Genomic DNA, 55,881 nt, shown 5'->3' with positions numbered 1-55,881 from the left:
GCCCCGGGTGACCCCACAGCCGCTCGTTGCGCGACCGGGAAGGGGTCGACCGGTCCGACACGCCGTTCTCGCCGAACTCGAAGAAACCGGCGTCGAGCCGGTGCACGAGCGGGATGTCGAGGCCGTCCAGCCACACCATCGGCTCGTCGCCGACGTGGTGGTGGCCGTGCCAGTGCATCGACGGAGTGAGCAGCAGGTCGCCGGGACACATCTCGACCGCGTCGCCGTTGACGACCGTCCACACTCCCTCACCCTCCAGGATGAACCGGAAGGCGCCCTGTGAGTGGCGGTGCGCCGGCGCCACCTCACGCGGACCCAGGTACTGAACCGCCGCCCAGAGATTGGGAGTTGCGTACGGGCGCCCCGGCAGGCCGGGGTTGGCGAGCGCGATGGCACGCCGCTCTCCGCCGCGCCCGACCGGCACGAGGTCACCGGCCCGGCGGGCGAGCGGCAGGAGGGTGTCCCACTGCCAGACGTGCGGCACGGCCTCGGGCTGCGGGCTGAGCGGCATGAGGTCGCCGATCTCGGTCCACAGGGGGATGAGCCCGGCCGCCGTGAAGCCGTCGTACAGCTTCCGGAGTTCGGGGTCCGTCTCCTCCGGGGCTATGACTGTGTCACTGGTCATCGGGGGTTCCTTCGGCGTCGAGGCGTCGCGTGATGTCGGCGCGCAGGGCCTTCTTGTCGATCTTTCCGACCTTGGTGGCGGCGAGTTCGGGGACGGTCACGAGCCGGTCCGGGAACTTGAAGCGCGCGACGCCCGCGCGCTCCATGAGGTGGTGGACGTCGTCGAGGGTCACCGTGTGTCCCGGTTCCGGTACGACGTAGAGGCAGATGCGCTCGCCGAGTTCGGCGTCGGGCATCGCCACGGCGGCGGCACGGGCGACGCCCGGGGCCTGGTAGGCGAAGTTCTCGATCTCCTCGGCGGAGATGTTCTCCCCGCCCCGGATGATCATGTCCTTGTCGCGGCCCTCGACGACGAGGTTGCCGTCGGGCAGCAGCCGCACGATGTCGCCGGTGCGGTACCAGCCGTCCTCGGTGAACGCGCGGGCGTTCTGCTCCTCGGCGCGGTAGTAGCCGCGCGGGGTGTACGGGCCGCGGGTGAGCAGCACACCGGGCGTCCCGTCGGGGACCGGGTTGCCCAGTTCGTCGACGACGAGGAGCTCGTCGTCCTCGCACATGGGGCGCCCCTGCGTCGTACAGATGACGTCCTCGGGGTCGTCCAGGCGCGTGTAGTTGAGCAGCCCCTCGGCCATGCCGAACACCTGCTGGAGCGTGCAGCCCAGTTCCGGGCGGACCCGGCGGGCGACGTGGTCGGCCAGCCGGGAGCCGCCGACCTGGAGGACGCGCAGGGAGCCGAGGTCGGTGCCCGGGTGTTCCCGGTGGTGGTCCAGCCAGCGCTGGGCGATGGCCGGGACCAGGGCGCTCACGGTGACACCCTCGCGCTCGACGATCGGGAACGCCTTCTCCGGGTTGGGGGAGCCGAGGACCACCCGACCGCCGTTCAGCAGCGTGCCCAGCATGCCCGGGCAGGCGAGCGGGAAATTGTGCCCGAGGGGAAGGGCGGCGAAGTACACGGTGTCCGCGCCGAATTCGCAGACCTCGGCGCTGCGGCGGGCGTTGTAGACGTAGTCGTCGTGCGTGCGGGCGATCAGCTTCGGCAGTCCGGTGGTGCCGCCGGAGAGCAGGAAGACGGCGATCGAGCGACTCTCGGGCCGGTACGCGTCCACGGCCGCCCGGTCCTCCCCCGTACCCGTACCTGTGCCCGTACCCGGAGCGGAGCACAACTCCCGCAGATCCACGGCGTCGTCGCCCACCTTGTCGCCAAGGACCAGAACATGCCGGAGAGTTGGCGAGTCCTCGGCGATGTCGAACGCCATCGCCTGGTGGTCGTGGCCCTTGAGGAAGTCGGGGACGGCCACGGCGACCGCCTCGCTGTGCTCGACCAGGTAACCGACCTCGTGTCTGCGGTGCCCGGGCAGCGCCATCACCGGGATGACCCCGAGGCGCAGACAGGCGTACGTGAGGATCACGAACTCGGCGGTGTTGGGCAGCTGCACCACGAGCCGGTCGTCCGGGCGGAGCCCGAGCGCGGCGAGGCGCAGTGCGGTGGCGTCGGCGCGTTCGGCGAGTTGACGGTAGGTCAGCCGCCGGTCGCCGTCGACGAGTGCGACCGCGTCGGGAGCGGCGTCGGCGGCGGCGTGCAGCCGGTCGCCGATCGTGTGGCCCTCCCAGTAGCCCTTGTCGGCGTAGCGCCTGGCGTACTCCTCGGGCCAGGGCACAGCGCCTTTGCTGCTCGGCCTGGGCATGGTCGTTCTCCTTAGCGGTCCTGTGCGGGTGGAGCGGTGGGGACGATCACGGCGTCCAGTGCGATCAGCCCGTCGGCGGTGAGGCGCAGCGGGTTGATCTCGATCTCGGCGGTGTCCGGGCTCGCCGCCAGGGCGGCGGCCAGCGCGGCGGCGACCTGCCCGAACTGGGCGCGGTCCAGTACCGGTCCGCCGCGCCAGCCGTCGAGCAGGGCGCGGGCGGCCAGGTCGTCGGGCATCGAGGCGGCCTCCGTCGCGGAGAGCGGGGCGAGCCGTATCGCCACGTCGGCGAGCGCCTCGGCGGCGGTGCCGCCCAGTCCCGCGAGGACGACAGGCCCGAACACGGGGTCCCGCCGCACGCCGAGCACGAGGTCGACGCCTGGCGGAGCCATCGTCTCCACCAGGTAGCGGCGGTCGGGGCCGATGGCGTCCAGCGCCGCGTCGAGTTCGTCGGGGGTGCGCACGCCGAGGTGGACTCCGCCGATCTCCGTCTTGTGCAGGATCGCGGCGTCGAGCACCTTGACCGCGACAGGCCCGCCCAGCAGGTGCAGGGCGTAGTGGGCGTCGGCTCGGGAGTCGCAGGCGACACGGTCCGGGGTGCGGATGCCCAGCCCTGCCAGGAACGTCTTGGCGGCGTCCTCGTCCAGCGGCCCGGCCGGCACGGACGCGGCCGTCTCCGGCAAAGGCGCGTCGGCCGGCACGGCCCGCTGTCGCGCGTGCGTCACCAGGGCCCGTACGGCACCCGCGGCGGAAGCCGGTCCGGTCAGCGCCGGAATCCCCGCCTTGTGCAGCCTCGCCCGCTGCTCGGCGACGTCCTCGGGCAGGCCGCCGACGACCACTACGGCCGGGAAGTCCGCCCCGAGTCCGGCGTCCTGGGCGGCCGAGGCGAGGTCGACGCTGTCGGGCTCCGTCAGGGCGTAGACGGCGAGCAGGTCCACCGCCTCGTCCGCGGCGGTGGCGGTGAGTACGCGGGCGAAGGTCTCGGCGGGCCGGCCGGTGTCGACCGGATTGCGCTGGTAGGTGAGCGGGGGCAGTAGCTCACTCAGCTTGGCCTGGGTGGTCTCGGTCAGCTCCGGCATCCGGATGCCGTCGGCCCCCGCGCGGTCCGCGAGCAGCAGTCCCGGCCCGGCCTGGGCGGTCACGAGGCCGAGGCCCGGGTCCGGGTGGGGGCGCAGCTGGATGCGGGAGAGCGCGGTGAGCGCGTCCACCGTCTCCCGCTCGTCGTCCACGACCACCGCTCCGGCCTGCCGCAGCGCGGCCCGCGTCGTGCGCCAGGAAGTGGCGAGCGCCCCGGTGTGCGAGCGGGCGAAGTCACCGACGTCACTGCGCCCGACGACCAGCGCGACGACCGGCTTGACAGCGGCCAGCAGGCGTACGGCATCCACCAGCCGCGGCCCGTCCGGAACCGTCTCCAGATGCAGCGCCACGGCCGTCGTACGACCGTCCCCCGCGAGGTGTTCCAGGACGTCCGCGGCGGTGACGTCGAGGCCTGCCCCGATCCCGACGCCGAGGCTGATCCCGTTTCCGGCGGCGACCAGGTCGAAGGAGAGCGCGTGGTTGACGCCGCCACTGGCCGCGACCACCGCGATGTCCCCGGCCGGCAGCTGCCCGGCCGCGGGCACGAAACTGGCCGTGAGTGCGAGGTGGGGAGCGAAGAAGCCGGAGGTGTTGGGGCCGAGAATGCGGATCCCCGTCTCCTGGGCGACGCGGCGGAGTGCGTCCGCGTGCGCCTCGCCCTCCGGGCCCGCCTCGCCGAAACCGCCGGCGCAGACCAGCGCGGCACGGCAGCCCGCGGCGGCCGCTTCGGCGAGTGCGTCCGCACTGCCGGCCGCAGGCACGCACAGCACGGCCAGATCGAGCCGTCCGCCGGTGTGCGCGACCGCTTCGGCGACCGAGGCGTACACGCCGTCGTCGGGGTCGGGGCGGCGCGCGTTGACCAGGGCGCGGGCGCCGGGGAAGGCGGCCAGGGACCGGGCCATGGCGGCTCCCAGCTTCCCGCTCTGCCGCGAGGCGCCGATCACGACCACGCCCTCGGGCGCGAACATCGGCGTCAGGTTCAGGGTCATGACTGCTCCCGCCCCACCAGATCGGCGCGCCCGGACAGGAGCAGCGTCTCGGCCCGGTCGTCGTCCATCCCGTCCTCCACGATCAGCACGGGTACGCCGTGCACCAGCCGGGACTGTTCCGCGAGCAGCGACCGGGTGAACGGGGTTCCGCCCTGTACGGCGACCAGATCCGGCGGTGTGTCACCGCTCAAGGATTCGGCCAACTGGTCGTAGGCGTCGGGCAGTTGAGCCTCAGCCTCCGGTGCGGTGAGCCACAGGCACCCCTCGGCGCGCAGCGCCGCGAGGTCGGCCGCGGTCAGCCGTCGGCCGGCGAATTCCCGCTCCCCCAGCCGGAACGGCGTGTCCAAGGGGGCGCTCCCCTCGTGCGCTGCCCGCCAGTCCCTCACGACCTGCTCGACGAACTCCGGGTCGCGGCGCGCGATCCGTTCCTTGCCGATGCTGCGGGAGATGAAGTGGAAGGCGAACTGCGTCGGCTCGAACGCGTCGTGATAGCGCCCGAAGTGCTCCCACCAGGACAGGCTCGGCCGGGCCGACCCCTGGATCTTCTCCACCGAGGGCCGCCGCGCCGCCTCGTAGGCCTCCAGGGCGCTCGGCAGGTCGTCGCGGCGGGCAAGGAGGCTGTCGGCGAGGGCGACGGCGTCCTCCATGGCCATCTTGGTTCCGGAGCCGACGGAGAAGTGCGCGGTGTGCGCCGCGTCGCCGAGGAGGACGACGTTGCCGCTGTGCCAGCGGTGGGTGCGCCGGGTGCGGAAGTTGCCCCAGCGGGAGTTGTTGACCAGCAGTTCGTGTCCGTCGATCTGATCGGCGAAGAGCTTCTCCAGGTACTGCTTGCTCTTCTCGTCGCTCGGGCCGGGCGGCTGCGCGGCGTCGAACTCGTCGAGTCCGGCCCGCCGCCAGGACTCCTCGTCCGTCTCCACGATGAAGGTGCTGACGCCGTCGCTGATCGGGTAGCCGTGCACGGCGAAGGTGCCGTGCGGGCCGTGCTCGTGGACGAAGGTCAGGCCGTCGAAGAGATAGTCGGTGCCGAACCAGATGAACTTCGCGGTCGCGACCTCCACCTCCGGCGCGAGCACGTCGGCGAGGCGGTCACGGAAGCGGGAGTTCGCGCCGTCGGCGGCCACGATCAGGTCGTATTCGGCCAGCTGCGCCGGATCCGCGGGGACCTCGTGGCTGAAGCGGAGCTGGACGCCGACCTCCTCGGCCCGTCGGCGCAGCAGCTGGAGCAGGGTCTTGCGGGTGATGGCGGCCATGCCGTTGCCGCCGCACCGGATCCGCTGTCCCTTCAGCCGCACCTCGATGTCGTCCCAGTGCCGGCCGTCCTTGGCGAGAGCCGTGCGCAGCACCGGATCCGCCTCGTGGATGGCGGCCAGGGTCGCGTCCGAGAACACCACGCCGAAGCCGAAGGTGTCCTCCGCGCGGTTCCTCTCGAAGACCGTCACTTCGACCGACGGATCGGCCTGCTTGATGAGCGCCGCGAAGAACAGCCCGCCGGGGCCGCCTCCTACGCAAGCGATCCGAGAAACCATGGTTCCTGCCTCCACGTCGAGTACACGCCCAGACTCAGCCCACGAGTGTCGTGTGTCAATAGATACACGGGCGTCAATAATTTGTTGCGCATTGGTTAGGCCGTTTCCACGGTGGAAGCACGGGTTTTCCCGGCTGGATGACCCATCTTCACGACGGCCGTCCGTGTGACATAGTCGGTTCCGTGAAGCCTCGATCGATCGTCTTCGACCTCTTCGGCGACTACGTCCGCTACCGCGGCGGCGCCGCCCGGCTGCGCACCCTCAGCACCCTGATGGACTGCTTCGGTGTCGGCGAGAGCACGGTGCGGGTGGTCCTCGCACGCCTGCGCAAGGAGGGCTGGTTCGACGTGCGGCGCGAGGGCAGGGAGACGCTCTACGCGCTCAACAAGCGCAGCCTCCAGCTCCTCGACGAGGGCCGCTCACGCATCTTCGACCGGACCCCGTCCGCCTGGGACCGGCACTGGTACATGGTCATCTACTCGGTCCCCGAGACCGAGCGCGGCATCCGCGACCGCATCCGCAAGGACCTGGCCTGGCTGGGCTTCGGCCCCCTGGCCCCGTCCACCTACGTCTCCCCGCACGACCGGCTCCAGCAGGTCCGCGAGAAGTTCGCGGACGAGCCCGCCGTACGCCTGGACACCCTGCGCTGCCAGTCCGGCGGGCTGCCCGTCGACCGCGAGATGGCGGCGCGCAGCTGGGACCTGGCCGCTCTCAACGATGACTACCGGGAGCTGCTGCGCACCTACCGCAGCCGCATGCCGTCCTACCGGGCCGGAGCGCTGAGCCCCGAGGAGTCGCTGGTCGAACGCATGCGGCTGACGTACGACTACCGCAAGTTCCCCTTCCGTGACCCGGACCTGCCGACCGAACTCCTCCCGGCGGGCTGGGTGGGCCACGAGGCGCACGAGATGTTCCTGGAGGCCCACGAGATCCTCGGCCCTTCGGCCGAGTCCTACTACGACGAGGTGGCCGGCTCCCGCGCCACCCCGCAGTCATAGCGGCGGGGCACTACGGCAGGTGCCCCAGTTCGTGCGACGCCGCGCTCACCGTGTTGTGCAGCTCGCGGGTCACCTCGGCGAGGTGCTCCGGGGTGGCGAGGCTCTCGGGCAGTACGACGGAGACGGCGAGCGGCAGCGGATCATTCGCCGCGAAGACGGGCGCGGCGACCGAGATGATGCCCGGGATGACGCCGCTGTGCGTCACGACATGCCCCTGCTCCCGGACCTGCGCCCGGGTCGCCGCCAGGCGCTCGGCCGGCCAGTCGGCCTCCTTGCCGCGCAGCTCCCCGCCCAGCACCTCGTCGGTGAGGCTCTCGGGCAGGTGGGCCAGGAAGACCTGGCCCACGGATGACGTGAGCAGGGGAAGCGTGGCACCGACGCGCACCGTCAGGGGCAGCGGGCGGGTGCCGTACGCCCAGCTCACCACGATCGGGCCGCGGTCCCCCCAGACCGCGAGGTTCACGGAGTGGCCCGTGCGGTCCCGCAGCTGCATCGCGTGGCCGCTCGCCACCGCCACCTCGTTGGTGCGGCGCAGCGACTCGGCGCCCAGGCGGCGCATCGCGGCCCCGAAGTCGTAGAGGCCCGAGGCGGGATCCTGCGATGTCAGGCCGATGCGGCCGAGGCTGACGAGGTAGCGGTGCACCTTGCTGGGCTGCATCCCGCTCGCCTGCGCGATCGCCGACAGGCTCAGCGCTCCGCCGCCGGTCTCCAGCGCCAGCAGGACCCGCATCGCCATCTCGACGGACTGGATGCCCTGACGCTCCCCGTTCTCCCTGGGGTCAGTCGTGGTCACAGCGCAGCCTTCTCCCCTGCCGGTACATGAACGCGTTCAGCCTATCGAGGGGGCCGACCCGGCCTCCGTCGCAAACAGATCTTACATTCACTATTGCGGAACGCGTTACGTTCTGGTGAACTGCGACAGCGGTGGCGCTCCCCGACTGCCCCCGCCGCACCGCCGGCCCGCTTCGCAGCCGCCGGGAGCCGCCTGTCCGACGGCGCACACACCCGCGCATCTCACCCGCACCGGCCACTCACACCGAGCCGGGCACCGCACCCCGACTGCATCCGAGACCTCGATCGCATACGAGATCCCGAGGTCCACCGAGGAGAACTCCGCAATGAAGCTGATCGCCCTCGAAGAACACTTCGTCACCCCCGACCTGGTGGGCCACGGCGCGTCGACCGCGTCCATCGCCCAGCCGAGCGCCTGGGCCGAGGCCTCCCGGCGGCTCCTCGACCTCACCGAGGAACGCCTCGACGGCATGGACGCCGCCGGCCTGGACATGCAGGTGCTCTCGCTGAACTCCCCCGGCATCCAGGCGGAGAAGGACCCGGAGGCCGCCGTACGCCAGGCGGCCACGGTCAACGATTTCCTCGCCGGCGTCATCGCCGAGCACCCCGACCGCTTCTCCGGCTTCGGCGCACTGCCCCTGCAGGACCCCAAGGCCGCCGCCGACGAGCTGGAGCGCGCGGTCACCCAGCTCGGCCTGCGCGGCGCCCTGGTCAACGCGCACACCCACGGGATGTACCTGGACGACCCGGCCCTGCGCGTCGTCTGGGAGCGCGCCGAACACCTCGACGTACCGCTCTATCTGCACCCGGCCAACGGCGTCGACACCTCGCACGTCCTCTCGGGCCACCCCGAACTCGTCGGACCGATGTGGAGCTGGGGAGTCGACACCGCCACCCACGTGCTGCGTCTGATCTTCGGCGGCGTCTTCGACGACTTCCCGAACGCCAAGCTGCTCCTCGGCCACATGGGAGAGGGCCTGCCGTACGTGATGTGGCGCATGGACTCCCGCTGGGACTTCCACGCACACCACGGCATCGAGCTCAAGCGCGGGCGCCCCTCGGAGTACATCCGCAACAACCTCTACATCACGACCAGCGGCGTCTGCTCCCCCGCCCCGCTGCTCACCGCCCTGCTGTCGATGGGCGCCGACCACATCCTCTTCGGCACCGACTACCCCTTCGAGGACATCGAGACGGCCACGACGTTCCTGCGGAACGCGCCGATCAGCGACGCCGACCGGCTCAAGATCGGCCACCGGAACGCCGAGAAGCTCCTCGGCCTCACCACTGCGACCGCGTACGCCGGTGTCTGAGCAGAAGGGAACGCACATGTACGACGTCGCCGTCATCGGGTACGGGCCCGTGGGCATGGTCACCGCGGCGCTGCTCGGCCGGGCAGGCCACGACGTGGTCGTGCTGGAGCGCTACCCCACCCTCTACAACCTGCCGCGCGCCGCCATCTTCGACGACGAGACGATGCGGACGTTCGACCGCCTCGGCATCTCCGGCGGCCTGCTGCCCACCCTGCACGTCCAGCGGAACTACGAGTGGCGCAACGGCGCGGGCGAGCTGCTCATCGAGCACGACTTCGCCGCCGTCGGCGGCCAGGGCTGGGCGGAGTGGTACATGATGTACCAGCCGTACCTGGAGGATGCCCTCGACGGTGTGGTCCGCGGTCTCGAGAACGTCGAGATCCGGATGGACGCCCAGGTCACCGGAGTGCGGAGCACTTCCCACGGCGTGGACGTCCAGGTCGAAGGAGACGACGCGGCCGTCTCGGCCCGGTACGTCGTGGCCTGCGACGGCGGCAACAGCTTCACCCGCGGCGCGCTCGGCATCGGACAGGACGACTACGGGTTCTCCGAGCCGTGGATGGTCTGCGACTTCCACCTGACCGGTGCCGCGGACATCCCCAAGGCGCGTCAGGTCTGTGACCCCGGCCAGCCCATCTCGATCATCTCGCTGGGCCCCCGGCACCACCGGTTCAGCTTCATGCTCGACTCGGCGGACTCCTTCCCCGTCGAGCGGGAGCCCGACCGGGTGTGGGCGCGGGTCGCCGCCTACGTCGACCGGGAGCAGGCCGAGCTCATCCGTGTCGCCACGTACACGTTCCGCTCGCTCGTCGCGGACCGCTGGCGCAGCGGCCGCATCCTGCTCGCCGGGGACGCGGCCCACCAGATGCCGCCCTTCCTCGGGCAGGGCATGTGCTCCGGCATCCGCGACGCCCAGAACCTCGCGTTCAAGCTCGACGCCGTGCTGCGAGATGCCGACGACGCGCTCCTCGACACGTACCAGAGCGAACGCGAGCCGCATGTGCGGGCCATCATCGCCAAGGGCATCGAGCTCGGCCGCGTACAGACCATGCGCGACCCGGTGGCCGCCGCCGAGCGCGACGCCCGCCTGATCGCCCAGCGCGAGGCGAACGGGCACCCGGACAAGATGCGTTTCCCGGGCCTCGGCCCCGGGCTGCGCGACGAGTCCCCGCAGGCAGGGCACCTGATGCCGCAGGGCCGGGTCGAGTCGCACGGCTCCGAGGGACTCTTCGACGAGGTGCTCGGCCGTGGATTCGTCCTCCTCGTCGACGGCCGCGACGGCGCCGCGCTCGACGCCTCGGCCACCGAAATGGCCGCCGGGCTCGGTGTGGCCGTTCACCACCTCACGAACCGCCGCCTCACCACGGAGGGGATCACCGATGTCGGCGGCGTCTACGGACGCTGGTTCGACGAAACCGGCCGCGCCGCCGTTCTGTGGCGGCCCGACTTCTACATCCTCGGCACCTCGGGCGTCCTGTCCGACGTCCCGTCACTTCTGGACACACTTGCCATCGCAGTCGAGCCGGTACAGGCTCCTGCCATCGTCGGAGAAAGGATCCGGCCATGACCGCACCTTCCGCGATACGCCTGCACGTCCGCAGAGCACCCGCGACCACGTTCATGCTGATCGCCGCCTGGGTCGTCGCGTCCCTGGAGGGCTACGACCTCGCCGTGTACGGCGTCACCGTCCCCGCCATGCTCGGCGACCCCTCGCTCGGGATCGACAAGGCCGAGGCCGGCACCATCGGCTCGCTCGTCGGCATCGGGATGCTGATCGGCGCGGCCTTCGCGGGCGCCTTCGTCCACCGCACCGGTCCGCGCCGGCTTCTGCTCGCCGGCACCGTGGTGTTCTCGCTGGGCATGGCGGTCTGCACGGTCGCCGGCGGTGTCGCGTCCTTCGGCGCCGGACGCCTGGTGGTCGGCCTCGGTCTGGGCGTCGTGCTGCCGACGATCAACGCCTTCGTCGCAGACCTCAGCGAGCCGGCCCGCCGCAGCCGCAACGTCACCCTGATCATGAGCGGCTACGCGGCCGGCGCCCTGCTCTCCCCGTTGCTCGGCACCGCGCTGCTCCCCGACGTCTCGTACCGCTGGCTGTACGTCATCGGCGTGCTCCCGGTGTTCCTGGCCATACCGCTGGTGCTCAGGCTCCCGGAGAGCCCGTTCCACCTCAGCCGCACGGGCCGGACGGCCGAGGCAAGGGCGGTGGAGGAGCGGCTCGGCCTCGCTCCGTCGGACGCCTCCCCGACGGCGGACCCGGGTCGCTGGCTCGGCCTCAATTCGCTGCTGACCGGCGGGCTCGCGGTGTCGACCGTCCTGTTCTGGGCGATGTCCTTCTGCGGTCTCCTGCTCGTCTTCGGCATCAGCGCCTGGCTGCCCAGCATCATGCAGGCCGCGGGCTTCTCCCTGGGCTCGGCGCTGCTGCAGACGGCGGCGATGTGGCTGGGCGTCGGATTCGGCGCCATCGTCGGCGGCCGTGTCGCTGACGCGCTGGGCCCCAAGCGCGTGGTGGTCGTCGCGTTCCTGGTCGGCACCCTGAGCCTGGTCGCGATGAGCACCCGCCCGCCCACTCCCGTCATGTTCGTGCTCATGTTCATCAGCGGGTTCGGGTTCATCGGCTCGCAGATCCTGGGCAACGCGTTCATCGTGACGCGCTACCCGGACGCCCTGCGGGGCAACGGCCTCGCCTGGGCCCTGTCGGTGGGACGGTTCGGCGCGATCGCGGGTCCGTCGCTGGGCGCGTTCGTCCTCGGCTCGGGCGCCGGCGTCGAGTGGGCCTTCTACGCCTTCGCCGTACCGGCGCTCATCGGGGCGTTCGCGGCGGGCGCCGTACCCCGGGTGCGAGCGGTGACGGCATGACGCGTGTCGTCTACGAGTCCTGGGGCCAGCGGGTCGTCTTCGGCTCCGGTACCGCCCGGCAGGACGTGGCGGCCGAGGTCACCGGACTCTGCGCGAGCCGGGTCCTGGTGATCGCGGCCGAGGGGGAACGGGCCCTGGCCGAGGACATCTGCAAGGACGTCCCGGTCGTGGCGACCTTCGCCGGTGTCAAGCCGCATGTTCCGGCGGACGTGGCACAGGCCGTGCGGGCGGCCGCCCGCGAACACGCGGCCGACCTGCTGCTGAGCGTCGGCGGGGGATCGACGACGGGCACCGCCAAGGCGGCCGCGCTCACCACCGGGCTGCCGGTCCTCGCCGTCCCCACGACGTACGCCGGCTCCGAGGCGACCCCCGTCTGGGGCCTCACCGAGGAAGGCCACAAGCGCACCGGCGTCGACCCGAAGGTGCTCCCCCGCGTCGTCGTCTACGACGCCACGCTGATGCTGTCGCTGCCGACGAGACTGTCGGTGACGTCGGGTCTCAACGCTCTGGCCCACTGCGTCGACGCGTGGTGGGCACCGCGGCACAACCCGATCAGCTCCGCGCTGGCCGTCGAGGGCGTCCGGTCGCTGGCGTCCTCGCTGCCGCGCATCGTCGCCGACGGCCAGGACGTGGCGGCCCGCCGTGAGATCCTCTTCGGCACGTACCTCGGGGCCGTCGCCTTCGCCGGGGCCGGTTCCGGACTGCACCACAAGGTGTGCCACGTCCTCGGGGGCGCGTACGACCTCGAACACGCCGCCCTGCACTCGGTGGTCCTGCCGCACGTGGTCGGCCTCAACCTGCCCTCCGCACCCGACGCGGCCCGCCACCTCGCAGCAGCACTCGACGAACGCACCGACCCCTTCGGCGCGCTGCTCGCCCTCTACGCGAGGCTCGAACCCCCTTGCTCGCTGCGCGAGTTGGGACTCGCCGAGGAGGAACTCGACCGGGCCACCGACCTGGTCATGGCTCAGGTGCCGGACTCCAACCCGCGCCGGGTGACCCACGACGAGATGCGCGAGCTGCTGGGGCGCGCATGGCGCGGCGACACCCCGCTGCCGGTCCCTGAGACCGTCCTTCGCACGGAGGAGCGTCCCCGATGACTGAACCGACCGAACAGGAACAGGAACTGACCGACGAGGTCGTCGCGAGCTTCGACACCGCGAAGGACGAACGGTTCCGAGAGGTCATGCAGGCCCTCGTACGGCACGCCCACGCGTTCGTGCGCGAGACCCGGCTCACCGAGGAGGAATGGGGCACGGCCATCGAGTTCCTCACCGCGGCCGGTCACATCACGACCGACACCCGCCAGGAGTTCGTCCTGCTCTCGGACGTCCTCGGCATCTCCATGCTGACCGTCGCGGTCAACGAACCGGACCCCGGCGAGTCGACGGAGTCCACGGTCCTCGGCCCCTTCTTCGTCCAGGACTCTCCTGAGATCGAGCTCGGCGGGGACATCGCGGGCGGCGCGAGCGGAGAGCCGTCGTGGGTCAGCGGCCGGGTCACGGACACCGACGGCACCCCGGTCGCCGGGGCCCGCGTCGAGGTGTGGGAGGCCGACGAGGACGGCATGTACGACGTCCAGTACGACGACGGCACCCTCGCCGGGCGTGCGCACCTGTTCACCGACGCCGAGGGCCGCTTCCGCTTCTGGGGACTCACCCCCACGCCGTACCCGATACCGGACGACGGTCCCGTCGGCCGGCTCCTGGGCCACGCCGGCCGTTCTCCGATGCGCGCCCCACACCTGCACTTCATGGTGACGGCACCAGGTTTCCGGCGTCTGATCACCCACATCTTCGTCGCAGGCGACCCCTGCCTGGACGCCGACTCCGTCTTCGGCGTGAAGGAGTCCCTGATCCGCCCCTTCGACCGTCACGAGGCCGGAACGCCGACGCCGGACAGCCGCCGGCTGGAGGGCCCGTGGACCGCCGCGACCTTCGACATCGTCCTCGGGAAGGAGTAGGACCTGCCTCGGCCGCGTCCGGCATCCCCTGGCAACGGGGCTAGGGAGCGGGGAAAAGGGTTGGGTGGGCTGATGATCGATGACCCACCCGGCAAACTCGCCCGTCCCCTGAACTCGACCGCGAACAGCCCGAAACCCCGCTCCTGCCACCCCCTACGCAACCTCGCCGGCTGGAGACGTCTTGCCGACGTGAAAAGGCCGACGCGGATGGGGTGATACGTGGAACGTTGCGATCCCTCACCGCCTTGACCGATCGCACGAGGTCGCGAATGTCACACGTATTCAGAGATGTGCTCGGATAAGGTCGTGGCGGGCCGTGACTGGCGTGTCGAGATGGGCGTAACCATCGGGGAGCGGCCTCGTCGCATCGACGTGTGCCGCGCGCCTGGGCTTCTTGGGAGCAACCTGGGAGGCACCCTGTGGTTCGGCACCTCAACTCCTCACTCGCAGACACCGATCGGCCTTTGCTGGTCGGGATCGTCAATGTCACCGCGGACTCGTTCTCGGACGGCGGCAGGTTTCTGGACGCCGAGGACGCGCTGGCACACGCCCGGCAACTGCGGTCGGCTGGGGCCGACATCATTGAACTGGGCCCCGCGGCAAGCCACCCGGGAGCGCAGCAGGTGACCGCTGCGGAGGAGATACGGCGGCTGACCGGTGTCGTTGATCGGCTCGTGGCCGACGGCGTGCCGGTGTCGGTCGACTCGTATCTGCCGGAGACTCAGCGTTTCGCCGCTGCCCAGGGGGCCGCATACGTCAACGACATCCAGGGTTTTTCCGACCCCGCCCAGTACGAGGAGTTGGCCCTCTCCGCCTGTCGGCTCGTCGTCATGCACTCCGTGCAGCGCGCTGGACCGGCCACCAAGGTGACGACTGATCCCGCTGTGGTGTGGAAGGGCATCGAGGAGTTCTTCGACGAGCGCCTGGCCGTGCTGGAAGCGGCCGGCGTCGGCCGGGAGCGGCTGGTCATCGATCCGGGGTTGGGCTACTTCCTGGGGGCGGGTCCGGAACCGTCACTCAGGGCCCTGGCGTGCCTCGGGCAACTGAAGGTCAGGTTCCAGGTGCCGGTCCTGGTGTCGCCCTCCCGCAAGTCGTTCCTTCGGGCACTCACCAAGACCGACCTTGCGGGGATCGGTCCGGCAAGCCTCGCGGCGGAGTTGTACGCCGCTCTGAACGGCGCGGACTACATCCGCACTCATGATGTCGCCGCCATCCGCGATGCGCTCACCGTCTTCAAAGCCCTCGAAGCAGCGAAGGCAGGTGTGTGATGGAGCAGCGGGAAGCGATCGTCGCGGTGGTGCGAAGGGGCGAGCGGGTGCTGGTCATCCAGCGGGGTCCGATGGCCCGGCTGCCGGGTTACTGGGCCCCGCTCAGCGGCAAGCTGGAACCCGGTGAGACGCAGGAGGAGTCGTTGCTGCGGGAAGTTCGCGAGGAAGTGGGTCTGCGGGTCTCACCCGTAGCCAAGGTGTGGGAGTCGCAGACCGAGGACGGCATGTTCCGTCTGCACTGGTGGCTTGCCGAGGCGGAAGAAGGCGAGGTCGTCATGCAGGAGGGGGAGGTGAGCGACGTACGGTGGGTCACCGCACAGGAGTTCTCCCGGCTTCATCCTGTCTTCGCGGCCGACCGGGTGTTCTTCGACGGCGTGCTTCCGGCACGCTTGAGGGACTGCGATCGACTGCCGTGACAGGCAGCCCCTGCCCTCGGAGACCGGGGGCCGTCGATGTCAGGCCGCCCGTCTCCGAGTGCTTGGCCTTTCTGGGCGACGGATGAGTCTGCGGGTCATGAGAGTGATTGCGGCCCAGGTCGTCAGAGTTTCGGATTCTCCGCACCAACATGTGCAGTTTGCTGTGCCGGCCGACGTCAGAGCCGGAACGCCGTGGTCACCTGCTCAGCGAGATCGTCTTCCGTCATCGTGGTGTCGACCCGGATGGCGCGCAGTTGGAGACGCTCGGTTTCCACCTTGAGGCGTCTTGTGAACATGTGGTCGCGTTCGGCGATGTTGCGGCCGGCCTTTGCCGGATCGCTGGTCTTGCGTACGAACCTCTCCGCCGGTACCGACCGGCTCCGGATGGCGGCCTGGCGGAAATCGGGTGTGGGAAGAAGCCAGACGGCGCGCTCAGGAGCAGCAAGGAGAGGCTTCACGAGGCGCGGCAGCAGCCGGAACCCCTCAACGATGACGCACGGCTCCTGCGGCAGGCGAAGGAGGTCTTCCACGATCAGGCCGAAGCCCTCACCTCGAAACCAATGGAAGGTCTCCAGCATGACTTCCGGAGACCGGTTCAGCCAACGCTCGTCCATGTTCATGGCGATGAACTCATGCAGAAGGGGGGCCCGTTCGGGGGTTGTCCGCCCAGCGTGATCCCGCATCACATCGTCGGTCGCGTAGAGGCGCCACCCGTAGCGGTCGGCGAGTCGGCGGGCGATGGTCGACTTGCCTGCACCACTCCCGCCACCCATCCAGTAAACGTGCCGCAGCCGTGCCGGAAGCTCTGCGGCGTCGGCCGCCTCTTCGTACTGTCCGGAATGCATCCCTCTCCGATCCCATGGAACGACCAAGGCGAACCTCATTGTGGTTCGTCGGTTCGCTGATCGATCCGGGCGAGCTCGGCCTCGGCGCAAGTGGACACTCCGCCACCCGTTTCTCGACCGAGCCCGCGCCTGCGGAGTGATCCGCCTCACACCCTGTCACAGCGATCGGTCACGCGGTGTCTTGAGAGCGAACCCCCTTGAAGCGGAGGAGACATCATGACGGAGCACACCGATGTGGTCGTGATCGGCGGCGGATACGCCGGCGTCATGGCGGCCAATCGCCTGACACAGCACGCCGATGTGACAGTGACGCTGATCAACCCGCGCCGGACCTTCGTCGAGCGGGTCCGCCTGCACCAACTGGTGGGCGGGTCCGACGACGCGGTCGTCGACTACCGAGAGGTCCTGGGTGAGCGCGTCCGACTGGTGGTCGACACCGTGGCACGGATCGACGCGGCCGGGCGCCGCGTGACGTTGGCGTCGGGCGGCACGGTCGGCTACGACTATCTGATCTACGCGGTGGGCAGTGGCAGCGCCGACCCGAGTGTGCCCGGAGCGGCGGAGTTCGCCTACCCGATTGCCACCTTCGAGGAGGCGGGGCGGCTACGGCCGGTCCTCGACGCCGCGCCCGCAACGGCCCCGGTGACGGTTGTCGGAGCCGGCCCGGCCGGCATCGAGACCGCCGCCGAGCTGGCGGAGGCGGGCCGTACCGTGACCCTGGTCTGCGGAGGGGTGCTCGGCCCGTACCTGCACCCTCGGGGCCGCCGCTCGGTCGCCAAGCGGCTGGCCAAGCTCGGTGTGAGCGTGCTCGACGGTCCCGACACGAAGGTGACGGCTGTGACCCGCGATGCCGTGCAGCTCAGTGACGGTCGCAGGCTGCCGGGCAAGGTGACCATCTGGACCACCGGATTCGGCGTGCCGGACCTGGCCGTGCGCAGCGGGCTGAGCACCGACGCCCTGGGCCGCCTGCTCACGGACGAGACGTTGACCAGCGTGGACGACGTGCGCATCGTCGCGGCCGGCGACTCGGCGGCACCGTCGGACCTGCCGCTGCGGATGAGCTGCCAGGCCGCGATGCCTCTGGGCGCGCGGGCCGCCGACACGGTGCTCAGCCGGATCGCGGGCGAGCAGCCCTCGGCTCTCAACCAGGTGTTCGCCGGCCAGTGCATCAGCCTGGGCCGACGCGCCGGCATCTTCCAGTTCGCCCACAGGCACGACGTCGCGCTGTGGTTCCACATCGCCGGTCGCTCTGGCGCGATGGTCAAGGAGTTCGTGTGCAGTGGCATCGTCAAGCATCTGGCCGGCGAGGCCCAAGAGCCCGGTTCGTACCGCTTGCACCGCGTCTCGGGAGGTGCCAAGCGCCGGCAGCTGCTGCAGGTCAAGCGCGGCGAGGCGCCGGCCACCGCTGAACGGGCGGCCTAGCCGGGCACTCGTGGTCGATCCGGTCGACCCCAGGCATCCGCAGCGCATGTCGTGCGGCGACGCCCCTATCGCGGGGCGCCGCTGGACGCGCGTTCGTCAGCGGCTCCTTGGGCAACGGATCGTCGTCAACGTGGCGTGTCACAGCCGTACGCCGGGTGGTGCCCCTCGACCGCTGTCCCACTCTCGACCGCCGCGAGCGGTCGGGGCACATCGAACCGCCGCGAACAGGTGGGTCACATCCAACGGCTGCCAACGACAAGGACCGTGCAGTGGATGCACGATTGAAGGCCGTCGGCATCCAGGGCCGGCCGCGAAGGAGAGGGCTCGAGGCATGAGCGACCACGCCACTGACCCGGCGACCGAGACTTTCGTCGCCCACCGCAACCTGCTCTTCACCGTCGCATACGAGATGCTCGGATCGGCGGCCGACGCCGAAGACGTCCTCCAGGAGACCTGGCTGCGATGGGCCAAGGTCGACTTGGGGCAGGTGAGTGACGAGCGCGCCTACCTGGTCCGGATCACGACCCGGCAGTCGCTCAACCGGCTGCGCACCATGAAGCGCCGCAGGGAGGCGTACGTCGGCCAGTGGCTGCCCGAGCCGATGCTCACCGCGCCGGACGTGGCCGAGGATGTCGAGCTCGCCGAGAGTGTGTCGATGGCGATGATGCTCGTCCTCGAGAGACTCTCACCGACCGAGCGGGCGGTGTTCGTGCTGCGCGAGGTTTTCGATGTCAGCTACGACGAGATCGCCGAGGCCGTCGACAAGAGCCCCGCGGCCGTCCGCCAGATCGCGCACCGCGCCCGCCGGCACGTCGACGCCCGCCGCCCTCGCAAGATGGTCTCCCCGAGCGAGACACGGGCGGCTGTGGAGTCGTTCCGGCGCGCGCTCGAAACCGGCAACCCGCAGGACCTCCTCGACGTGCTCGCCCCGGAGGTCGTCCTGGTGAGCGACGGCGGCGGAGTCAAGCGGGCTGCGCTGCGGCCGATCATCGGCGCCGAGAAGGTGGTCCGCTTCTACCTCGGCGGCGTGGGTAAGACCGGAGGCACGATCACCTGTGACCCCACCGTGGTCAACGGCACCGCGGCTCTCGTCGTACGCCTGGACGGCGAGCTCGACGGCATCATGGCGATCCGCGTCGAGGACGCCCGCATCACCGGCCTCTACTACGTCCGCAACCCGCAGAAGCTGACCCACGTCGAATCCGAGACCCCGCTCACCCTGCGATGAATACCGGTGGCGCAACAGTTGCGGCCGACCGGGCACCGCATCTGACGTCACCCCCGAAGAGCCCCGGCGGGGGGCTCTGCAGCCCTTGCGTCCGGCGTAGGGACTTCCGGCTGCAGGACACGCTCTGCGCGCCCCGCAGGATCCTGCCGGCCCACCGTGGTGTCCTACCGCGGTGTCAACACACAGAACTCGTTGCCGTCGGGATCGGCCATCTCCAGCCGGCCGGCCTCGCCCTGGCCGGTTTCGATTCGAGTCGCCCCGAGGGAGAGCAGACGGTCGGCCTCTGTCTGCCGATCACCGTCGACAGGCGGAGCCAGGTCGAAATGCAGCCGGTTCCTGCCTGCCTTCGGCATCAGCGGTGGACCACCCCACGTGATCTTCGGGCCGCCGTGCGGCGAGCGGATCGCGGTCTCCTGGTCCTGATCCCAGACCAAGGGCCACCCCAGCGTTTCGCTCCAGAAGTACCCGACTTCCTGCGAACCGTCGCAGGCCAGCGCCCCGATGAATCCGCAGTCGGCGAGGAAGTCGTTGCCCGGCTCGATGACGCAGAACTCGTTGCCTTCGGGGTCGGCGAGCACTACATGATCCTCCTCCGGGCGTTGGCCGATGTCGATGTGCCGTGCACCGAGTCCCAGCGACCTGTCCACCGTCTGCTGCTGGTCCTCAAGGGATGTACTCGTCAGATCGAAGTGCATCCTGTTCTGACCGACCTTCCGCTCCTGGGACGGACGGAAACGGATGCGGAACCCGGTGTCGTCACGGGGCAGGAGCACGACGCCGTCGCGCGGATCGTCGACCATCTCCCAACCCAGGACCCCCGACCAGAACCGTGCGAGACGCAGCGGCTCGCTCGCATCGAAGCAGAGCGCGAACAGTTGACAAGCCATGACTCTGCGCATCTCCGATCCGCTGACCGACCGCTGCCGACAGGGCGCCTCGGCTCCCCGGGCGGAAGCCTACGGGCGAGCCTGCGTCGCCCGCACCCGAGTATTCGGCGGCAGCCAGACCAAGTCGGCCATCACCAACTTCGAGACCCGGCCGTCGTAGAGACGTCCGCGGCAGAAAGGCCGACGGCCAACGGCAGTCCGGTCACGGCCGACAGGAGGTGCGTTTGGGAACCCGCCCCACATCGCGGTTCAGGGCCGCGGTCGGTCGGGCCCTCGATCCCGGCTTTCGGCGGGCTGGATCCGCATGCCGGGGCGGCGCCGGTGAACGGTCAGGTACGACATGCCCTGCTTGCCCGCCTCAAGGCCGCGGGTGGAGCCGTGGGGCAGCCAGACGAGGCTGCCTTCGCCCAGAGGGTACGGCTCCGCAGGGGTGACCAGGGTGCCGTCGCCGGCCACGACCAGCAGGAGCACGTCCAGGTCCGGCTCGGCGTGAGTTTCGACGCGCTGCCCGGACGGGATCCGGACAATATTGGCGTCGATCTGCCGGCCGGGCTCCGACAGCCTCCACACCGCGCCCGTCGATGCCGGGCCCAGTTCCTCCAGCGCTCCGGTGTCGAACAGAATCCGAGGCACCGGCGCCCCGTCGGCCGGGTTCGAGGAGTCGCCGTCTGCCAAAGTCACCACTGCCACCATCCGATACGCCTTGCCTTGTCCATCGTCGGCATGGGCCGGCCCTGTGTCGGGAGAACGCCGGAAGCCACCGGCCCGTGACGCACTCCACACGGTCACGCCCACGCTTCAAATAGGAATCTAGCATTCGTATTTGATAACGTCCGGGTTGTGCGACTGACAAAGTTCACCGACCTGGCACTGCGCTCCGTCATGCGACTGGCAGTCTGCGCCGCCGACGAGGTGCTCACCACCCGCGAGGTGGCCGAAGCCATGGACGTGCGGCATACACACGCGGCGAAGGCGATCACGCGCCTGCAGCACCTGGGCGTGGTCGAGGCCCGGCGTGGCCGCGGCGGCGGTCTCGCCCTGACCGGCCTCGGCCGGCAAGCCTCGGTGGGCTGGCTGGTGCGTGAACTCGAGGGTGAGGGCGAGGTCGTCTCCTGCGACGACCCACCGTGCCCCCTGCGCGGGGCCTGCCGCCTGCGGCGCGCCCTGCGCGACGCCCAGGAGGCGTTCTACGCCACGCTCGACCCGCTGACCGTGGCCGACCTCGTCACCTCGCCCACCGGGCCGGTACTGATCGCATTGAGCGGCCCTCCCCCGCAGTAACCCAACCCCCTGGCACGCACCCCGGCCCTGGAGACCCATGGGGCACGGACACACGCGCCTAAAAACACGAAGATCACTTACCTATTAGGAGCCCCCATGCTTTCCGAGCAGTCCGTCCCTGTCGTCCGGGCCACCCTTCCGGCGGTCGGAGCCGCCATCGGGGACATCACCGGACTGTTCTACCGGAAGATGTTCGCGGCCCACCCCGAGCTGCTGCGGGACCTGTTCAACCGCGGCAACCAGGCCAACGGAGATCAGCAGAAAGCACTGGCCGGCTCCATCGCCGCGTTCGCGGGTCTGCTGTTGGAGAAGCCGGACGCCCGCCCCGACGCGATGCTCGCGCGGATCGCGCACAAACACGCCTCACTCGGCATCACCTCCGACCAGTACAAGATCGTCCACCGCCACCTCTTCGCCGCGATAGCCGAGGTACTCGGCGACGCGGTCACCGACGAGGTCGCCGCGGCCTGGGACGAGGTCTACTGGCTCATGGCCAACGCGCTGATCGCCGTCGAAACACGCCTCTACCAGGAGGCGGGCGCCACGGAGGGCGAGGTCTGGCAACGCATGCAGATTGCCGAGCGGCACCAGGAGACGCCCGATGTCGTCTCCTTCCTCCTGCGGCCCACCGACGGGCAGCCGACTGCCTCCTTCCGGCCGGGCCAGTACGTCAGTGTCCAGGTCGAACTGCCTGACGGCGCCCGGCAGATCCGCCAGTACAGCCTCTCCTCCGCCCCCGGCCGGCGGAATTGGCGCATCAGCGTCAAGCGCGTCCACGACATGGCGAGGCCGGACGGCGAGGTCTCGACGTGGCTCCACGACCACGCACAGCCGGGCGACGCGCTCACCGTGTCGGCGCCGTTCGGCGATCTGGTCCTGCCCGAGGGCAACGGCCCGCTCCTGCTGGCGTCCGCGGGGATCGGCAACACGCCCATGCTGGCCATGCTCGACCACCTGGCCTCCACCGGCTCCAACCGCCCTGTCATCGCCGTCCACGCCGACCGCTCCCCCGCCGACCACGCGCACCGCGCGGAGCAGCTCGACCTGGTGCGGGCACTGCCGAACGCCCGGCACCACCTGTGGTACGAGGTGCCCGGCGACCAGGCAACGGAGGCGGCGGCCGGCCAAGCCGACGTGAGCAGCCTGCAACTCCCGGCGGATCTGACCGCCTACCTGTGCGGGCCGCTGCCGTTCATGCGGGCGGTGCGCGGCGACCTGCTGCGGCACGGCGTGCCCGCCGAGAGCATCCACTACGAGGTCTTCGGCCCGGACCTCTGGCTGGGCCAGTAGAGCCGATCCCCAAGGCGGCAGGACCGGACCTGCGGACGCGGCCACCGCCCGCATGAACGGAGACCGCCTTCTCCGCAGCAACCGGAAACGATCGCACGAGAAAGCGGTGCACCTCGTATGAACGCCACTTCGGCGGCCGTGGCCGCCGCGGCCGTCTTCGTCTGGCTCGGGATGGTGCTGGCCATCTCCTTCCTGGAAGCACCGCTGAAGTTCCGGGCGCCCGGCGTGAGTGTCCGGCTCGGACTCGGCATCGGCCGCCTCGTCTTCCGCGCACTCAACCGCGCCGAGGCGGTCCTGGCCGTCGTGGTGGTCGTGGCGGTCGCCGCCGGCGGTCCCCCCATGGCGGTCCTGGTCCTGACGGTCTTCGCCGTCGCGCTGCTGGCGGTGCAGATCGCCGCGGTCCGACCCGTCCTGAACCGCCGCTCCGACCGGGTCCTGGCGGGAGAGGACGTCCCGCGCTCCCGCGCCCACCTGGCCTACGTCGCCTGCGAGTCGGTCAAGTTGGTCACGCTGGTCGCGCTGGGCACCGCCACCCTGGCCGCCTGAACGACGCCATCGCGGCCCATGAGGTGACGAGGAGGAACGGCGGTGCCGTCCCGGCGGGCGAGAACCGCTCACTCTGCCGATTCGTCCTCCGGCTCGAACGGCAGCCCCATCAGGGCGGGTTCGGCCCGTACAGCGGCCCTTTGGCTCTTCCCGAGCGACCCGCAACCAACGGGTCCAACGGGTCCAGAGGTCTCTCCCCCGGACGACCGGCACCGTCGGCCTACGCGGTGGAGACGGTACCCATCCGCAGATTCCAGCGCGCGTCCCGGCCGGTGAGCTGGAAGGCGGACAGCGGCGGAACGTCGATACGCCAGAACGACCGCTGCGGCGCTCCCAGCGCATGCACCACCGCAGCGCGCGCCACGGCCTGCTCGACCACGGCCACCGCCCGTCCGGTATCCGCCGGCAGCGCGACCAGCCAGCCCGCGATCCGGTGGCATACGTCCGCCACGGACTCGCCGCCGTGCGGGGCCGCTTCCGGATCCGACATCCAGGCAGCCGGCCCGGCACCGCCGTCGGCCGCCACCTCTCCGAGTGTCCGGCCCCGCCAGCCGCCCATGTCCATGTCCCGCAGCGCCGGTTCCACGACGACGGCGTCCCGTCCCAGGGCCTGCGCCGTCTGCCGGCACCGCTGTGACGGCGCCGTGTACCACGCTGCGGCCGCCGCAGGCAGGGCTCCGGCGACGGCCCGCGCCTCCCGCAGCGCCCGCTCGTCCAGGGGCGTGTCCGCGCCGAAGCGCGCATCGCGTTCCACCGTGGCGGCGGCACACAGCAGCGTGAGTCGTACGGTCATGAAGGCCCTTCCCCCGAGGTCGGTTCATCGTAGTGGGGTACGCCATGTTGGCCGAAGTTCGTATTACCCCTACCATCTGGGACGACAAGGACGACGGCGCCACGGAAGCCGGTGCAAGCCCGGCACGGTCGCGCCACTGTGTGCCACCCCTCCAGCCAGGCGAGGGTGGTGAGTCAGACCCAACGCTGTCGTCGAGTGCTCCACACGATGCGGGACGCGATGTTCCCGAGGAGGTCTCGCCATGGCGCAGTCCACTGCCGCCCCCACCCCCACCACCCAGACCCTCACGCCGCTGCCGCTGCGGACGATCGCCCCCTGGGCCGTCTTCTTCGGTGTCCTGATGCTGGTCCTGCTGTACTTCGTCGGCGCCGAACAGGGCGCCACCGCACTCGTCTCCGGTGAGGGCGTGCACGAGTGGGTGCACGACGCCCGCCACCTTCTCGGCTTCCCCTGCCACTGACGGGCTCCTCATCCATGAACTCCGTCACCGTACGCACCCTGCTGGTGCGCGGCATGCTCGCCGGCGTCGCCGCCGGCGTGCTCGCCTTCGTCTTCGCCTACCTGGTCGGGGAAGGCCCCGTCGACGCGGCCATCGCGTTCGAAGAGACCAACTCCCATGAACACGGCGGCGAGGAACTCGTCAGCCGCTCACTCCAGTCGACGGCCGGACTCGCCACCGGAGTCCTCGTCTTCGGCATCGCCATCGGCGGGGTCGCGGCACTCGCGTTCTGTTTCGCACTCGGGCGGATCGGCCGGTTCGGCGCGCGGGCGACGGCCGGCCTCACCGCGCTCGCCGGGTTCCTCCTGGCCTATCTCGTACCGATCCTCAAGTACCCGGCGAACCCGCCCGCCGTCGGCAACCCGGACACCATCGGCAAACGGACCATCCTGTTCGTCCTGATGATCGCTCTGAGTGTGCTGCTGGGCATCGCGGCCATCCTGCTGGGCCGCAGGCTCGCCCCGGCCTGGGGCAACTGGAACGCCTCCATCGCCGCCGGCGTCGCCTTCGTCGCGGCCATCGCGGTCGCGATGGTCGTCCTGCCGAACGGGGACAACACCCCCAAGGGCTTCCCGGCGACCGCCCTTTGGGAGTTCCGCCTCGCCTCGATCGGCGTCCAGGCCGTGCTGTGGGCGGCGTTCGGGCTGCTCTTCGGCTTCCTGTCCGAACGCGTCCTGGAACCACAGCCCGCACGGGGCCGGATCTCCACACTGGCCCTCTGAGCCGACAGACAAACACGGCGGGGTCTACCGGGGGCGCGCCCGGTGGACCCCGCCGTTTCTGCTTGCCTTACCTGCATACGGTGCCGGTCGGCCGGTGGCGCTCGATGGTCTTGGTCATGTCTTGGTCTTGGTCTTGAAGACGGTGACCTTGTGAACTTCGGTCACAGGAAGGTGATCTGACGGCTGTTACGGCGCGCTCGGGGCGGGGCTCGGGCCTATGCCCCGCAGTTGCTGAATCGTCCCGCCGAGCTTGGTGCGGAACTGCTCCAGCATCTCTGGCTCCTTCGCGCTGACGATCCAGCGCGAGCCGACCAGGTACTTGCCCCCGTAGCCGGCGGCGGAGTCCAGCCAGGACTGTTTGTACTCCTCCGCCGGGAAGGTGGTGATGAGGTAGTCGACCTTCTCCGTGTGGCAGAGGCCCTGGCGCAGTTCGTCCGCGTCGATACGGATCTTGGGCTTGCAGCCAGTCAGGTTGGCGATCACCTCGACCTTCGCCGGTGCCACGACACCGGCCGCGGGGGCGGCGGAGATCGTCGACGGATCGCCGGGAGCCGAAACGTCTTCCTCACCGCCGCTGCAGGCGGTGACCAAGGGCAGCAGGGCCACGCTCGCGGCGAGCGTGGCGCCGCGTATCAGGCGGGCTGCGGGCAGGGTCCGACCGGTGCGACCTCGCTGCGGCTGCTGTGGCACGTGCCTCTCCGTATCCGGTGCAAGGTGCCTGCCCGCGTTGGGCGGCCAGGCGTACGACTGACAAGGGGTACGGGTGAACGCCGATGCCCGTTCACCCCGTATGTCAATGACGTCGCCCCGCCGTAGCCCGCCGGATGAGCAGGTCTTGTGGACCACGTCGTTCGCCTGGAAGCGGATCCGCCCCGGGGCCGACGGCCACCCCCAGACGACCCCGACCGGATCGAGACCACGGCACGGTACGCGGCGGAGGTGGGACTGGAGGTCTGGTTCTCACCGTTCCCCTGCGAGCTGACGAACGCCGAGATGCTGCCGCTTTCGCCGACTGCGCCGAACGGGCGGGGCGGCCGCGATACGGCACCTGTCCCACTCAAGATCGGCCAGTAGGCTCATGTCCATGGATGCGCTCCTACCGTTCCTGATCTTGATCGGTGGCCTTGCCGCAGTTCTGGGTCTCTTCGCCTGGCTGGCATCACGAATTCGCCGCCGCGGTCTCGCAGGCGGGGCCATGAGTGCAGCCCTGGCCTCCTACGAGGAGGCGTTCCGCATCACCGCTCATGAATCTCACGTCGAGATCCGAGCTCAAGCAGAACGCAAGGCGCCGGTCCTGTCGCCTGACGATCACTGGGGGCGAAACCCCGGCGAAGCCGATCAGGCCCGAGCAGAAGCTCGTCGGCCGATGCAGCGCCCTCGCCGCTCACGACGGGCCCTTGGCCGCTGGATCGACCGTCTGAGGTCTGGTCGCTGATCCCCCGTCCGGCTCGCCGCAGTACTGGCAGAAGTTGGGGACAGGTTCCGCGTCGTCCGTCTTCGCCTTTTGTCAGGCCATGGGGCGACCTGGCGTTGACGACGCAAGGTTCGGGTGCGGGGCGTTGCGCAGAACGTGAGCAGCCTGGCGGCGTCGGCTGCGTGGGCAGTACTGGTCCCAGAAGTCGCGGTAGCCCTGGGCGCGCAGGGTTCCGGGCCGTCCTCGACGGCGAGATCGCGTTCTTCGTCGGCGCCCTCTGCTCAACCGGCGGGGAACCGTGGCCCCCACCCGCAACCTGCGGACGCTCGCGCCCTGCCGGCTACCCCGATCGAACCAGCCATTTACTGCTCGCCGACCGGGGGTTGACGGGCGAGGAACTCGGCGAACGCCTCCGACTGCTTCGGGTCCATATACCCCTGCCGCCCGCTGCGAGCCCGGTCCTCCAGCCACTCGAGCCACCCGGCACCGCGCAACTCGGCCACCACCACCCGGCCCCGGGTGAACCTGGTCCGCTTCGGCAGGCGCCACCCCCGACCGCGAGGTGGCCGAGGGCCGATCACGGGGAGGCCTCCGTGCCGGCCTTCGGCGGCCTCGATCCCACGGCACGCAGGGCCAGTTCGGCGAGGAGGACCGTGGACGCGGTCGCCAGGCACAGGAGCCATTGGGCCGCGGTCAGCGGGACCGTTCCGAAGACGGCGCGTGCCCACGGCAGGTGGACGGCGACCACCTGCACGCAGAGAACTCCGGCCAGGCACAGCCAGAGGGTCCGGTTGCGGAACTGGTGGCGGCCCAGCAGAGGGCCGTTGTCCGCGCGGGCGTTGAGCGCGTTGAACAGCTGATACAGGACGAACGTGGTGAACGCCATGGTCAGGGCCGTGTCCGTACCCACGGACGGACGGGTGAGAGCCAACAGGCCCACGGTGCCCAGCGCCATGACCGCGCCCGCCCGCACGATGGCCCAGAGCCGGCGGGCGTCCAGGATGCGTTCCCGCGGATCGCGGGGCGGGTGGCGCATCACGTCGTCGCGGGCCGGGTCGACGGCCAGCGCCATCGCGGGCGGGCCGTCCATGATGATGTTGATCCACAGCAGTTGGGCCGCGGTGAGCGGGGCGGGCAGTCCGGCCAGCGAAGCACCCAGCAGAGTCAGGATCGCGCCGATGTTGGTGGCCAGCTGGAAGCGGACGAACTTGACGATGTTGTCGTAGATGGCACGTCCCTCGCGGACGGCTCGCACGATGGTGGAGAAGTCGTCGTCGGTGAGGACCATGTCGGCCGCTTCCTTGGCGACGTCCGTGCCGGTGACACCCATGGCGACGCCGATGTGGGCGGCCCGCAGCGCGGCGGCGTCGTTGACCCCGTCACCGGTCATGGCGACGATGTGGCCGCGGCTCGACAGCGCCCGTACGATCACGGCCTTGTGCTCGGGGGCGACGCGGGCGAACACGCCGATGTCGTCGACGCGGGAGGAGAGTTGGTCCACGCTCATCCGGTCCAGCTCGGCGCCGGTCACGACGTCGCCGCCGATCCCGATCTCCCGAGCGACGGCCGCCGCGGTGTCCGCGTGGTCACCGGTGATCATCTTCACGGCGACGCCCGCCGACCGGCACAGCGCCATCGCCTCCCGTGCCTGCGGACGGGGCGGATCGGCGATCCCGGCGATCGCCACCAGGGTCAGTCCGGGCAGCGCGGCCGGAGCGAACGTGGTCGGCCGGCGCTCCATCACGGCGGTGGCCGCGCCCAGGACCCGCAGCCCTGTCCCTCCGAGTCGGGCGGTCACGGCAAGTACCTCACGCCTGTGCCGGTCGTCGAGGGGTCGTACGCCTTCCTCGGTGAGGACGTGGGTGCACAGGTCCAGCAGAACGTCCACCGCGCCCTTGACGTGGACGCGGGTACGGCCGTCGGGTTCCGTGTGGAAGGTGGCCATGTACCTCGTGGCCGCGTCGAAGGGCAGCTCGCCGACGCGGGGCTGCCGTGCCCGCAGGCTGTCGGCATCCTCGCCCGCCTTCTCCGCCAGCACCACCAGCGCCGCCTCCGTCGGGTCGCCGATGAAGTCCCCGTCGTTCAGCCGCGCGTCATTGCACAGGGCGAACGGCAGCACCGCCGCCCGCAGGTCGCCGGCGCGAGCCCGGTGTCCGGTACCGGACCTCTGGATGACGCCCGCCGTCCGGTAGCCCTCGCCCGTGACGTCGTAGAGCCTTCCGGCGGTCCACAGGGCCCGTGCGGTCATCTCGTTGAGGGTCAGCGTGCCGGTCTTGTCGCTGCACACGACGGTCGCCGAGCCGAGTGACTCCACGGACGCCAGTCGTTTCACGATGGCTCCGCGCTGCGCCATGCGGTACACGCCGAGTGCCAGGGTGAGGGCGAGAACGGCGGGCAGTCCTTCGGGGATCGCGGCGACGGCCAGGGCAACGGCCCGCAGTGCGATGTCCGACAGGGTCTCGCCTCGTAACAGCGCGGTGAGGGCGTAGGCGACGACCGCGACGCCGCTCAGCACGGCGAGACGCCGGCCGAGGCTGTCCAGCTGGACCTGGAGCGGGCTGGGCGGCTCGGCGTCGGTGCGCAACGCCTCGGCGATCGTGCCGAGTTCGGTGTGCATACCGGTGGCTGTGACGACCATCTCGGCCCGCCCCCGGGTCAGGGCGGTGTTCATGAACAGCACGCTGGTGCGCTCGGCGAGCGGCACCGGAGTGTCCCCGGCCGGGTCGACGGCCGTCACGCTCTTGGCGACGGGCTGGGACTCGCCGGTCAGGGCGGCCTCGGCGACCTCGACCGATTCCGCCACGGTCAGGCGGCCGTCGGCCGGTACCCGGTCGCCGGCCTCCAGCACCACCACGTCCCCGGGCACGAGCGTGACCGCCTCCACCACCTGTTCCCCGCCGTCGCGACGGACCCGCGCGGTGGGCACCAGCATGCGGCGCAGGGCCTCCAGGCTGCGTTCCGCGCGCCGCTCCTGCAGATAGCCGAGAACGGCGTTGATCTGCAGAACGACGGTGATCACCACGGCATCCCTGATGTCGCCGATGGCGCCCGCCACCACGGCGGCCAGCAACAGAATGCCGATCAGCCAGTTGCGGAACTGGTCCAGGAACTTCAACCACTCCGGCCGCCGGGCCGGCTCGGCCAGCCGGTTCGCTCCGTGGACCGCGGTGCGCTCGGAGACCTCCACCGTGCTCAGTCCGCGGTCCGGGTCGACGCCGAGCCGGGCGGCGACCTGTGGCGACGTCAGTCGGTCGGCGTCCGCCGGCCTCGCGGAGTGCTCCGTGCCGGGAACCGTGCGCGCCGGGCCGTCGGCAGCCTGCGTGCTCACCGTCGCTCCCTGCCGTGGACCACGGCGACGGGGCAGTGGGCGTGCCGCAGGGCCGTCTGCGCGACCGAGCCCGGCAGCAGGCCCGCGCCGCCTCCCCAGCCGTGTGCCCCCACCACGACCAGTTGCGCGTCGGCGCTCGCCTCGACCACCGCTCGGTGGGGCCGGCCCCGGACCCACCGGTGGTGCACCGTGACCTCGGGGTACTTCCGCTGGAGTTCGGACACGGTCCCGGCGAGCCCGCGCTTGCGCAGGGCCACCAGCTCCACACCGCGCGCCGCGGCTTCGGCGAAGGCGAACTCGGCCGTCTCGCGGGCCGTCTGCGCGGCCTCGTCGGCCAGCAGAACGGGGCCGGTCGGATCCGGCCTTCCCCGCACCACCAGCACCGGGCATCGGCCGTGGGCGGCCACCTGCCCGGCGACCGAGCCGTGCAGCAGGCCGTTGGACCAGCCGGGCCGGCCGCTGCCGACCACGGTGAGCGACGCGCCGCGCGACTCGGTCTCCAGCACTGCCCCGGGCTCCCCGACGAGGACCTCGTGCGTGATCACCACGTGTGGCGCGGCGCGGCGGGCCCGCCGCTCGGCCTCGGTCAACGTGCCGCTCACCGACGCGCTGGTGTCGGCCCCGCCCGGATCCCATGGCGGCACTCCGTCAGGCACGGAACCGAAGGTCCACTCGAAGGCGTGCGCCAACTGGAGGCGCACTCCGCGCCGATCCGCTTCCCGCGCCGCGACCTCCACCGCGACCAGGCTCGACGTCGAGCCGTCCACTCCCACCACGACCTGGCCGCTCATGACAGCACTCCCCTCTCCAGCCATGCCCTCAGGCTCCCCCCGCCCGCGGCACCCGGGCAGGGGCCGGACGGACCCCACGGGCGCGCCGTCCGGCCCCTCCCCGGGCGTCGTACGGCGGCCACGCCGGAGGCGGGAAAGGATGCGTACGCGCGACTGCGGCCTGACCTTCATCCGTCGCGCCGACACGAGGGTGCGCCATGACCGGGCCGACAGTCGTCGGACTCGACGGCTCTCCCGCGAGCGTGACGGCCGCGGGGTGGGCCGCCGGCGAGGCCGTGGAACGGCACGTGCCCGTGCTCCTCTTCCACTCCTGGGCCGGCCGGCCGCTCTACGTCCCCATCGCGCAGGAGGCCTTCAGCAAGCAGCGGTCCTCACGCTCGGCGGCACGCTTCGATGCGCACAGGCCCGTCCACGCGGTGCCGGCCGCCGTCTGTCGGTACCGCGCGGACCGGCTTTCACGCTGCCGCTCGTCGGGCGCCCGTGCCAGGGGCCGAACGGCCCCGTTGCGCTCGTCGATCGGCTCTGCACGCGCTCGGCCGCGCCGCGGTTCAGGAGGTTCGGTAGTCGCTCGCCGTGAGCACCTCCGCCACCGGGCGCCGGGGCAGGACTCGGACGCAGGGCGGGTACCCGAGACGAAGGATCATCTGCGGGAACTCCCCCGCGCTCAGTGTCCTGCGCATCTGTGCCCGTAGTTGCGGGACTTCGAGGGGTTGGGTGTGGAAGGCCGCCATGACCCCGTGGGACGCCGCGTGCAACAGGATCCGCTCGAGAGCCTGGCCGCTCCGCAGCCAGTCGGACCGGCTGTCGCGCTCCGTGCTCAGCACGAGGGCCAGGCCGGTCCGCGCCGGCCATCGCCTGGGCGGTGACGGGAACATGCGGGTGAGGCCTGCGTAGTCCCGTCCGGCGAACGGCGTGCTGTCCGGATGCGTGACGTCGGCGTCGACGGGAACCCCGTCGGTCTGCCGCCGAGCGAGCCGCCAGGTCCAGCGGGCCTGCTCGGCGACGTGTTCCGGATCGGTCCGGTGGCGGCCCCTGCCCGGCACCGCGCGCGTGGGCGGGCGGGCCGGTCACACACCGGCCGGGTCTCACACCGGCACCGGCACGACTGCCACCGGGCAGTCCGCGTGGTGCAGCAGCGTGTGGCTCACCAGGCCGAGCTGGAGCCCGAAGCGGCCCTGCCTGCGCCGCGCCCCGACGATCACGAGGTCGGCGGCGGCCGAGCGGTTCAGGAGCACCTTGCGGGCCGTTCCTTCGACCGTCGTGCGGTGCACGCGGACACCGGGGTGGTCGGCCATCGCGTCGTGGAGCAGCGCGTCGAGCAGGGCGGACGCCCGCTCCTCGTGATCGTGCGCCGGGTCCCCGGCCTGCGCGGGACGGTCGGTGCTCTCGTGGGCGGGGCAGCGCCAGGTCCGTACGACGTCGAGGGCGCATCCGCGTGCCTCGGCCTCGCGGAAGGCGAACCGCACCGCCTCGCCGCCCGTGGCGGGCTCCCCGGCACCCAGCAGGATCCGCCCGTGGGTGCCGGCCAGGCCGGCCTTGTCACCGCGGACCACGATCACCGGACAGTGCGCGCGGGCCGCCACGGCCAGGCCGACCGAGCCGAGCAACAGTCCCTTCAGCTCACCGCGGCCACGCGATCCCGTCACCAGGACGGAGGCGTTGTCGCCCTCGTGCAGGAGAGCGGACGCCGCTTCCTCGGGGACGATCTCGGTGGAGACCTTCACCTCGGGGTTGCGCCGTCCGGCACGCTCTGCCGCGGACGCCACGACGTGTTCCGCCGGCATCCGTTCGGACGGACGTTCTACGCCGGTCCAGGGTGCCGCTCCGTCGTAGCGCTCCCAGCGGGACCCGTGCACCAGCCGCAGCGGCAGACCGCGCCGGGCCGCCTCGTCCACCGCCCAGTCGACCGCCTGGAGACTCGCATCCGACCCGTCGACACCTACGACCAGGGGAAGCTGCATCGTCCCCACCGCCTTTCGTCGGAGTGCGGTGTTGGTTTCGGCGCAAGCGCCCACCGTCACCGTCCCACCTGCGGCCCGGCGCCACGAGGGGCGGTTCGGCCCTCGCCGGGGACGTTCGTCCCATGCCGACGCCTGTCGGCAGGAGCAACCCCGCGAAGCCGTTCGCCGTCATGGTGGCCGATCTCGGCGAGTCGGCCACTCGTGCGCGGAGCGCAGCGCAGCCGCCGATGCGTGGTCCCCGTCGGAGCGGGGTGCGTCAGGCGGCGGGCACGACGAGGACCGGGCAGTGCGAGCGGTGCAGCAGCGTGTGCGCGACCGGGCCCAGCTGCGGACCGAGCCGGCTGGTGCGGCGGTGGGCGCCGATGACCACGACGGCGGCCTCGCGCGTCGCCTCCAGGAGCGCGTGTGCGGGGGCGGTGCGCACGGTGCGGCTCTCGACGCCGACCTCGGGGTGCTGCTCCCGCAGTCGGGCCATGGTGAAGCGCGGCACGGCCTCCTCGTCCCGCTCCTCTTGGGCCAGTTGCTCCTGGCCGGGGCTCGTGGCCGGTACCAGCGAGGGCAGTTCCGGGGTGATGTGCCGGTGGGTCCAGGAGTGCAGGACCCGCAGTCGCGCACCGCGCCGCTCCGCCTCCTCGAAGGCGTAGGCCGCCGCGTCCGCGTCCCACTCGTTCTCCAGGCCGAGCAGCACGTCACGGTCTCCCCCGTCACACCGGTTGCCGCCCCGTACCACCAGCAGCGGGCCGTGCAGGTGCGCGGCCAGTCGCAGGCTCACCGAGCCGAACAGCAGGCCCGTGAGCCCGCCGAACCCCCGGGTCCCCACGACGGTGAGCACCGCGTCCTCGCTCTCGCGCTCCAGCGCCCGTACGGCGCCGCCCTCCGCGGCCGCGGTCACCACCGGCAGGCCGGGATGACGCTCGGCGACCCGTGCGACGGCGGACGCGAGTACCGGCCCGGCCTCGTCCCGGTCGGGCACGGCGTACACGACGCGCAGGCCGGCCCCGCGACGCGCCGCCTCGTCCGCGGCCCAGTCCAGCGCACGCACCGCGACCAGTGAACCGTCCATTCCGACGACCACGTGTTGGTGTGTCATTGTCCTGCTTCCCTTCTGGCGGCTCCGCAGACGATGCTCGTCCTCTCCACCCGCCCGGGGCAGGGTCCGCGAGAACCCTTCGGCGCGCCGAACGGCCCCTTGCCTCAGGGCCGTTCGGTCCCCGACCCGACAGGGTCGAGGCAGGTGGGGATGGACGGACGGCAAGGGTCGGCTCGGTGACGGACGGTCAGGAGGTCGACGGCAACACCGACGAGGTACGCCACGGTGACCTGCGGTGCCTCCGTCGGCCGGAGAAGAACGCTTGTGTCGGGCGCGACGGCGGGCTACTCCACCGTGACGGCCCCGCTCCCCTCGTTCTCCCGCCTCACCGGGAGCGCCGGGGCCGCGGCTCCGTATCGAGTTCCAGGGACTGGGCGCGACGCGGGGAGGCGGCGCCTTCCGGGCCGTAGCCGAGGCGGATGAGTATCTGCGCATGGCCGGTGTGGTCGGGGTTCAGGGAGCGGCGCAGGTCGGGCCACTCCAGCGCCTGGTGCAGCAGGGACGCGCGCAGGCCGTGGGCGGTGGCGACGAGCCAGACGTGCTGGAGTGCCTGGCCGGCGCCCAGCCAGTCGGTCCGGCGGTCGTGCTCGGTGTTCAGCACAGCGACGACCGGGGCCGCCTCGAACGGCTGGGCGGGGAGCAGCTCGGCATGCCGCTGTGCGGTGAAATCACGCAGGGGCAAGTACTCGCGGGCGTCCTGGGGGCCGAGCGCGGCCCGTGGGAGTCCCCTGTCGGGGGCCGGGCCCAGCTCCTGGTGCACCCAGCGGCGGCTCTCCGTCGCGCGGTCGGCGTCGAGGCGGTTGCGTTGCTCCGCCTCTGCAGTCAGCCGCAGGAGACGGCGCGTCTCGGCAGTCTCGGGGAAACCGAGCCACGCGCCGTCCGAGCGGGCCGCCGCGACGAGTTGCTCACGCACGTGCGCAGGCAGTGGTCTGTCCGAGAACGGCAGTCGACTGCTGTGCCTGCGCCGGATCGCCTCGTAGAGGCCGGCATACGGCTGTTCCCGAGGCCCGTACGGGTGCTCGGCAGGGTGCACGGTGGCGAACAGGCCGGGATCCTGTGGACAGGGCAGGAGGTGTGTCTCGGCCCGCAGGCCGAAGTGGGCGAGCGCCACGCGGAGGTTGAGGACACACGCCCCCACCGAGAGGTGCAGCGCGCGGGCGGTCGGGTCCGTGTACCGCAGGCCTCGGACCGGAGCGACGCGCACCTGGAGGGTGCCGGTTTCGGCCTCCAGACGGAAGCGCCACGGCTGGGCGTTGTGGATCGAGGGCGCGGCGACGGCGGCCGAGACACAACTCTCCAGGATCGCGGCGTCAAGGGATGTGCTGTTCATGATGCCCTCCTCGCACGCCGGCACCGGACGGCTGGTGGCGTCCTTCGAGCATGGGCTCTCGGCCTCGGCGTGTTGAGGGGTCGACGGTCCCCCTCCGGGGCCGGTCTGCCCCGTCCTTCCGGACAAGTGGCCCCCGATGCCGTCCTGGTCGGCCCATGTCGCAGCGCGCTGTCGGCCGTCACCGTCGGAAGTGTCACGACGACCAGGAGGAGGTGCGGACCGATGAGCGGTGGCAAGCGCGCGAAGAAGCCGCTGTGGCGATGGCGGAGCAACCCGTTGCGGCGGCGCGACGACATGATCGAGGCCTGGATCGTGCTGGTCGTGTGGGCGATCATCGTAGTGGGCGGCACATTCGCCGGCTTTCTGGCGGCGCATGCCGCCGAAGGCGTGTTCGCCCGACAGCGCGCCGACCGGCACTCCGTGCGGGCCGTGCTTCTCGACGATGTCCCGCAGTCGGGTTCCGCGGCCCGGGCATCGGTTGGCCGGGCCATGGCGAAGGTCCGCTGGACGGCCTCCGACGGTTCCACGCGTACCGGGACGACCCTGGTGGACACCGACCTGAAGGCCGGATCCAGGATCGTGGTCTGGCAGAACGACCGGGGCGAATTCGTCGCCGAGCCGCCGAGTCCGACGGAGGCGGCTCTCGAGGCGAGTCTCCTCGGCATCGCGGCCGCCCTCGCCCTCGCCGGCACCGCTTTCGGCGCGGGGACCCTCGCACGGTGGCGGCTCGACCAGCGGCGCATCGACGGGTGGGGCAAGGAGTGGGATCTGGTGGGCCCGCAGTGGGGTCACAAGACCGGTTGACGCCCGGTCGGGCCCTGCGCCTCGAGGCTGTCGGCGCCGCCGGGGCTCGTCGCCCCGGCACATTGCCCATGCCGGTTCGCCCGCTTGCCCGTGCAGGACCGGCCCGGAGCGCGTTCCAATGGAAGAGAGCACGGCTTGCCGCTCCGAGCAGCAGGCACGTGCGCGCAGGGAGGTGGCGCATGCGCTTCGAGGACCGTAGGGACGCCGGGCGCCACCTGGCCCGGCGGCTGGAGCACCTCCGGGGCGAGAACGTGGTGGTGGTCGGGCTGCCACGGGGCGGGGTGCCGGTGGCGTACGAAGTGGCCCGGGGCCTCGACGCGCCGCTGGACGTGCTCGTGGTGCGCAAGCTGGGCGTGCCGTGGCAGCCGGAGCTGGCGTTCGGCGCGATCGGCGAGCAGGGCGTACGCGTCCTCAACCAGGACGTGATCGGCGAGGCCCGGTTGGACGAAGCCGATCAGGAGACCGTCGAGCAGGCCGAGCGGGCCGAACTGGAACGGCGCATACGCCGCTACCGTGCCGGGCGGGCACCCGTGCCCCTGACGGGGCGGACCGTGGTGGTCGTGGACGACGGGCTGGCCACCGGCGCCACCGCCCAGGCCGCCTGCCGGGTCGTACGGAACCGGGGTGCGGCCCGGATCGTCCTTGCCGTTCCGGTCGGGCCGGAACGGACTCTGCCGACCCTGCACGCCGTGGCCGACCAGGTCGTCTGTCTGCAGGTCCGCCGCCACTTCGGCTCCGTCGGCGCCTGGTACCACGACTTCACGCAGACCGGTGACGCCGAGCTCACCGCGCTGCTGGCCCGGGCCGCCGATCGCACCAGGGCGGCGGCGCCCTCGTACCCTCCCGATCCCGAGCGGCCGCTGCCCGACCGCGAGGTCACGGTACCCGCCGACCGGGTGCGGCTGGCAGCCCGGCTCGTGCTCCCCGACACGGCCCAGGCCGTGGTGGCGTTCGCGCACGGCAGCGGCAGCGGCCGGCACAGCCCCCGCAACAGGTACGTCGCCACGACCCTCAACCGTGCCGGCCTGGGAACCCTGCTGCTCGACCTGCTCACCGAGGACGAGGAGCACGACCCGCACAACGTCTTCGACATCCTCCTGCTGGCCCGGCGCCTGCGGGCCGCAGCGGACTGGCTGCGCCGGGAAACCGCCCTGCCCGTGGGCTACTTCGGCGCGAGCACGGGCGCGGGGGCCGCGCTGGAAGCCGCGGCCGACGACGACATCCGGGCCGTCGTGTCCCGGGGCGGCCGCCCCGACCTGGCCGACCCGGCGGCCCTTGCCCGGGTACGGGCTCCGACCCTGCTCATCGTCGGCAGCCGTGACACCCGGGTACTCAGCCTCAACCGGCTCGCCGCCGACCGGATGCACTGCGAGCACCGTCTCGCCGTCGTCCCCGACGCCACCCACCTCTTCCCCGAGCCGGGCGCCCTTGCCACCGTCGCCGAACTGGCCCGGGACTGGTTCACCGCCCACCTCGCGCGGCCGGACTCGGCCCTGCCGCCACACAGGTCGGCGTGACGCATACGCAGGGCTCTCCTTCCCGCGCGTGCGTCAGCTCGGCGGCGATCCAGGTCGCGCACGGGCACAGGGGTCACCGGGTCGCCCTTCGGGGCAGCGAGGCGCGCACAGGGCCGACCGGTCGCGGGCCGGGGCCGAACGGCCCTAGCGGGGCGTTCACCGGCGCCGTTCGAATGGACTGACCGGGCGTCCCGCCGTCCCGTCGACCGGAGAACCAGCAGTGAGTGATGAATCCGTGCTGAAGCACGTCATGGCAGGCAGCAACGCCCCTGCGGTCTGCGCGGAGCCGCGCCGCCGCGTCGAGCTCGACAGCGGTGAGGCGCTGCGGCTGCTCGGCAGCGTGTCCCTGGGCAGGATCGTCTTCACCCGGCATGCGCTGCCGACCGTCCGCCCGGTCAACCACGTCCTGGACGGCGACGACATCGTCATCCGCACCCACGAGGGCGCGGCCCTGACCTCGCGCACCCGCCAGGCAGGCAGTCCGGGCGTCGTCGTCGCCTACGAGGCCGACGACATCGACCCGGACACGCACCTCGGCTGGAGCGTGGTGGTCACCGGTTACGCGCACCTGGTGACCGACGCGCGCGACCTGGCCCGCTGTCAAGGCATGCTGCGTCCGTGGGTGCACCAGACCATGGACCACGCCGTCCGCATCCGCCCCGACCTGGTCACCGGGTTCCTGCTCACCACTGCCGACGACATCGCACCTGCAGACGGCTGAGACCGTCGGCGCTCAGGAGGAGATCCCCACCCCGTGGACGGAGTGTCCGCCGACGAGTTCGCGCCCGGTGACCAGCTCCGGCTCGATGCGGACGAAGACCTCGTCCCACCAGGGCACCCAGGAGCGCGGGCCGGTCCGGACCAGCCGCTCGTGCTCGGTCGGGTCGGTCACGACCGATGCCGCCCCGGTGACGACGACGCTCCAGCCGGAGTGCGCGGCCGCGTCCACCTCGTCGGCCTCCAAGGCGACCACCGAGCCGTCGATCGCCCGCACCAGCTCGGAGGCCGCGGAGGTGCACAGCAGCACGGCGCCGTCGTGGTCCAGAGAGAAGTTGACCGGCAGTACCGCGGGCAGGGCCCGGCGGGTGTGAACGATGCGGCCGACGGGCACCTTGGCCAACAGCCGCAGGCACTCCTGCCGTTCGAGTTCGCGGAAACCGTCGTTCGCATACATCAGCCAGTCCGTCTTTCGCCTGGACCGCGGAACTGCGGTGAGAGTCCATCCTTCATCGAGGGAGCGCCGGGGGTGAGGGCCGTCGGGCCCTGCCCGGCCGGAGAACGGCCCCGCTCACGCCGTACCGCCCCGTCCGTACGGCCTCTGTGCCGTGCACGGGTGGGCGAGGGATGGTGAAAGGCAGGAGTCCCGCACGCCGGAAGGGGAACCGCCATGGTGCGACCGATCGTTGTCGGGGTCGACGGGTCCGCCGGCAGTCGTGCCGCGGTCGACTGGGCCGTGGGTGAGGCCTCGCTGCGCGGGCTGCCGCTCCGGGTCGTCCATGTGTCGTCACTGGGCGAGGCGGACGTGGCGTCGGTGTGGCCGTACCGCCGAGAGCCCGCACCCGACGCGCTCGTGAAGGCACTCGTGGAACGCCACCCGGAGCTCCGGGTCGAAGCCGTCGCCGGTACCGGGGCGACCGTCCCGGCGCTGCTCGCTCTCGGCGCGCGGGCCGACGTGATGGTGCTCGGCATGCGCGGCGCGGGGGGCTTCGCGGGACTGGCCGTCGGTTCGGTGGCGCACGGGGTCGCGGCCCTGGCCGGCGGACCTGTCGTGCTGGTGCCGGAGCCCGCCCTCGGGCGGGCCGGCGGCGGTGTCGCACTCGGCGTCGACGCGCACGTTCCCGCGGGTGCGGCCGTGGACTTCGCTTTCGACGCCGCCCGGACCCACGAGAGCGGGCTCCACGTCGTCCACGCGTGGCAACTGCCCTCGGCGGCGGCACGGTTGATGCCGTACTCGATGCCCGAGGAGGACCGCGGCGCCCTGGAGGACCAGGAGGTCCAGCGCCTGTCGGACGTGCTGCGGCCGTGGCGGGAGAAGTATCCGCAGGTACGCGTTCTCGAAGACGTGCGCCTGAACAGCCCGTCGGCCGCCCTGGTGCGGGCCTCCGCCTCCGCCGCGCTGCTCGTGGTGGGGCGCGGCGGCGCGGGCCTCGGTCCCACCGCGCACGCGGTGCTGGACCATGCCGGTTGCCCGGTGGCCGTGATTCCCTAGCCGACCGTCAGATCCGGCCGGACCAGGGTGCCCGACGTGCCGTGGACGATCGCGTACGCCGCGTCGAGGGCGCCGATCGCGGCCAGGCCTCCGGTGCGTTCGACGAACCGGGCGGCGGCCTCGGCCTTGGGCCCCATCGAGCCGTCGGGGTAGCCGCCGCGGCGCAGGTCGGCGGGGGTGGCGTCGAGGACGGGTTGCTGGTCGGGCGTGCCATAGCCGGTGTAGACGTTCGGGACGTCGGTGAGGATGAGCAGGAAGTCGGCCTTGAGGTCCTCGGCGAGCCGGGCCGCGGCCAGGTCCTTGTCGAGCAGGGCGTCCGCCCCGGTCAGGGCGCCGGTGTCGCGGTCGGCGGTGACGGGGACTCCGCCCCCACCGCCGCAGACGACCAGCGTGCCGCTGTTCAGCAGCTCGTGGATCGTCTCGGTCTCCAGGATCCGCTCGGGTGCCGGGGACGGGACGACGCGCCGCCAGCCCTTGGCGTCCCGGGCGATGTGCCAGCCGCGTTTGCGGGCGAGGGAGCGGGCCATGTCCCTGGAGTACGCCTGGCCGACGAACTTCGTGGGCCGGGCGAATGCCGGGTCGTCGGCTCGTACGAGGGTGTGGGTGACGAGCGTGACGATCCGGTGTCCGGGGAGGACGTCGTGCAGGGTGCAGGCCAGCAGTGAGCCGATCATGCCCTGGGTCTGGGCACCGAGCAGGTCCAGCGGACAGGGGGCGCTCAGCGCCGGGTCGGACACGCTCTCGCCGGCGAGCAGGCCGATCTGGGGCCCGTTGCCGTGGGTGACGACGAGTTCGTTCTCGTGGGCCAGGGCGGCCAGGGCGATGGCCACCCGGTCGACGTTCGCCCGTTGGACGGCGGCGTCGGGGTGCTCGCCCCGGTGCAGCAGGGCATTGCCGCCGAGGGCGACGACTATGCGCATGGTTCAGACCTCCGCAGTCCGGTGCCGATGGTGCTCCGAGATCGATCCTGCTGCGCGTTGATCGCCGTGGTCAGCCGCCACAGGTCCCCGGCCGGGGTCGAAGGTCCCGATGCTCCGGCCCGATCGGCCCAGGTGCCCCCGCCGTCGTCACAGGTCGACGGGGCCGGCGCCCCGATGGCCGGGCAGCAGCGGCGCGCACAGCGCGGGCGGTGATCAGATCGTGCACGTCGCGGTCGGTGAGCGGGGCGAGGCGGGCCTCGTGGGGCGGATCTCCACGGTGCTCGCGTCGGCCAGAAGTGCGTGGGTCACCCGTGCGCGGTGGGCGGACCGTGTCATGGCGGCTTCCTCTCGCTGGGTGGCGCTTCCACGGTCCGACCCTCTGAGCGCGACCGCAGGGCAGTCCGGGGCCCGGCTCCGGGGCCGTTCGGCATCGGTCCGAGAGCGCTACGGGTCAGTCCCGAGCGTGGCGGATCAGTGAGCGCCCACGGGTGCAGCGGCACCGGGGAGGGCAGCCAGCACGTCGAAGGCCTCGCTCAGCCCGACGGCCCGCAGAACGCGCAGCAGGCGCGGACTGTCGGCCACCAGGCGTACCCGTCCACCGCGCTCGTCGGCGCGATTGCGGGCCCGGCACAGGACGGCCAGCCCGCTGCAGTCGATGAAGTCCACCGCGCGCAGGTCCACGACCAGCTCGGGGCACGGCCCGGAGGTGAGGACGTCGAGGCGGGTGCCGATCACCGGGGCCGTGAGGAGGTCGATCTCGCCGAGCGGTTCCACCACCGTGACCCCATCGACCTGGCGTTCCCGCAGGTGGCATGGGGAGTGGACGTGGTTCTCTCGCATGCCTTCAGAAAAACGGGACCTCGGTCACACCCGGAAGGGGCACCCGGCCCCATCGGCCACGTCGAACGGCCCGGCTTCAGGAGGGAACGTCGGACACGTGGGGCCGCCTGCCGAGCGGTGCCGGACGGGACGGTCCCGCTGGTGCCCGCGGCCAAGCGCCCGTCGCCAGGTTCGTCGGCCGGGCCTCGGCGCGGTGGCTCCACCTGCTCCGCCCCCGGTGATCCGGCCGACCCGCCCACGGCAGGGCCGGCCGGTCCCAGAACAGGGACCGGCCGACCCTGCCGCCGCGAACAGCCGCCCCGCGAAGCTGAGTTCACCACTCAAGGAGGTCTGACATCATGCTCCGCACCGTCATCGCCGGTCTGAACGGTTCACCCGAGAGCCTCGCCGCCGCCGACTGGGCCGCCCGCGAAGCCCTGCTCCGTGAAGAGCCGCTGCGTCTCGTCCACGCCTGGCAGGCGCAGCCCCTCGTCCTCGCACCGCTCGCCGGGGTCTACGCCCCGCCGCCCGGATCCGAGCCCGAGCGCCAGTGGGCGGAGCGGATGTCATGCGAGGTCGTGGCCGGCCTGGCACGCCGTCACCCCGAGCTGCCGGTCACCGCCGACCAGGTAGCCGAACAGCCGGTCCCCGCCCTCCTGGAAGCCGCTCGCGAGGCCGAACTGCTGGTGCTGGGCTCCCGGGGGCTGGGCGGCCTCGGCGGATTCCTGGTCGGTTCCGTGGCCTTCGCGGTGCTGGCCCGTGCGGAGCGGCCGGTCGTGCTCGTCCGGGCCAAGGAGCGTCAGGACGAGCCACGGCCCGACGCCACGGGAACACCGACCACCTCCGCGCCGTACGGCGACGTCGTACTCGGCCTGGACCTGCGCAAGCCGGCCGACCCGGTGATCGAGTTCGCCTTCGACGCAGCGGCGCGGCGGGGTGCGCCCCTGCGTGTCGTCCACGGCTGGAGCGTCCCGCCGTTCTACGAGTACGGCACCGCGAGCGGCCCCGAGGCGACCTCCGTTCTTGCGGCCCTGGAGCGGAACCGGCTGGCCGAGGTGCTCGGGCCGTGGCAGGAGAAGTTCCCCGGCGTCGAGGTGAGCCCGCAGCCCGTGATCGGCGGGGCCGGCCGCCACCTGGTGGACGTGTCCCGCGACGCGAGCCTCGTGGTCGTGGGCAGCAGGATCCGCCGCTCGCCGGTCGGCTCGCACATCGGCGCCGTGACACATGCGGTACTGCACCACGCGAAGGCACCGGTCGCGGTGGTGCCGCACGGCTGACGGCCCGCGGGGGCCTCTACGGGTTTCGTACCCGTAGAGGCCCCCGCCCGCGTCTGCGGCACGATCCGCCGGCCAGTCCCTGGCGGCACCGCGTCAGCGGCGCCGCATCGTCTCCAGCGCCTCCCTCAGCACATGGGGATCGCGCTGCCCCTTGTAGACCCCGGGCGGTCGACGGTCGAGGCCGAGGAGTTCGGCGACGGCGGTCCATGCGGTGCGCACCGAGTACTCGACGGTGAAGACCACGTCGTCGGGAACCTCGGCGAACTGCCCGATGAACGCGAGGTTCACGGACCTCCTCGGCACGACCAGCGGCCGGTCGCCGTGCCGACGGGCGAGGAACTGGCTGGTGATGTACGGCATCAGGCAGGGCACCACGGTGGAGGTGGCCAGCACCCGTTCCCTCAGGTCCTGCTCGAACCGCAGGTGGTGCAGCACCTCTTCGAGGATCTCCGCGCCCGAGCACTCGGTCATGGGCTTGTCGACATGGTTGCCCGGCCGGTCGGGGAACAGGGCGTAGCCCCACCAGACGGAGACGCCCTCGGGCTGGTCCGGGTACACCGGCTGGTGGTTGGCGACGATGGTGAGCAGCCAGTTGGAGGCGGTGAAGGTCATGAGGCCGCCCCTGCCGGTCGCCCGGCCGCTGAACCGCTCCAGCGCGTCGAGGAAGGCGGGGTCCCGGGCGGTGACGGTGAAGGACTCCCACTGGGACTCGCCGACGTGCTTGTCGAAGACCTCCGGGTCGCCGAAGTCGTCGCGGCCCCGGGCCAGCCGGTGCCAGAGGAGCCACGCGTCCGACGTCCGGGGCGGACGTGGGGGCGGGGCGGTGTGCGAGCCGAGGGTGGTGGCATCGGTCATGGAGCCGTTGGTGACCAGCACGAGGTCCTCGGGTGCCACCTGGATCCCCTCGTCGTGTCCGTCACGGGCGAGGAGGATGCGCTCGACCGTGGTGTCCGGCCCCGCCGTGATCACCAGATCCCGTATCCGACAGCCGGTGTGGAAGGCCACGCCCCGTTCCCGCAGCCAGCTCTCCAGCGGGCGGACGATCGAGTCGTACTGGTTGTAGCGGGTCCGCTGGATCCCCGACATCGCGGCGAAGCCGGGGAAGAGGTGGATGAAGCGCTTGAGGTACCGGCGGAACTCGATCGCGCTGTGCCACGGCTGGAAGGCGAAGGTGGTGGACCACATGTACCAGAAGTTGGTGGTGAAGAATTGCTCGCCGAAACAGTCGGTGATGCGCCGGCCGTCCAGCTTGGACTCGGGGGTCACCAGGCACCTGGCGAGGTCCAGCCGGTCGTGCTCGGAGAACCCCATCGACCGTACGTCCATGATCTCCCCGTCGGCGCCGACGAGGCGTGCCGCGTCGTCCCAGCCGAACTCCTCGTACGCGGCGCGGATGTCCTCCGTCACCGATACCGACGGGTCGTCGAGGGAGGGGATGTGCGACAGCAGGTCGTACGTGCAGCGGAACTCCGCCTCGAACATCCGCCCGCCGCGCATGGTGTAGCCGCTCTCCGGCGTCCCGCCCGCGTCCAGGCTGCCGCCCGTCTGCCGGTGCTCCTCGAAGAGGTGGATGTCCGCCCCTTCGAATCCGCCCTCGCGGATCAGGAACGCCGCCGCGGCCATGGCCGCGATGCCGCTCCCCACCAGATATGCCTTCGCCATCACACGTCTCCTCGCTGCGTCCGCCCGTGACCGGGAACTGCGGACTCCACGGTTTCCCGTGGTCGTGACCGGCGTCAGTGGGCCTTTGGGCACCAGGGGCCGGTCCGACCGGCCCCGATCGGACCGGCGCGGCGCCTCGACGCGGTGGGGTGGCCGCCCGGCAGGCCCCCACCGTGCCATTGGGCCCCAGGGGAAAGCCCGGACTGTGGTCCGTTCGGCCCTGGTGGCAGGTCCGTACGGCGCTGTTCCGGCGGTACGCCCGCCCGCGAAGGTGTCGTGCACGGGTCGGCGCCCTTGGTGGCCGGTCCGGCCGTTTCCGCTGCCGACCCCCGAACCCGGGGTGCGCGCGACCCCGTACAAGAGGAGGCCCGCCGTGGAGCTGGCGCTGGCTCAGGAGACCGTGGCCCGATGGCAGTTCGGCATCACGACCGTCTACCACTTCCTGTTCGTCCCGCTCACCATCAGCCTGGCCTTCCTCGTCGCGGGCCTGCAGACCGCCTGGGTGCGCACGGGCAAGGACAAGTACTTCAAGTCGACCCGCTTCTGGGGCAAGCTCTTCCTGATCAACGTCGCGATGGGCGTGGCCACCGGCATCGTGCAGGAGTTCCAGTTCGGCATGAACTGGTCCGACTACTCGCGCTTCGTCGGTGACGTCTTCGGGGCCCCGCTCGCCATGGAGGCGCTGCTCGCGTTCTTCTTCGAGTCCACCTTCATCGGGCTGTGGATCTTCGGCTGGGACAAGCTGCCCCGCAAGATCCACCTGGCGTGCATCTGGCTGGTGGCGATCGGCACCTTCCTGTCGGCGTACTTCATCCTGGCCGCCAACTCCTGGATGCAGCACCCGGTCGGATACGAGATCAACAAGGTCACCGGCCGCGCCGAGCTCAACGACATCGCGGCCGTGCTGTTCCAGAAGACCACCCTGGTCGTCGTCTTCCACACCCTCACCGCGGCCTTCCTCACCGGCGGCGCCTTCATGATCGGCATCGCCGCGTACCAGCTGCGCCGCGCGGGGCAGGCCGCGAAGCCGGACACTCCCGGCCGGATCGCCGCCATGCGCACCTCGCTCCGCCTCGGCCTGGTCACGGTCGTCATCGCCGGTCTCGGCACGGCGGTCAGCGGCGACGCGCTCGCCAAGGTGATGTACGAGCAGCAGCCCATGAAGATGGCCGCCGCCGAGGCCCTCTGGGAGACGGAGGAGTCGGCGCCCTTCTCCCTCTTCGCGTACGGCGACGTCGAGGAGGGCCGCAACACCGTCGAGGTCGAGATACCCGGGGTGCTGTCCTATCTCGCCAAGGGCGACTTCACCTCGGAGGTGCCCGGCATCAGCACCGTCGAGGCGCTGGAGAGGGCGAAGTACGGCGATCTCGCCGACGACTACAAGCCGAGCATCCCCACCGCCTACTGGTCGTTCCGCTGGATGATCGGCTTCGGTATGGCCTCCTTCACGATCGGCCTCGCCGGGCTGTGGCTGACCCGGAGGAAGCGGTGGCTGGCCGCCGACAGACGGCGCGGCGAGGACGAGGTCCCGCTGCTCATGCTCACCCCGAACCGTCAGCTGGGCCCGACCCTGAACACCTGGGCCTGGCAGCTCGCCGTCCTCACCATGGGCTTCCCGCTGGTCGCCAACTCCTTCGGCTGGATCTTCACCGAGATGGGCCGCCAGCCCTGGACCGTCTATGGACTGATGACGACCGCCGACGCCGTCTCGCCGAGCGTCTCCGTCGCCGAGCAGATCACCTCGCTGAGCGTCTTCACCGCCCTGTACGCCGTACTGGCCGTCGTCGAGGTGCGGTTGCTCGTCAAGTACGCCAAGGCGGGCCCCGTCGACGAACTGCCGCCGCCGGAGGTCCCCTCACTGCGCGGCCCGGCCGCCGGCGAGGACACCGACCGCCCGATGACCTTCGCCTACTGAGACCTACCGCGACCTACAGCGACCTACTGAGACCTTCCGAGACCTTCCGGAGAGACGGAGAGAGACACGGCCATGGAGTTGCACGATGTCTGGTTCGCCCTGATCGCCGTCCTGTGGATCGGCTACTTCTTCCTCGAGGGCTTCGACTTCGGGATCGGCATCCTCACCAAGCTGCTCGCCCGCGACGAGGCCGAGCGCCGGGTACTGATCAACACCGTCGGCCCGGTCTGGGACGGCAACGAGGTGTGGCTGCTCACCGCCGGCGGCGCCACCTTCGCCGCCTTCCCCGCCTGGTACGCCACCCTGTTCAGCGGCTTCTACCTGCCGCTGCTGGCGATCCTGGTCTGCCTGATCGTCCGTGTCGTCGCCTTCGAGTACCGCGGCAAGCGCGACGACGCCCAGTGGAAGCGCAACTGGGAGCACGCGCTGTTCTGGACCTCCCTGCTGCCCGCGTTCCTGTGGGGTGTGGCCTTCGCGGACATCGTCCGCGGTGTGAAGATCGACGCCGAGGGCGAGTACGCCGGTACGGTCCTCGACCTGCTCAACCCGTACGCCCTCCTCGGCGGCCTCGTCACACTCGCCCTGTTCACCTTCCACGGCGCGATGTTCGCGGCGCTCAAGACGCGCGGCGACATCCGCGACCGGGCCCGCACCATGGCCGGCCGGGCCGGCCTCGCCACCGCCGGACTCGCGCTGGTCTTCCTGTTGTGGACCCAGGGCAGCGGCGGCAACGCCCGCAGCCTCGTGGCGCTGATCCTCACCGTCGTCACGCTGCTCGGTGCGCTCGCCGCGAACCGGCAGGCCCGCGAGGGCTGGGCGTTCCTCCTCTCCGGTGTCACCGTGGCCGGGGCCGTCGCGATGCTCTTCCTCGCGCTCTACCCGGACGTGATGCCGTCCAGCCTGAACCCGGCATGGAGTCTGACGGTGAGCAACGCCTCCTCGTCGGCGTACACGCTGAAGGTCATGACCTGGGTGGCGGCGGTCATGACGCCTCTCGTGCTGCTCTACCAGAGCTGGACGTACTGGGTGTTCCGCAAGCGCATCGGTGTCGAGCACATCCCGGCCTGAAGCCGGTGACGCCGTGGCGTCCCCCAGCCCGAAAGGCACACACGCGATGAAACCCGTCGACCCGCGGCTGCTGCGCCACGCGCGTGCCACCCGGCTCTTCCTCGCCGCCTCCGTGGCCCTGGGCACGATCGGAGCGGGGCTGCTCGTGGTCCAGGCCGCGGTCATCGCCGAGGTGGTGGTGGGGGCCTTCGAAGACGGCCGCGGCCTTGCCTCTCTGCGAGGCCCTCTGCTCCTGCTGACCGCTGTGTCCGTCGGGCGGGCCGCGGTGGCCTGGCTCACCGAGTCCGCCGCGCACCGCGCCTCGGCGGCCGTGAAGTCGCAGCTGCGCGGGCGCCTGATGGAACACGCGACCGCGCTCGGACCGGACTTCGTGGCCGGGCAGCGCAGCGGCGAGCTCACCACACTCGCCACCCGTGGGGTGGACGCGCTCGACGACTACTTCGGACGGTACGTTCCGCAGTTGGCGTTGTCGGTCGTGGTCCCGGTCGTCGTGCTCGCGAGGATCGTGACCGCGGACTGGCTCTCGGCGGCGATCATCGCGGCGACGCTGCCGCTGATCCCGGTGTTCATGGTGCTGATCGGACTGGCCACGCAGGCACAGACGGACCGCCAGTGGCGGACCCTGTCCCGGCTCTCGCACCACTTCCTGGACGTGGTGGCGGGCCTGCCGACCCTGAAGGTCTTCGGACGGGCCAAGGCGCAGGCGGCAGCGATCCGGCGGATCACCGACGAGTACCGTCGGGCGACCCTGCGCACCCTGCGGATCGCCTTCGTCTCCTCCTTCGCCCTGGAACTGCTGTCCACGCTGTCCGTCGCACTCGTGGCCGTGAGCATCGGACTGCGGATGGTCGAGGGCGGGCTCGACCTGTACACCGGACTTCTGGTCCTGGTCCTGGCACCGGAGGCGTACGCCCCGATCCGGGCGGTGGGCGTCCACTACCACGCCAGTGTCGAAGGGCTCACCGCCGCCGGGAAGATCTTCGACGTCCTGGAGACCCCGCTCCCCCGGCGCGGTGACGCCGACGCACCCGACCTCTCCACCACCCCCATCACCGTCGACAACCTGACCGTGACCCACCCGGGCCGCGCCGCACCCGCCGTCGAGAACCTCTCCTTCACGGTCCGTCCCGGCGAGACGGTCGCCCTGACCGGCCCGTCGGGCGCCGGCAAGAGCAGCGTCCTGTCCGTCCTGCTCGGTTTCACCACCCCCGCTGCCGGGACCGTGACCATCGGCGACCGGAACCTGACGGACATCGCCCCCGAGCTGTGGCACCGCAGGATCGCCTGGGTCCCGCAGCACCCCCGTCTCATCGCCGGCACCGTCGCCGACAACGTCCGGCTCGCCCGGCCCGAGGCCACCGACGCCGACATACGCCAGGCCCTGCGCGACGCGAACGCCCTCGACCTCCCCGACGACCTCACCCTCGGCGAGAACGGCGTCGGCCTCTCCGCCGGCCAGCGCCAACGCGTCGCCCTCGCACGCGCCTTCCTCGCCGACCGCCCGCTCGTCCTCCTCGACGAACCGACCGCCCACCTCGACGCCGAGAACGAGTTCGCGATCGCCGACTCCGTCCGCCGCCTCGCCGCCACCCGCACGGTGCTGCTGACCTCCCACCGTCCGGCCCTGTCGGCCCTCGCGGACCGGTGTGTGGAACTCCGTGTCCCGAGCGCCGGTACGCGGAGCACGGGAACGTCGGCCGGGCCGGGGTCCAAGGGCCTTCCCGCCGGGGCATCGCGGCACCGGACGCAACCCGATGCTCCGGGCCGCGTTCCCAGCGCCTCGACGGGCTCCCCGCTGCGCCGACTCGTACGGATGGCCGTCACCGGGCACATCCGCACCCGGCTCGCCCTGGCGGTGCTGCTCGGCGCGCTCGCCCTCGGATGTGGCGTCGCGCTCATGAGCACGTCGGGCTGGCTGATCTCCCGCGCCTCCCAGCAGCCGCCGGTGCTGCACCTGATGGTCGCGGTGACCTGCGTACGGGCCTTCGGCATCGGGCGCAGCGTCCTGCGCTACGCCGAGCGGCTGGTGGCCCACGACGCCGTACTACGCGGCCTCGGCACGCTGCGCACAGCCGTCTACGGACGACTGGAGCGGTTGGCTCCGTCCGGACTGCGCCTGTACCGGAAGGGGGATCTGCTCTCCCGGTTCGTCACCGACGTCGACTCCGTGCAGGACCACCTCCTGCGCTTCCGCCTCCCGGCCGCGGCGGCTGCCCTGGTGGGAACGGCGGCCGCGGCGCTGCTGGGCGCGATGCTGCCCGCCGCCGGAGTCGTACTCGCCACCGGACTGCTGCTCGCAGGCGTGGGCGTGCCCCTGCTGACCGCGACCACCTCTCGGCGTACCGAACGCCGCCAGGCACCGGCCCGCGGCGAGCTGGCGACCACCGTCCTGGACGCACTGTCAGGAACCGCCGAGCTCACGGTGACCGGGGCACTGCCCCGCCAACTGGCCGCCGTAGGAGCCTGCGACCGCCGCCTGACCCGGATCGCCGCCCGCTCGGCCGCCACCGCGGGGCTCGGCTCCGGGCTCGTGGCCCTGCTCGCGGGGCTCACGACCACCGCCTGCGCAGCCGTGGGCGTCCAGGCCGTGGCGGCCGGCCGACTGGACGGGGTGCTGCTCGCCGTCCTGGTCCTCACCCCGCTCGCCGCGTTCGAGGCGGTCGCCGGGCTCCCCGCCGCCGCCCAGGTACGGCAGCGCAGCCGCCGTGCCGCGGAACGGGTCGTCGACGTCATCGACGCTCCCGAAGCGGTCCGCGAGCCCGGGCACCCGGCCGTTCTCCCCCAGCCGTCTCTGCCCCTTCGACTGCGCGGGCTGACCGCCATCTGGCCGGGCGGCCGCGAACCGGCGCTCAGCGGCATCGACCTGGACCTCTCCCCCGGGCGCAGGATCGCGATCGTCGGACCGAGCGGCTCCGGCAAGACCACCCTCGCCCACGTCCTGCTCCGCTTCCTCGACCCTGCGGCGGGTGCCTACACCCTCGCCGGGACCGACGCGACCAGCCTGGCCGGGGACGACGTACGACGTGTCGTGGGCCTGTGCGCCCAGGACGCGCACCTTTTCGACAGCACCCTCCGCGAGAACCTCCGTCTGGCGCGCCCCGACTGCACCGACGGGGATCTTTGGGCGGCGCTTGCCGCGGCCCGCCTCGACGCCTGGGTGCGGCAACTGCCCGCGGGCCTGGACACGCCGGTCGGCGAGCACGGCGCCAGGCTCTCCGGCGGGCAGCGCCAACGCCTCGCCCTGGCCCGCGCGTTGCTCGCCGACTTCCCGGTTCTCGTCCTCGACGAACCCGCCGAACACCTGGACCTGCCCACCGCCGACGCGTTGACGGCCGACCTCCTCGCGGCCACCCGGGGGCGTGCCACCGTGCTGATCACCCACCGGCTGGCGGGACTCGAGGACGTGGACGAGATCGTCGTCCTCGACCACGGCCGGGTCGTCCAGCGCGGCACCTGGACCGAACTCATGGCCGCACCCGGCCCGTTGCGGCGAACGGCCGAGCGGGAGCAGTCAGCCGGGCGGGAGCAGTCAGCCGAGGCGGCGCGAGCCGCCGCCTGAGCGCCTCCATCGCCCAGGAACAGGCGAGCGCGGCATGGTCCGTCTGCCGGCGCAGGCGGTCCTGGAGTCGGCCGACTTGGCGCACCCGCTGCCCACTCGACCGCCGAAGACGGGCCGACCAGAGCAGCCGCGAGGTGCCCGACGGCGCGTACGGAACGAGCGGCGGAGGCCGACCAGCACGGCGGTTCCGGCGTGAGACGGCACCATCCCGAGACGTCGCCGCCGTCCGCCCGTCGCGTGCCCCAACGATCCACCGAACCATGGACGTCCGCGACCGACCGGACGGCTGCCTTCCGCGCTTCAGCCCAACAGGCCCTGCGAAAGGGGCCGTTCAGCCCCACGGCTGCGGACCTTCGGCATCCGCCCGAGCACGTCCCGCGCGACCACAGTGAGGGGTGTCGGGCACCGGCCCGACAGCCTCCGATTCCCGAACGACTCCCGAACGACTCCGGAACGATTCCCGAAGGGATCACCATCATGGCCGTGCACGAGCACCCTCACCGGGGTCCGGGCTTCCACCTGCGTTCCCTGCGCGGGCACCGGACCGCGTCCACCTCTGGGACCGCCGTGTCGGCAAGCACCGACACGCACACACTGCGGGCCCGCTCCTTCGCCTCGCTGCGACTGTTGACCGGGTTCGCCTTCCTGTGGGCGTTCCTGGACAAGACCTTCGGCCTCGGCTACGCCACTCCGTCCGGCAAGGGCTGGATGGACGGCGGTTCCCCGACCAAGGGCTTCCTCAGCGGCGTCGCCGCCGGGCCCATGGAGTCCACCTTCCACGACTGGGCCGGGGCCGCATGGGCGGACTGGCTGTTCATGCTCGGTCTGCTCGGCATCGGGCTCGCCCTCGTCTCCGGTGTCGCACTGCGGCTCGCCGCGGTCGCCGGCACCGCGATGATGGCGCTGATGTGGGTCGCCGAGTGGCCGCCCGCCAAGCACCTTTCCGACGGCTCGGCCAGCATGTCCACGAACCCGTTCGTGGAATACCACGTGATCTACGCCGTCGTGCTGATCGCCCTGGCCGCCGCCGCGGCGGGCGACACCTGGGGCCTGGGCCGGTTCTGGGCCCGACTGCCGTTCGTCCGCGACCACCGTTCGCTGCTCTGACGGCGGGGAGCCGGAGGGAGCCACGGGCCCGCACCGGGGCCGTGGCTCCTCCCGCCATGCAGGAAGGCCGGCTCCCATGGGGCCGCTCGGCCCTATCCGGGGACTGCTCGGCCTCTCCGCTTCGTCTGTCCCACCCACCACACTGAAATCGAATCCGCATACGGATTCCCCGTGCTGATTCCATCCTCGGACCCAGGAGGCAGTCATCATGTCCCGCACCGTCATCGTCGGTCTCGACGGCTCGCCCGAGAGCCGGGCCGCCGCGGAATGGGCCGCCCGCGAGGCGATACTGCGTGGCATCACGCTGAAGCTGGTCAATGTCTGGGAACCGGTCCCCGAGCCCATGGCCCAGGCCCCGCTCCTGGGCGCCGAGACGCTGCAGCACTGGTCCCAGAGGATCCCCCGCGAGGCGGCCGAGGGTCTGCGGCTGCGCCACCCGGGCGTCGACGTCACCACCCAGCAGGTCGCCGGCCGGGCGGGCGAGGTGCTGCCGGACGCGGCCAAAGACGCCGAGCTGCTGGTGCTCGGCTCCCGGGGCCTCGGCGGCGTCGGCGGCTTCATGGTCGGTTCCGTCGGCCTGTCCGTCGTGGCCCACGCCGAGTGCCCCGTCGTCCTGGTCCGGGCCGGGGAGCAGGCCGCCGACGAACACATGAGGGACCCGGCCGGGATCCCGTCGGCCGCGGCCCCGTTCCAGCCCGTGGTCCTCGGCCTGGACACCGACAGCCCGCACGAGGCGCTGATCGAGTTCGCCTTCCGGGCCGCCGCCCGCCGGGCCACCGCCGTGCACGTCATCCACGGCTGGAACCTGCCGGCGTACTACACGTACCGGGTCGCCGCCGGCCTCGACCTTCACGAACCGGCGCTGCGCCAGGCCGCAGCCCTGGCCGAGGTCCTGCGGCCGTGGCGGGAGAAGTTCCCCGATGTCGACGTCGTCGAGGAATCGCACTTCAACAGCCCTGCCACCATGCTGGTCGAGGCGTCCCGCGAGGCCTCCCTCGTCGTCGTCGGCCGCCGCGTCCGCCGCAGCCCCTTCGGCGCCCACATCGGCCCCGTCACCCACGCCGTCCTGCATCACGCCACCGCCCCCGTCGCCGTCGTCCCGCACGACTGACCGTCCCCCGCGGGGAAGAAAGCAAGGGAGATGAGGAGCATGGAGCTTCCCGTGGTCGTCGGGGTGGACGGTTCCGAGGCGAGCCTGCACGCCGCGGACTGGGCGGCCGAGGAGGCCGCCCTGCACGGGGTGCCGCTGCGTGTGGTGTACGCCTCGCTGTGGGAGCGGTACGAAGGGCCCGCGCTCGCCCAGGGCCTCGGCAGGTCCTCGGAGCAGGTCCTGAACGACAGCATCGTCGGCTCGGCGGCCAAGCGGGCCCAGCGCCGCAATCCGGACCTGAAGATCACCACCGAGGTGCTGCCCGACGACTCGGTGAGCGCCCTGCTCCACGAGGGCCGCAACGCCTCCGTGCTGGTCGTCGCGTCCCGCGGACGCGGCGGCATCGCCGAGCGGCTGCTCGGCTCCGTCAGCCTCGCGGTCGCCGCCCGCGCCGACTGCCCGGTGGTCGTGTTGCGCGACGGACGCGAGCACCGGGGGCGCTCCGGGATCGGGCAGCGCGTCGTGCTCGGCGTGGGTGACGAGCCGGAATCGGCGACCGTGGAGTTCGCCTTCCAGGAGGCCGCCGACCGGTACGCCACCCTCCATGCCGTACGGGCCTGGCGGCGGCCCGCGCATCGGCCGGCCGCCCCACCTCCGACCGCCGGGGACCCCGCCCACCACTTCGTGCGACGCGCCGCACAGACCCTGGAGAACGCGCTGCGGGACGCCGCGGGGGAACACCCGTCCGTGCAGGTGCGCCGGCGGACCGTGGAAGGGTCCCCCCTTCAGGTGCTGATGGAGGCTTCGGCCACCGCCGATCTGCTGGTCGTCGGAGCCCGGCGGCACGGTGCGCGGTCCGGCCTCCAGTTGGGCCGGGTCGCCCATGGGGCGCTGCACCACTCGGCCTGCCCCGTCGCCGTCGTACCCCGACGGGCATGACTCGGCACAGAGGCTCTCCGAGTGATCCGGGACGTGGCGAAGGCTCGTCGACATGCTCCGTACCGGCCCGGTTGTACCAACTTTGATCGAACAGTGCGATTCCTCCTGTCGTGGGCAGGTACTCGATGCGACGCTGGAAGTGCCACACCGGGTGCACGGCGCTCGGTGGGCCCCGGCAGGGCCATGATCCGAGCGACCCGGGAGTCGAGATGCTCCGCGACCCGTCCGACGGTGCCGCCCTCGCCCGCCGCGTCCCGCCCCTCGACGACCACGACCAGCCGGGCGCCCCGCGCGCACACCTACTCCTGGAGTCGCACCACCCGCTCTATGACGCTCTCGACAACGTTCCCGGAGCCCTACATGCCCAAGGCCAAGCGCAAGGACCAGACCAGCAGCACTGTGCTGACCGACAAGGAACTGCGCACCCTGGATGCCCACTGGCGGGCCGCCAACTATCTGGCCGTCGGCCAGATCTACCTGCTCGCCAATCCCCTGCTCACCGAGCCGCTGCGGCCTGAGCACGTCAAACCGCGGCTGCTCGGGCACTGGGGCACCTCCCCCGGGCTCAACCTGGTCCACACCCACCTCAACCGCGTGATCAAGGCCCGCGGCCAGGACGCCCTGTGCGTCTGGGGCCCCGGGCACGGCGGCCCGGCCGTCCTGGCCAACGCGTGGCTGGAGGGCAGCTACAGCCAGACGTATCCGGACGTGAGCCGGGACGCGGCAGGCATGGGGCGGCTGTTCCGTCAGTTCTCGTTCCCGGGCGGGGTGCCCAGTCATGTCGCACCCGAGACGCCCGGCTCCATCCACGAGGGCGGCGAACTGGGCTACGCCCTGTCCCACGCCTACGGCGCCGCGCTGGACAACCCGGACCTGCTGGTCGCCTGTGTGATCGGCGACGGCGAGGCGGAGACCGGGCCGCTGGCCGCGTCCTGGCACTCCAACAAGTTCCTCGACCCCGTACACGACGGCGCCGTCCTTCCCATCCTGCATCTCAACGGCTACAAGATCGCCAACCCGACGGTGCTGTCCCGGATCCCCGAGTCCGAACTCGACGCACTGCTGCGGGGGTACGGGCACACCCCGATCCACGTCACCGGCGACGACCCGGACCAGGTGCACCGGGACATGGCCGCCGCGATGGACGACGCCCTGGACCGGATCGCCCGGATCCAGCACACGGCTCGCGAGGACGGCGTGGCCGAACGGCCGCACTGGCCCGTCATCGTGCTGCGCACCCCGAAGGGCTGGACGGGTCCCGCCGAGGTCGACGGAGTGCCGGTGGAGGGCACGTGGCGCGCCCACCAGGTCCCGCTGTCCGCCGTCCGCGACAACCCCGAGCATCTGCGGCAGCTGGAGGCCTGGCTGCGCTCGTACAAGCCGCAGGAGCTCTTCGACGAGGACGGCCGTCCCCGGGAGCAGGTCCTCGCCTGTGTCCCCGAGGGCGCCCGGCGCCTCGGTGCCACCCCGCACGCCAACGGCGGGCTGCTGCTGCGCGAGCTGCCCGTGCCACCGCTGGAGCGGTACGCGGTCGCCGTCGACAAGCCCGGCGCGACCCTGCACGAGCCCACCCGGGTCCTCGGCGACCTGCTCGAATCCGTCATGCGGGCCACCGGCGAGCGGCGCGACTTCCGCCTGGTCGGTCCGGACGAGACCGCCTCCAACCGGCTGCAGGCCGTCTTCGACGCCAGCGGAAAAGCCTGGCAGGCGCAGACGCTCCCGGTCGACGAACACCTCGACCGGCACGGCCGGGTGATGGAGATCCTCTCCGAACACACCTGCCAGGGCTGGCTGGAGGGCTACCTCCTGACCGGACGGCACGGGCTGTTCTCCTGCTACGAGGCCTTCGTCCACATCGTCGACTCGATGGTCAACCAGCACATCAAGTGGCTGCGCGTGACCCGCCGCCTGCCCTGGCGCGCCCCCATCGCCTCGCTCAACTACCTGCTCACCTCGCACGTGTGGCGCCAGGACCACAACGGCTTCTCCCACCAGGACCCCGGCTTCGTCGACCACGTCCTCAACAAGAGCCCCGAGGTCGTCCGGGTCTACCTGCCGCCGGACGCC

The 55,881-nt window shown here is 71.7% G+C and carries 50 protein-coding genes, 3 pseudogenes and 2 riboswitches (1 of these 55 only partly in view); of the genes and pseudogenes, 31 read left to right on the top strand and 22 right to left on the bottom strand.

Going from position 1 to position 55,881, the window contains the following annotated elements; translation table 11 throughout:
• The 4 genes in view from ADK57_RS36790 to ADK57_RS36775 are tightly spaced (at most 11 nt apart) and all read right to left on the bottom strand, a layout consistent with a single transcriptional unit that may run on beyond the window.
• Positions 1-625, bottom strand: the 5' portion of a protein-coding gene (locus ADK57_RS36790; RefSeq protein ID WP_053754020.1) for a cupin domain-containing protein. Its footprint begins 464 nt before the window's first position; the window shows 625 of its 1,089 coding nt (coding positions 1-625); it begins with the start codon at positions 623-625; the stop codon falls past the left edge of the window.
• Positions 615-2,306 carry a (2,3-dihydroxybenzoyl)adenylate synthase gene (locus ADK57_RS36785; protein ID WP_053754019.1) on the bottom strand — a complete coding sequence of 564 codons (1,692 nt, stop codon included), beginning with the start codon at positions 2,304-2,306 and terminating at the stop codon, positions 615-617. Before ADK57_RS36785 ends, ADK57_RS36790 begins: the two co-directional genes overlap by 11 nt.
• Positions 2,307-2,317: 11 nt before the next feature.
• Positions 2,318-4,369, bottom strand: coding sequence for an acetate--CoA ligase family protein (locus tag ADK57_RS36780; protein WP_053754018.1), 2,052 nt, complete (start codon positions 4,367-4,369; stop codon positions 2,318-2,320).
• Positions 4,366-5,895 (bottom strand): FAD-dependent monooxygenase, encoded by a 1,530-nt coding sequence (locus tag ADK57_RS36775; protein WP_053754017.1) that lies wholly within the window; start codon positions 5,893-5,895, stop codon positions 4,366-4,368. The genes ADK57_RS36780 and ADK57_RS36775 overlap by 4 nt, the downstream gene beginning before the upstream one ends.
• A gap of 182 nt (positions 5,896-6,077) precedes the next feature.
• On the opposite strand from ADK57_RS36775, the gene ADK57_RS36770 reads away from it, so the two are divergent.
• Positions 6,078-6,893 (top strand): PaaX family transcriptional regulator C-terminal domain-containing protein, encoded by an 816-nt coding sequence (locus ADK57_RS36770; protein ID WP_053754026.1) that lies wholly within the window; start codon positions 6,078-6,080, stop codon positions 6,891-6,893.
• A 10-nt stretch (positions 6,894-6,903) separates the two neighbouring features.
• Here ADK57_RS36770 and ADK57_RS36765 read toward each other — a convergent pair whose 3' ends face one another.
• Positions 6,904-7,686, bottom strand: a complete 783-nt coding sequence (locus tag ADK57_RS36765) for an IclR family transcriptional regulator (RefSeq protein WP_053754016.1) — start codon at positions 7,684-7,686, stop codon at positions 6,904-6,906.
• A gap of 325 nt (positions 7,687-8,011) precedes the next feature.
• Between ADK57_RS36765 and ADK57_RS36760 the strand changes: the two genes are divergently transcribed.
• From ADK57_RS36760 to ADK57_RS36730, 7 genes are all read left to right on the top strand, one after another.
• Positions 8,012-8,998: an amidohydrolase family protein gene (locus ADK57_RS36760; protein WP_053754015.1), complete on the top strand. Its 987-nt coding sequence runs from the start codon at positions 8,012-8,014 to the stop codon at positions 8,996-8,998.
• A gap of 16 nt (positions 8,999-9,014) precedes the next feature.
• On the top strand, positions 9,015-10,565 hold the full coding sequence (locus ADK57_RS36755) for a bifunctional 3-(3-hydroxy-phenyl)propionate/3-hydroxycinnamic acid hydroxylase (RefSeq protein WP_053754014.1): 1,551 nt from the start codon (positions 9,015-9,017) through the stop codon (positions 10,563-10,565).
• The gene (locus ADK57_RS36750; RefSeq protein ID WP_053754013.1) at positions 10,562-11,854 is read left to right on the top strand and encodes an MFS transporter; all 1,293 of its coding nucleotides are present in this window, start codon (positions 10,562-10,564) and stop codon (positions 11,852-11,854) included. The genes ADK57_RS36755 and ADK57_RS36750 overlap by 4 nt, the downstream gene beginning before the upstream one ends.
• Positions 11,851-12,954, top strand: a complete 1,104-nt coding sequence (locus ADK57_RS36745; protein WP_053754012.1) for a maleylacetate reductase — start codon at positions 11,851-11,853, stop codon at positions 12,952-12,954. The genes ADK57_RS36750 and ADK57_RS36745 overlap by 4 nt, the downstream gene beginning before the upstream one ends.
• On the top strand, positions 12,951-13,817 hold the full coding sequence (locus ADK57_RS36740) for a dioxygenase (RefSeq protein ID WP_053754011.1): 867 nt from the start codon (positions 12,951-12,953) through the stop codon (positions 13,815-13,817). The genes ADK57_RS36745 and ADK57_RS36740 overlap by 4 nt, the downstream gene beginning before the upstream one ends.
• Positions 13,818-14,123: 306 nt before the next feature.
• Positions 14,124-14,215, top strand: a riboswitch (ZMP/ZTP riboswitch).
• Positions 14,216-14,281: 66 nt separating this feature from the next.
• A complete protein-coding gene (gene folP, locus ADK57_RS36735; protein WP_063786068.1) occupies positions 14,282-15,085 on the top strand; it encodes a dihydropteroate synthase in 804 nt (267 codons plus the stop codon).
• Positions 15,085-15,501 (top strand): NUDIX domain-containing protein, encoded by a 417-nt coding sequence (locus ADK57_RS36730; RefSeq protein WP_053754009.1) that lies wholly within the window; start codon positions 15,085-15,087, stop codon positions 15,499-15,501. The genes folP and ADK57_RS36730 overlap by 1 nt, the downstream gene beginning before the upstream one ends.
• Before the next feature lie 176 nt (positions 15,502-15,677).
• Here the strand turns inward: ADK57_RS36730 and ADK57_RS36725 are convergent, their stop codons facing one another.
• Positions 15,678-16,346, bottom strand: coding sequence for a shikimate kinase (locus ADK57_RS36725; protein WP_053754008.1), 669 nt, complete (start codon positions 16,344-16,346; stop codon positions 15,678-15,680).
• Between the two features lie 216 nt (positions 16,347-16,562).
• Between ADK57_RS36725 and ADK57_RS36720 the strand changes: the two genes are divergently transcribed.
• Positions 16,563-17,768 (top strand): NAD(P)/FAD-dependent oxidoreductase, encoded by a 1,206-nt coding sequence (locus ADK57_RS36720; RefSeq protein WP_053754007.1) that lies wholly within the window; start codon positions 16,563-16,565, stop codon positions 17,766-17,768.
• Positions 17,769-18,099: 331 nt separating this feature from the next.
• Positions 18,100-18,996 carry an RNA polymerase sigma-70 factor gene (locus tag ADK57_RS36715; RefSeq protein ID WP_053754006.1) on the top strand — a complete coding sequence of 299 codons (897 nt, stop codon included), beginning with the start codon at positions 18,100-18,102 and terminating at the stop codon, positions 18,994-18,996.
• A gap of 164 nt (positions 18,997-19,160) precedes the next feature.
• Here ADK57_RS36715 and ADK57_RS36710 read toward each other — a convergent pair whose 3' ends face one another.
• Positions 19,161-19,883, bottom strand: a complete 723-nt coding sequence (locus ADK57_RS36710) for a VOC family protein (RefSeq protein ID WP_053754005.1) — start codon at positions 19,881-19,883, stop codon at positions 19,161-19,163.
• Between ADK57_RS36710 and ADK57_RS50230 the strand changes: the two genes are divergently transcribed.
• Positions 19,882-20,043: a hypothetical protein gene (locus tag ADK57_RS50230; RefSeq protein WP_159050212.1), complete on the top strand. Its 162-nt coding sequence runs from the start codon at positions 19,882-19,884 to the stop codon at positions 20,041-20,043. The two genes, ADK57_RS36710 and ADK57_RS50230, sit on opposite strands and share 2 nt — an antisense overlap.
• Positions 20,044-20,132: 89 nt before the next feature.
• On the opposite strand, the gene ADK57_RS36705 is transcribed toward ADK57_RS50230, so the two are convergent.
• Entirely contained in the window at positions 20,133-20,576 is a 444-nt protein-coding gene (locus ADK57_RS36705) for a cupin domain-containing protein (RefSeq protein WP_053754004.1), read from the bottom strand.
• A gap of 147 nt (positions 20,577-20,723) precedes the next feature.
• Here ADK57_RS36705 and ADK57_RS36700 point away from each other — a divergent pair, with 147 nt between their 5' ends.
• From ADK57_RS36700 to ADK57_RS36690, 3 genes are all read left to right on the top strand, one after another.
• On the top strand, positions 20,724-21,164 hold the full coding sequence (locus ADK57_RS36700; RefSeq protein WP_053754003.1) for an RrF2 family transcriptional regulator: 441 nt from the start codon (positions 20,724-20,726) through the stop codon (positions 21,162-21,164).
• 96 nt (positions 21,165-21,260) lie between these two features.
• Entirely contained in the window at positions 21,261-22,454 is a 1,194-nt protein-coding gene (locus ADK57_RS36695; RefSeq protein ID WP_053754002.1) for a globin domain-containing protein, read from the top strand.
• A 117-nt stretch (positions 22,455-22,571) separates the two neighbouring features.
• On the top strand, positions 22,572-23,000 hold the full coding sequence (locus tag ADK57_RS36690; RefSeq protein ID WP_053754001.1) for a hypothetical protein: 429 nt from the start codon (positions 22,572-22,574) through the stop codon (positions 22,998-23,000).
• Between the two features lie 220 nt (positions 23,001-23,220).
• Here the strand turns inward: ADK57_RS36690 and ADK57_RS36685 are convergent, their stop codons facing one another.
• On the bottom strand, positions 23,221-23,793 hold the full coding sequence (locus ADK57_RS36685; protein WP_053754000.1) for a histidine phosphatase family protein: 573 nt from the start codon (positions 23,791-23,793) through the stop codon (positions 23,221-23,223).
• Positions 23,794-23,896: 103 nt separating this feature from the next.
• Positions 23,897-23,972, top strand: a riboswitch (cobalamin riboswitch).
• A 62-nt stretch (positions 23,973-24,034) separates the two neighbouring features.
• On the opposite strand from ADK57_RS36685, the gene ADK57_RS36680 reads away from it, so the two are divergent.
• Complete coding sequence (locus ADK57_RS36680; RefSeq protein ID WP_053753999.1) at positions 24,035-24,253, top strand: CbtB domain-containing protein; 219 nt, start codon at positions 24,035-24,037, stop codon at positions 24,251-24,253.
• 14 nt (positions 24,254-24,267) lie between these two features.
• The gene (locus ADK57_RS36675) at positions 24,268-25,014 is read left to right on the top strand and encodes a CbtA family protein (protein ID WP_053753998.1); all 747 of its coding nucleotides are present in this window, start codon (positions 24,268-24,270) and stop codon (positions 25,012-25,014) included.
• Between the two features lie 186 nt (positions 25,015-25,200).
• On the opposite strand, the gene ADK57_RS36670 is transcribed toward ADK57_RS36675, so the two are convergent.
• Complete coding sequence (locus ADK57_RS36670) at positions 25,201-25,704, bottom strand: hypothetical protein (RefSeq protein WP_053753997.1); 504 nt, start codon at positions 25,702-25,704, stop codon at positions 25,201-25,203.
• 165 nt (positions 25,705-25,869) lie between these two features.
• On the opposite strand from ADK57_RS36670, the pseudogene ADK57_RS52655 reads away from it, so the two are divergent.
• Together ADK57_RS52655 and ADK57_RS48305 are read left to right on the top strand one after the other, a co-directional pair.
• A pseudogene (locus ADK57_RS52655) lies at positions 25,870-26,054 on the top strand (hypothetical protein); the annotation flags it as partial.
• A 44-nt stretch (positions 26,055-26,098) separates the two neighbouring features.
• The gene (locus tag ADK57_RS48305; RefSeq protein ID WP_078973547.1) at positions 26,099-26,449 is read left to right on the top strand and encodes a hypothetical protein; all 351 of its coding nucleotides are present in this window, start codon (positions 26,099-26,101) and stop codon (positions 26,447-26,449) included.
• Positions 26,450-26,790: 341 nt separating this feature from the next.
• Here the strand turns inward: ADK57_RS48305 and ADK57_RS36660 are convergent, their stop codons facing one another.
• From ADK57_RS36660 to ADK57_RS36650, 3 genes are all read right to left on the bottom strand, one after another.
• Positions 26,791-26,937 carry a hypothetical protein gene (locus ADK57_RS36660; protein WP_234390526.1) on the bottom strand — a complete coding sequence of 49 codons (147 nt, stop codon included), beginning with the start codon at positions 26,935-26,937 and terminating at the stop codon, positions 26,791-26,793.
• Positions 26,938-27,005: 68 nt separating this feature from the next.
• Positions 27,006-29,756 carry a cation-translocating P-type ATPase gene (locus tag ADK57_RS36655; RefSeq protein WP_078973545.1) on the bottom strand — a complete coding sequence of 917 codons (2,751 nt, stop codon included), beginning with the start codon at positions 29,754-29,756 and terminating at the stop codon, positions 27,006-27,008.
• Positions 29,753-30,547 carry a universal stress protein gene (locus ADK57_RS36650; protein ID WP_053753994.1) on the bottom strand — a complete coding sequence of 265 codons (795 nt, stop codon included), beginning with the start codon at positions 30,545-30,547 and terminating at the stop codon, positions 29,753-29,755. The genes ADK57_RS36655 and ADK57_RS36650 overlap by 4 nt, the downstream gene beginning before the upstream one ends.
• Before the next feature lie 197 nt (positions 30,548-30,744).
• Between ADK57_RS36650 and ADK57_RS52320 the strand changes: the two are divergent.
• Positions 30,745-30,930, top strand: a pseudogene (locus ADK57_RS52320) (universal stress protein); the annotation flags it as partial.
• A 165-nt stretch (positions 30,931-31,095) separates the two neighbouring features.
• Here ADK57_RS52320 and ADK57_RS50225 read toward each other — a convergent pair.
• From ADK57_RS50225 to ADK57_RS36630, 4 genes are all read right to left on the bottom strand, one after another.
• The gene (locus tag ADK57_RS50225) at positions 31,096-31,590 is read right to left on the bottom strand and encodes a hypothetical protein (RefSeq protein ID WP_053753993.1); all 495 of its coding nucleotides are present in this window, start codon (positions 31,588-31,590) and stop codon (positions 31,096-31,098) included.
• A 42-nt stretch (positions 31,591-31,632) separates the two neighbouring features.
• Positions 31,633-32,508, bottom strand: coding sequence for a universal stress protein (locus ADK57_RS36640; protein ID WP_078973546.1), 876 nt, complete (start codon positions 32,506-32,508; stop codon positions 31,633-31,635).
• Positions 32,509-32,764: 256 nt separating this feature from the next.
• Positions 32,765-33,598 carry a universal stress protein gene (locus ADK57_RS36635; RefSeq protein ID WP_199830763.1) on the bottom strand — a complete coding sequence of 278 codons (834 nt, stop codon included), beginning with the start codon at positions 33,596-33,598 and terminating at the stop codon, positions 32,765-32,767.
• 325 nt (positions 33,599-33,923) lie between these two features.
• Positions 33,924-34,928, bottom strand: a complete 1,005-nt coding sequence (locus ADK57_RS36630; RefSeq protein ID WP_053754024.1) for an Acg family FMN-binding oxidoreductase — start codon at positions 34,926-34,928, stop codon at positions 33,924-33,926.
• 222 nt (positions 34,929-35,150) lie between these two features.
• Between ADK57_RS36630 and ADK57_RS36625 the strand changes: the two genes are divergently transcribed.
• The 3 genes from ADK57_RS36625 to ADK57_RS36615 all read left to right on the top strand — a co-directional run bounded on the left by ADK57_RS36625 (position 35,151) and on the right by ADK57_RS36615 (position 37,970).
• Positions 35,151-35,732, top strand: a complete 582-nt coding sequence (locus ADK57_RS36625) for a hypothetical protein (RefSeq protein WP_053753990.1) — start codon at positions 35,151-35,153, stop codon at positions 35,730-35,732.
• A gap of 179 nt (positions 35,733-35,911) precedes the next feature.
• A complete protein-coding gene (locus tag ADK57_RS36620; RefSeq protein WP_053753989.1) occupies positions 35,912-37,249 on the top strand; it encodes a phosphoribosyltransferase family protein in 1,338 nt (445 codons plus the stop codon).
• A 250-nt stretch (positions 37,250-37,499) separates the two neighbouring features.
• Positions 37,500-37,970, top strand: coding sequence for a pyridoxamine 5'-phosphate oxidase family protein (locus ADK57_RS36615; RefSeq protein WP_199830765.1), 471 nt, complete (start codon positions 37,500-37,502; stop codon positions 37,968-37,970).
• Positions 37,971-37,982: 12 nt separating this feature from the next.
• Here the strand turns inward: ADK57_RS36615 and ADK57_RS36610 are convergent, their stop codons facing one another.
• Entirely contained in the window at positions 37,983-38,423 is a 441-nt protein-coding gene (locus ADK57_RS36610; RefSeq protein ID WP_053753987.1) for a pyridoxamine 5'-phosphate oxidase family protein, read from the bottom strand.
• A 213-nt stretch (positions 38,424-38,636) separates the two neighbouring features.
• Here ADK57_RS36610 and ADK57_RS36605 point away from each other — a divergent pair, with 213 nt between their 5' ends.
• Positions 38,637-39,458 (top strand): universal stress protein, encoded by an 822-nt coding sequence (locus ADK57_RS36605; protein WP_053753986.1) that lies wholly within the window; start codon positions 38,637-38,639, stop codon positions 39,456-39,458.
• On the opposite strand, the gene ADK57_RS36600 is transcribed toward ADK57_RS36605, so the two are convergent.
• Entirely contained in the window at positions 39,455-40,378 is a 924-nt protein-coding gene (locus ADK57_RS36600) for a carbamate kinase (RefSeq protein ID WP_053753985.1), read from the bottom strand. The two genes, ADK57_RS36605 and ADK57_RS36600, sit on opposite strands and share 4 nt — an antisense overlap.
• A gap of 471 nt (positions 40,379-40,849) precedes the next feature.
• Positions 40,850-41,218 (bottom strand): STAS domain-containing protein, encoded by a 369-nt coding sequence (locus tag ADK57_RS36595; protein ID WP_053753984.1) that lies wholly within the window; start codon positions 41,216-41,218, stop codon positions 40,850-40,852.
• A 338-nt stretch (positions 41,219-41,556) separates the two neighbouring features.
• Here ADK57_RS36595 and ADK57_RS36590 point away from each other — a divergent pair, with 338 nt between their 5' ends.
• Positions 41,557-42,474 carry a universal stress protein gene (locus ADK57_RS36590; protein ID WP_053753983.1) on the top strand — a complete coding sequence of 306 codons (918 nt, stop codon included), beginning with the start codon at positions 41,557-41,559 and terminating at the stop codon, positions 42,472-42,474.
• A gap of 93 nt (positions 42,475-42,567) precedes the next feature.
• On the opposite strand, the gene ADK57_RS36585 is transcribed toward ADK57_RS36590, so the two are convergent.
• Positions 42,568-44,136 carry an oleate hydratase gene (locus tag ADK57_RS36585; RefSeq protein ID WP_053753982.1) on the bottom strand — a complete coding sequence of 523 codons (1,569 nt, stop codon included), beginning with the start codon at positions 44,134-44,136 and terminating at the stop codon, positions 42,568-42,570.
• 373 nt (positions 44,137-44,509) lie between these two features.
• On the opposite strand from ADK57_RS36585, the gene ADK57_RS36580 reads away from it, so the two are divergent.
• From ADK57_RS36580 to ADK57_RS36555, 6 genes are all read left to right on the top strand, one after another.
• Positions 44,510-46,051 (top strand): cytochrome ubiquinol oxidase subunit I, encoded by a 1,542-nt coding sequence (locus ADK57_RS36580; protein ID WP_053753981.1) that lies wholly within the window; start codon positions 44,510-44,512, stop codon positions 46,049-46,051.
• A gap of 72 nt (positions 46,052-46,123) precedes the next feature.
• A complete protein-coding gene (gene cydB, locus ADK57_RS36575; RefSeq protein ID WP_053753980.1) occupies positions 46,124-47,119 on the top strand; it encodes a cytochrome d ubiquinol oxidase subunit II in 996 nt (331 codons plus the stop codon).
• A 46-nt stretch (positions 47,120-47,165) separates the two neighbouring features.
• Entirely contained in the window at positions 47,166-50,678 is a 3,513-nt protein-coding gene (gene cydD, locus ADK57_RS36570) for a thiol reductant ABC exporter subunit CydD (RefSeq protein ID WP_053753979.1), read from the top strand.
• 477 nt (positions 50,679-51,155) lie between these two features.
• Entirely contained in the window at positions 51,156-51,785 is a 630-nt protein-coding gene (locus tag ADK57_RS36565; protein WP_053753978.1) for a DoxX family membrane protein, read from the top strand.
• Positions 51,786-51,993: 208 nt separating this feature from the next.
• Positions 51,994-52,896, top strand: a complete 903-nt coding sequence (locus ADK57_RS36560; protein ID WP_053753977.1) for a universal stress protein — start codon at positions 51,994-51,996, stop codon at positions 52,894-52,896.
• 39 nt (positions 52,897-52,935) lie between these two features.
• Positions 52,936-53,814 carry a universal stress protein gene (locus ADK57_RS36555; protein WP_107091734.1) on the top strand — a complete coding sequence of 293 codons (879 nt, stop codon included), beginning with the start codon at positions 52,936-52,938 and terminating at the stop codon, positions 53,812-53,814.
• A 49-nt stretch (positions 53,815-53,863) separates the two neighbouring features.
• Here ADK57_RS36555 and ADK57_RS48295 read toward each other — a convergent pair.
• Positions 53,864-54,113: pseudogene (locus ADK57_RS48295) on the bottom strand (polyphosphate kinase 2); the annotation flags it as partial.
• A gap of 61 nt (positions 54,114-54,174) precedes the next feature.
• On the opposite strand from ADK57_RS48295, the gene ADK57_RS36550 reads away from it, so the two are divergent.
• Positions 54,175-55,881 (top strand): phosphoketolase (locus tag ADK57_RS36550; RefSeq protein WP_053753975.1); only part of this gene is annotated, 1,707 nt, incomplete at its 3' end.

Origin of the sequence: Streptomyces sp. MMG1533, from assembly GCF_001279775.1 — a bacterium.
GTDB lineage: Bacteria > Actinomycetota > Actinomycetes > Streptomycetales > Streptomycetaceae > Streptomyces.
The sequence above is the reverse complement of the archived record's forward strand: the minus strand, read 5'-3'. Positions and strand labels throughout refer to the sequence as shown.

Coding starts and splice junctions, on each gene's coding strand:
- ADK57_RS36785 (WP_053754019.1), bottom strand. CDS start 2,306: ATGCCCAGGCCGAGCAGCAAAGGCGCTGTGCCCTGGCCCGAGGAGTAC.
- ADK57_RS36780 (WP_053754018.1), bottom strand. CDS start 4,369: ATGACCCTGAACCTGACGCCGATGTTCGCGCCCGAGGGCGTGGTCGTG.
- ADK57_RS36775 (WP_053754017.1), bottom strand. CDS start 5,895: ATGGTTTCTCGGATCGCTTGCGTAGGAGGCGGCCCCGGCGGGCTGTTC.
- ADK57_RS36760 (WP_053754015.1), top strand. CDS start 8,012: ATGAAGCTGATCGCCCTCGAAGAACACTTCGTCACCCCCGACCTGGTG.
- ADK57_RS36755 (WP_053754014.1), top strand. CDS start 9,015: ATGTACGACGTCGCCGTCATCGGGTACGGGCCCGTGGGCATGGTCACC.
- ADK57_RS36750 (WP_053754013.1), top strand. CDS start 10,562: ATGACCGCACCTTCCGCGATACGCCTGCACGTCCGCAGAGCACCCGCG.
- ADK57_RS36745 (WP_053754012.1), top strand. CDS start 11,851: ATGACGCGTGTCGTCTACGAGTCCTGGGGCCAGCGGGTCGTCTTCGGC.
- ADK57_RS36740 (WP_053754011.1), top strand. CDS start 12,951: ATGACTGAACCGACCGAACAGGAACAGGAACTGACCGACGAGGTCGTC.
- ADK57_RS36730 (WP_053754009.1), top strand. CDS start 15,085: ATGGAGCAGCGGGAAGCGATCGTCGCGGTGGTGCGAAGGGGCGAGCGG.
- ADK57_RS36725 (WP_053754008.1), bottom strand. CDS start 16,346: ATGCATTCCGGACAGTACGAAGAGGCGGCCGACGCCGCAGAGCTTCCG.
- ADK57_RS36720 (WP_053754007.1), top strand. CDS start 16,563: ATGACGGAGCACACCGATGTGGTCGTGATCGGCGGCGGATACGCCGGC.
- ADK57_RS36715 (WP_053754006.1), top strand. CDS start 18,100: ATGAGCGACCACGCCACTGACCCGGCGACCGAGACTTTCGTCGCCCAC.
- ADK57_RS50230 (WP_159050212.1), top strand. CDS start 19,882: ATGACTCTGCGCATCTCCGATCCGCTGACCGACCGCTGCCGACAGGGC.
- ADK57_RS36710 (WP_053754005.1), bottom strand. CDS start 19,883: ATGGCTTGTCAACTGTTCGCGCTCTGCTTCGATGCGAGCGAGCCGCTG.
- ADK57_RS36705 (WP_053754004.1), bottom strand. CDS start 20,576: ATGGTGGCAGTGGTGACTTTGGCAGACGGCGACTCCTCGAACCCGGCC.
- ADK57_RS36695 (WP_053754002.1), top strand. CDS start 21,261: ATGCTTTCCGAGCAGTCCGTCCCTGTCGTCCGGGCCACCCTTCCGGCG.
- ADK57_RS36690 (WP_053754001.1), top strand. CDS start 22,572: ATGAACGCCACTTCGGCGGCCGTGGCCGCCGCGGCCGTCTTCGTCTGG.
- ADK57_RS36685 (WP_053754000.1), bottom strand. CDS start 23,793: ATGACCGTACGACTCACGCTGCTGTGTGCCGCCGCCACGGTGGAACGC.
- ADK57_RS36680 (WP_053753999.1), top strand. CDS start 24,035: ATGGCGCAGTCCACTGCCGCCCCCACCCCCACCACCCAGACCCTCACG.
- ADK57_RS36675 (WP_053753998.1), top strand. CDS start 24,268: ATGAACTCCGTCACCGTACGCACCCTGCTGGTGCGCGGCATGCTCGCC.
- ADK57_RS48305 (WP_078973547.1), top strand. CDS start 26,099: ATGGATGCGCTCCTACCGTTCCTGATCTTGATCGGTGGCCTTGCCGCA.
- ADK57_RS36650 (WP_053753994.1), bottom strand. CDS start 30,547: ATGAGCGGCCAGGTCGTGGTGGGAGTGGACGGCTCGACGTCGAGCCTG.
- ADK57_RS36640 (WP_078973546.1), bottom strand. CDS start 32,508: ATGCAGCTTCCCCTGGTCGTAGGTGTCGACGGGTCGGATGCGAGTCTC.
- ADK57_RS36635 (WP_199830763.1), bottom strand. CDS start 33,598: ATGACACACCAACACGTGGTCGTCGGAATGGACGGTTCACTGGTCGCG.
- ADK57_RS36630 (WP_053754024.1), bottom strand. CDS start 34,928: ATGAACAGCACATCCCTTGACGCCGCGATCCTGGAGAGTTGTGTCTCG.
- ADK57_RS36625 (WP_053753990.1), top strand. CDS start 35,151: ATGAGCGGTGGCAAGCGCGCGAAGAAGCCGCTGTGGCGATGGCGGAGC.
- ADK57_RS36620 (WP_053753989.1), top strand. CDS start 35,912: ATGCGCTTCGAGGACCGTAGGGACGCCGGGCGCCACCTGGCCCGGCGG.
- ADK57_RS36615 (WP_199830765.1), top strand. CDS start 37,500: ATGGCAGGCAGCAACGCCCCTGCGGTCTGCGCGGAGCCGCGCCGCCGC.
- ADK57_RS36610 (WP_053753987.1), bottom strand. CDS start 38,423: ATGTATGCGAACGACGGTTTCCGCGAACTCGAACGGCAGGAGTGCCTG.
- ADK57_RS36605 (WP_053753986.1), top strand. CDS start 38,637: ATGGTGCGACCGATCGTTGTCGGGGTCGACGGGTCCGCCGGCAGTCGT.
- ADK57_RS36600 (WP_053753985.1), bottom strand. CDS start 40,378: ATGCGCATAGTCGTCGCCCTCGGCGGCAATGCCCTGCTGCACCGGGGC.
- ADK57_RS36595 (WP_053753984.1), bottom strand. CDS start 41,218: ATGCGAGAGAACCACGTCCACTCCCCATGCCACCTGCGGGAACGCCAG.
- ADK57_RS36590 (WP_053753983.1), top strand. CDS start 41,557: ATGCTCCGCACCGTCATCGCCGGTCTGAACGGTTCACCCGAGAGCCTC.
- ADK57_RS36585 (WP_053753982.1), bottom strand. CDS start 44,136: ATGGCGAAGGCATATCTGGTGGGGAGCGGCATCGCGGCCATGGCCGCG.
- cydB (WP_053753980.1), top strand. CDS start 46,124: ATGGAGTTGCACGATGTCTGGTTCGCCCTGATCGCCGTCCTGTGGATC.
- cydD (WP_053753979.1), top strand. CDS start 47,166: ATGAAACCCGTCGACCCGCGGCTGCTGCGCCACGCGCGTGCCACCCGG.
- ADK57_RS36565 (WP_053753978.1), top strand. CDS start 51,156: ATGGCCGTGCACGAGCACCCTCACCGGGGTCCGGGCTTCCACCTGCGT.
- ADK57_RS36560 (WP_053753977.1), top strand. CDS start 51,994: ATGTCCCGCACCGTCATCGTCGGTCTCGACGGCTCGCCCGAGAGCCGG.
- ADK57_RS36555 (WP_107091734.1), top strand. CDS start 52,936: ATGGAGCTTCCCGTGGTCGTCGGGGTGGACGGTTCCGAGGCGAGCCTG.